Here is a 57,282-nt window from a genome sequence, read left to right as displayed (position 1 = left end):
CTTGCAATGCGGGCAGTTGGTAGATGTATACACGATCGCTTTTTCCATTTTAATCACCTCATTAAATTATAGAGGATGTTCAAAAAGTCATCTTTTGATCACGAAGGAAGTCAGGAAGCGGACTCGACATCGAATCTTGAATTCAGCCGGGACTTCCGGTGCTCACGTACCCCAAGTACGCTCCGCTCCTCAGTCCCTAGCTTCATCCAACCTTCTTGGTGCTGAAAACCTGACTTTTTGAACACTCACTTATAAACTGCGTTTACTTACTAAATCAAAGCGTAACTGAGCTGTGTTCCAGGCTTTCGATGTATTTTTCCGCATCCATCGCGGCCATACATCCGCTGCCTGCCGCTGTAATTGCCTGTCTGTAACGTGTATCCTGCACATCTCCGCAGGCAAAAATACCGGCGACATTCGTTTCGGAGGTGCCCGGAGTCGTTACAATATAACCGTTCGCATCGGTTGTAATCTGACCGTTCAGGAATCCGGTATTCGGATGATGCCCGATCGCGACAAATACGCCGCTGGCTTCGATCAGTTCTTCTTCACCTGTTCTATTATTCCTTACTTTCAATCCGGTAACCCCTTGTTCGGAAGCTGCCACTTCGAGCGGAGTGCGGTCCAAAGCCCACTCGATTTTTGCATTTCCGCGCGCACGGTCCTGCATGATTTTGGAGGCACGCAGCTCTTCGCGGCGGTGTACCAGCGTCACCTTCGAGGCAAAGCGTGTCAGGAAGTTCGCTTCTTCAAGAGCGGAATCTCCACCCCCGATCACAATAATCTCCTTATTGCGGAAGAAGAAACCATCGCACGTAGCGCATGTGCTCACGCCCCGGCCCACATTATCCTGCTCTCCCGGAATTCCCAAGTATTTGGCAGTTGCGCCGGTTGAAATGATCAGCGTTTCCGTAACAAGCTCACCGATTCCTTCCACATCAAGCTTGAAAGGGCGGCTGCTTGTATCCACACTGTTGACCCAGCCTGTCCGGAACTCCGCACCAAAGCGTTCAGCCTGCTTGCGCATATTGTCCATCAGCTCAGGTCCCATAATTCCCTCAGGAAAGCCCGGGAAATTCTCAACATCGGTTGTAGTTGTAAGCTGGCCTCCAGGTTGAGGACCTTCGATGATGAGCGGATTCATATTGGCTCTTGCCAAATAGATGGCCGCCGTAAGTCCGGCAGGGCCGGTTCCGACAATAATTGATTTATACATTGTATCAACCTCCAAGATTCAATCATCGTTATTGTACAGGTACAGGTTGCTTTTTTTGCATTCATACAAAATAATAGGGTCAGGCTTAAAATTATGAACCATCACAGCAAAGCCTTTTGCCGGGAATAGCATCATCCGTCCAGACAAAAGCATACATTAGAAGGTCTGAGTATCCGGAGCCTACGGCTTGACCGCAAGAGTCTGAGTCCTGCAGAAAGCAACTTGCTTATGGTTATAGAATTTATAAGTTTTCAGCGGAGCTGAACAATTCTATAACCTCAAGAAAAACTACTGCTAAACGCGGTCTGGCTTCTTTGAATGTACGTCGATAGATATTTTTCTTATACTCATTCTAAATTAATATTTATTATGCTGTACTGCCTGAAAAGAGTCAAATGAAGTTTTCATGAATGGTGAAAGATATATAAGTGGAGGAATTTGCGGCAATGAACGACGTCCTGATCGGCAGTTTTATATCTGCCTTGTCCACAGGAATCGGGGCTATACCGATTCTGTTTATGAGAAGAAATGTAACCCACCGTCTGCGCGACATTCTGCTCGCATACGCAGCAGGCATTATGACCTCGGCCTCCATGTATAACCTGATTCCCGAGGCGTTAGGCCATTCCAATTTATTTGTATTAACCGCAGGGCTGCTGCTGGGCGCGCTCGTGCTGCTTATTCTGGAGATGAACATCCCCCATATTGATTTGGAAAATCCCGATCAGGGTCCTTTTCTGCATATTGAGGCGAAGGCTTTTCTGATTGTTGCGGCGATTACGCTGCACAACCTTCCCGAGGGCTTATCCGTCGGGGTAAGCTATGCAAGTGAGGATCAGAGTCTGGGCAACCTGATCGCCTTCTCCATCGGTTTGCAGAACGCTCCGGAAGGCTTTATTGTCGCCCTTTTTCTCGTAAATCAGAATATAGGGCGGCTGAAGGCGCTTGGCATCGCAACACTGACAGGAGCCGTTGAGATTGTAACCAGCCTGATCGGGTACTACTTGAGCTCCTTTGTTACCGGCCTGGTGCCTTACGGTCTGGCGTTTGCCGCGGGTGCGATGATGTTCATTGTCTACAAGGAATTAATCCCCGAAAGCCACGGAGACGGCAATCAACGTACTTCAACCATATCTTTTTTGCTCGGACTGCTTACAATGATCGGTCTGACGGAATGGCTTTAATTCACGAAAAAAAGAGCGGCTCCGCCATCTGCCGAACAGATTGGCGGGGCCGCTCCTATGCATAACATCTTCAGTAATTAACAAGTGCTGTTCATCCGAAACTTCGGGAGCGAAGCAAACGAAGCCCGTTCAGGATTACAAGCAGCGTACTTCCTTCATGACCGACTACCCCAAGCGGAAGCGCAATGTTCTCCAGGAAGTTGCCGGCGATCAACAGCAGAATGACTGTAATCGCAAAAATCATATTCTGCTTGATAATTCGCTGGGCTCGGCGGGCCAATGCAATGGTCGGGGCAATTTCCTCAATGCCGTCATTCATCAGAACGACATCGGCCACCTCCAGCGCCGCGCCGCTCCCGTTCATTCCCATCCCCAGTCCTACCGTCGCCGCTCCAAGAGCCGGCGCATCATTTACACCGTCTCCCACCATAACGACATGACCGTAACGCTCCCGCAAGCTTTTTACATAATTAACCTTATCTTCAGGGGTGAGTCCCGCATAAACCTGATCCACTCCGGCTTGGGCTGCAATCACCGCTGCCGTTTCATAACGGTCGCCCGTCAGCATGACCACCTTGACCCCCATGCTGCGCAGACGCTGCACCGCTTCCGGGGCCTGCAGGCGCAGTTCATCACGTATGGCCATCAGTGCGGCAACCTGACCCTCATGCAAAATGACAGATACCGTCTTGCCTTCCCCTTCAAATCGGCTGCGTAGTTCTCTCCACTGTGTGGTATTCTCTACGCGATCAAGGATGTCGGTCCGCCCGATTTGCCAGCGTGTGCCATGAACTTCGCCTTCCATTCCCCAGCCTGTGAGCGATTGGACATTCACCGCCTCCGGCAGGGTGAGCAGCCGCTCAGACGCTTTCTTCACTACCGCTCTTGCCAGCGGGTGCATGGAGAACGCTTCGATGGCTGCAGCCGTTGAAAGCACCTCATCCGCATCATATCCCTCGGCTGTCACCCAATCCGTTATAAGCGGCGCCCCGACAGTCAGCGTGCCTGTTTTGTCAAATGCCACGACAGATGTCAAAGCCATATTCTCAACATGTGCCCCGCCCTTAAACAGGATTCCTTTACGCGCTCTGTTGGATATGGTGGACAATACCGCCGGCATGATGGAAGAAACCAAAGCACAGGGCGACGCCACTACCAGAAATACCATCGCTTTATAGAAGGCCTGCTGCCAGCTCCAACCCAGCAGAAGCGGAGCACCGGCGATGAGCAAGAGGGTGACGCCTATCACAATCCGTGCATAGACGGATTCAAAGCGCTTGATAAAACGCTGCGAGTCCGGTACCTCCGTCTGCGCTTCCTCCACCAGCCTTATAATTTTGGCAAAGAGCGTTTCCTCGGTATTTTTCGATACCTCAATGTACAGTACACCTTCCCCGTTCAAAGTGCCCGCATACACTTCATCTCCCGCTGTTTTGTCCACAGGCACCGACTCTCCTGTAATGGACGCCTGATTGACAGCAGAAAGTCCTTTGCTAACACGCCCGTCGGCTGGAATCAGCTCGCCTGGCTTGACGAGCAGCAGATCGCCTGGAACGAGCTCCTCTATGTTTACTGTTTCCATATCCTTACCGGTAAGACGAAGAGCGGTCTCAGGCTTTAACGCCATCAACTCCGAAATATCCTTGCTGCTGCGCTCGTTCGTATAGCTCTCCAGCGCACCGCTGAGCGCAAATATGAAGATAAGCATGGCCCCCTCGTTCCAGTAGCCAATAGCGGCAGCTCCGAGCGATGCCGCGATCATCAGCAGATTTACATCCAGATCACGCTCTTTCACCAGTGTTTCTATACCTTCCCGTGCCTTGCTCCAACCGCCGAGCGTATAGGACAAGATATACAGCACAATAGACAGCCAATACGACCAATGGGATATTCCCCAAGCCGACAACATCAGAACACCGCTCGCCATTGCAGTCTGTATTTCTTTATTTTTGAGCATGCTGCCCAGCTGAAACTGGCGTTTGCGGCCGGGTCCCTGATTGCCCGTTTGTGGCACAATAGCTTTGGCGGGTTGTGGTAAAGCATTGTTGATAGCCTGCATTTGTCATCACAGTCCTTTTCTAATTGAGAATGAGAGCCATTTTTACTGCCCTTAAAATGACACATGCTGCTTTGCCATAAAGGCAAAGCAGCATGTATAAATGAGAATGATAATCAATTTTGCAATTAATCAAATATTTTGTGTCGATGAAACTTTCTTGCTCCTATTATACGCCCTGCGCCCCGGAAATGTAAACAGGCCAAATTAAAAATAGGTGTTTACATGCAAAAAGGAACCTGCCCACGGCTCAGGGCAGATCCCTCTTTTTCGATGTCCAACTGCAGGAAAATGTCCGGTTAAGCGGACAAGAAGCTTTCATCCAAAAATTTGCCGCCTTGCTTCACCACCGTGATTCTGCCGAAGTGCCAGCTGTGCGGCTTTAAGTTTAAAGAGCGCCACCTCAGACGGAGGGCAAACGATTCCTGAAACGCCCGATTGAAAGGCTGGCTCCATATTCTCATCAACATGGCTGAGAATGGCCCATATCTCCATGGCGGGCCTGATCCTGCGTACAGATTTCACCATGTTATTAAGTTCAGCGTAATCCGGAAGCATTTGCGTGTAATCAATAAAGAGCAAATCGGTATAATATGCAAGTTCAGCGGAGGCAGCCGATACGGAATGGTCAGCAGACAGCAGGCCACCGATGCGGTAAGGCAGGCTGCGGTAGTAAGTCCATAATGTTTGCTCGGCTACAGCATCCACCCATTCGCGCAGCTTTCTGAATGCATCTCCTGCTCCGGGATTGGCAATCACAATCTCGGGCACCGGCTCCCACCCGTTCTTCATAGCCTTAAGCGCTGCACGCATGACCGCCTCCAGCTGCTGATCCAGGAAATGATCCTTATGCGGAGAGACACCTGATTCCTGTACCAGAGACACAGTTACCGGCTGCCCTTGCATATGCTCAAACCAGTGCTCATACTCGTGCTCAAGCCTGCTGATGATCCGGTCGGACAGTAAACTGTGCTCCTCAGGATCATTGGCAGACCTGCAGGACTCAACCAAATCAGCTAATCTTCCCTCCTGCCGCAGTCCACCATTGAAGAGACAAAGTCCATCAGCCTTTTTCCCGTGTGATACTGGCCTGCTTCCCCAACGGGCGTTTAGCCGCAGCCGCGAATACCGGAAATCGTCACACCATTCCAACAGTGTGTTCATCGCTGAATTTTGAGATATCTGAAATAAGTTTGTGTCCGTATGCCGCCGGACTGCGTCCTCCAAAAAATGTTGCAGCAATGCATTCGGTTTGCTCATAACACCTCTCTGAACAAGCTCCACCAGCAAAGGAACAGATTCGCTGCTTATCGCAGTCTCCTCCTTATCCAAATCGTATTCCATGGATACACCTTCCTTTCGTACCGGCTCACTAATGAAGCAAGTTTCGGTAAGCGCTTACCAAGATGTAGAACTGCATTTCTCCTCTAGCGTATTAAGCTGACAATGGATTTATACTCCTATGTCTGTGTAATTCTCCAATCAAAAACCTGTTCCCGTCACCATGGACAGATGATTGGTATATGGAGCTGAGTTTGGTCAATGAACCTCCCCTACTTACGCTTGACTTAGAAGTAGGGGTTTCTTACCAGCCACGCCGTTACTTTCTGCAAACAAATAGGTTGGCTATTTGATTTCGCTGCCAGCAGCGGAAATCTAACGGGGTAGTTCAGTAAGCAACACTTCTGCAAGTGGGTGGGAACTCACCGTCTACTACTTCTCGCTCATCTAAGCGATCCGTAGATACTTGATCGATTTCGTTTCGCCCAAATATCGGATTTCTCCATGCAGATATTTGGACAATATTCCTTTGCTTCCATGAACGTCTCGATGTTCTTCATAGCCGCAGGAACAGGTGTAATTTCTTGTAGAAGTCTTTTTCCTTCTACCGCAACAAGGACATTGTTGACTCGTGTAGCTTTCATCCACCTGTTTCACGCTTGTTCCATGGGCTTCAAGCTTGTATTCGAGTTGTTTCCGGACCTTGCCGAAGCTCCAATTGGATAACTTTTGCGTGACGGTTTTGCTTTTCTTCTTTTTCGTATGGCGTTGTACGCCTTCCACTTGGCCTATAACGACTTCCTTGACGTCATTTTCCGTACACCACTGAACAAATTGCTTGGTTGTTTTATGAATGACATCCTGGAGTTGACGCTCGCTTTTGCCGAGGATGTAGGTTTTGGCTTTCTTGTACTTTTTCCATTGCCGACTGCCCTTTTGGCATTTGCTCATCCGCTTCTGGATTTCGGCCAGTTTCTTGTTGCGTAACCGATGAATGCTTCTGGCTTTTCTTCCCGTAATGAGGATGGACTGATTTGCAGTGGTCGTTGCTGCGATCGAGTGAATCTCTCCCAAATCCACACCTACAACCTCGCTGCCCTCGTTGACTTTGGCCATTTCCCCGTCCTCATAGCAAAGAGAAACCATCATTTTTCGGTCATACACCAGTTCGATTTCTTTGATCTCGGCATCAGGCAAGTCGGCCACGACGATCTGAATCGGTTGCTGGCGCTTTCCATTCTGGATGCCTAAGCTTAATTGGATAGTGTTGCCCTCGATTTTGAACGATTGGTCTACCCATTTCGTGTTGAAATACTTCTTGTTTTTATAGGGGTATTTGGTCTTCAGACCTTGCCTTTTCGCTTGCCTTGCGCTCTCGCGGGCAAACAAATATTTATGACAAACAGCCTGTACAGACTGGGAGTGAAGGGGGAATCGATTTTTTATAGCGGCTTGAAGTTTGGTTTGTCCAATCCATTTTCCATCGTGTTGCATAAAATAGTTCTTGGCGATGGACAGACACTCATTCCAGACTTCGGCTGAAATCCGGTTGCACGCAAACAGTCGGTCCAGATCGGCTTTGGAAGTTCGGAATGCGGTTTTGACACAGCGAATCACTCCACTCTCACCTCCTTCCCTGGATGCTCAATATAGGTTTTCCATACTTCCGGAGGGGCGCCGCCCACGGTAATCAGACAGTAACTTTACGACCAGAAATATTGTTTCCACAATTTCTTTTTTACATCGGGGAAACTTTCTTGATAGGACGAGAGCTGGCACTCTTAATCGTTGATACATTGGGATAGTTCCGTGTTGGGATGCGCCTTGAAAAGCACATGAATAGGATCGCGATCGTGATGCTATTCTCTTCATGCCATATGATCGTTTGCTCCAATGCGTTCAAAAATGCTTTTCCAATCCTCTGAGATCTCATCCGTCAGCACTTTTCTACGATATTTGATACAAAGGATGAGATGGTAGTTTAGAGAGAACACTGAATGAATATTGGGGTCTAATTTCATCTACACACCAACCTTGGGGGTCGGGTAGAGGCGAAATTGAAACGTGATTTACACGATGGGTCACCGCCTTAACGAGAACGTATATTCCCATCATACCACACAAATACTCGACTAGGAAAGCACGAGCCTTATACAATAGACAAGTGCATGTAGGATTCGCCTAACCGAGATTCATCCCCTACCTGCAGAGGAAGGGGACTTCTCACGGAAACATGTTAAAAAAGGACCTCAAATCCTACACAATTGTAGGATTTGAGGTCCTTTGGTTTAGATCATTAATGAGCAACCATATTGTAAGTCATGATCCAGATCGATCCGCCTACAATCGTCAGCAGGATGACAACCCCGAGGATCAGGGTCATAACATTCCATTTTGGTCCATCTCCCTCACGGATATGCATGAAGAAGAAGAGCTGTACGATAAATTGCAGAACGGCGGTCACCAAAATGACAACCATGGTTGCGGTCCGGCCCATCATGTGATTTAAAACAACAACCAGCGGAATGATGGTCAGAACGATGGACAGAATAAAACCGATAACGTAGGATTTCATGGAGCCGTGGCTTTCATGCTCGTGCGAATCCGCGCCAGTGTGGTGCTGTGCCATCTACATCACCCCCATCAGATAGACAACTGAAAGTACGAAAATCCAGACAGCATCCAAAAAGTGCCAATACAAGCTGATCGCGGAGATTTTGCCTCTTGTCACATCTGTAATTCCCCGCTTCTTCAGCTGAATCATAAGGCCGATCATCCAGCAGATACCCACGGTAACGTGCAAACCATGTGTACCTACCAAAGTAAAGAATGCGGACAGATAAGCACTGGTCATAAAGGTAGCCCCTTCATGCACCATTTCTACAAACTCGTAAATTTCAAGCCCGAGGAAGCCCAAGCCGAGCAATACTGTGACAACCAGCCAGCCGAGAAGCTGTTTCAGGTTGCCTTTGTTCATGGCAAGCACGGCGATACCACTTGTGAAACTGCTCGTAAGCAGGAGGAATGTCTCAAGTACAACGCCTGTCATGTTGAAGATTTCCGGGCCTGGTCCTCCGGCCGTATTGTTCCGCAGCACTGCGAACGTAGCGAACAGTGTACTGAACAAAATGACGTCGGTAACCAGGAAAATCCAGAAGCCGAGCATTTTCAGTTCCTGAGGATCGTGATGCCCATGGTCATGGCCATGGCCATGATGTGATGTTGCTTGTGCCATTATACCGACCCTCCTCTTATAGCCGCTTCGGTGCGTTTGACTTCATCCACAGGGATGTAGTAGTCCGCGTCGTACGAGTAGAAGGAACGGGCGATCATACATGCCGCAACACCGAGCAAGCCTGGAATAATAAAGATCAACCAGCCGAATACAAAGCCGAAGCCTGCAACAAACCAGCACACCGACATAATGAACGGAATGGCCGAGTTCTTCGGCATATGAATCGGTTCGATTGGCTGTTCTTCCTTGTAAATTCCCTGTTTGCGGCGTTCTTTCTCTTCCCACCAGTCGTCGCGGTCTGTAACCTGCGGAATGGTAGCGAAGTTATACTCAGGCGCAGGAGATGGAATGGACCATTCCAGCGTCCGGGCATCCCAAGGATCGCCGGATGCTTTCAGCTTGCGGTAATGCTTAATGCCCATGCCGATTTGTGCTACCTGGAAGAGGAATGCAATCCCCATCAGGAACGCGCCGATCGTAGACACAAAGTTGAGCGGAGCCCAGCCTGTATCCCAGCCGTAGGTGCTGATCCGGCGGGTCATACCCATCAGACCAAGCGAATATTGCGGCAGGAAGCAGACATAGAAACCGATGTTCCAGAACCAGAACGCCCATTTGCCCAGGTTCTCAGGCAGGGAGAAGCCGAACATTTTAGGCCACCAGTAGTACAGACCTGCAAAATAACCAAACACAACGCCGCCGATCAGCGCGGAGTGGAAGTGGGCGATCAGGAAGTAACTGTTATGGAACTGGAAGTCTGCCGGTGCGACCGCCAGCATGACACCCGTCAGACCTGCGATCAGGAAGTTCGGTATGAACGCAATCGCCCACATCATCGGTGTAGGGAAGCTCAGCTTGCCGCGGTACATCGTGAACAGCCAGTTAAATACCTTAACCCCTGTCGGAATGGCTATCGCCATCGTGCTTATGGCGAAGAAGGCATTGACATCCGCGCCCGAGCCCATCGTAAAGAAGTGGTGAGCCCAAGTGAAGAAGGACAGGACGCTGATAATCAGCATCGCGAACACCATGGATTTATAGCCGAAAAGTCTCTTTTTCGCAAATGCGCTGATAACGTCCGAATAAATACCGAAAGCAGGAAGCACCACGATATATACCTCAGGGTGGCCCCACATCCAGATCAGGTTGATATACATCATCGGGTTGCCGCCCATATCAAGCGTGAAGAAATGCCCGCCGCCAAAGCGATCCAGGAACAGCAGTGCAAGTGTAACCGTCAGAATCGGGAATGCAAAAATGATAATAAGACAAGATGCGAATACCGACCATGTGAACATCGGCATTTTCATCCAGGTCATGCCCGGAGCACGCATTTTGATAATCGTCACGATAAAGTTAATGCCTGTTGCAAGTGAACCGATACCTGAGATCTGTATACCCCAGATATAGAAGTTTTGTCCTACGCCCGGACTATACTGCAGTTCCGACAAAGGCGGATAGCTGAGCCAGCCTGCATCCGGCGAACCGCCGATAACGAAGGACAGGTTGAACAGCATCGCGCCCATAAAGAACAGCCAGAAGCTGAGGGCGTTCAGGAAAGGAAAAGCAACGTCGCGCGCCCCGATTTGCAGGGGAACCGCGATATTGAAAAGACCGAACATCAGCGGCATCGCCATGAAGAGGATCATGATCGTGCCGTGTGTCGTAAATACCTGGTTATAGTGTTCAGGGTGCAGGAAGTTAATATCAGGAAGCGCGATTTGGGCACGCATCATGAGGGCATCCACACCACCGCGGAACAGCATCAGGATCGATGCCAGGATGTACATAATACCGACTTTCTTATGGTCAACTGTTGTCAACCAGTTTTTCCAGAGCCAGCCCCATTTTTTAAAGTAAGTCAGCACGAATAAAATCGCAATGGTTGCAAGTGCGATCGATACCATTGCCCCATAAATGAGGGGATCGCCGGTAACGAAAAAGAATTGTGCAAACTCAATCAATCTATCTAGCATTGGGGGCCTCCTTTCCCGAGATCATTAATGTCCTGAATGAGATGGACTTGCTTGAGCCTCTTCACTGCCGGAAGCCGATGTGGCCCCGACGGCAGACGCAGTCTCTGTTACAGCCGGCGCTTGCGCTCCGTGACCGCCATGAGGATTTTCGGAACCTTGTACCACGTACTTCGTAACAATCCGTTGGAACAAGCCTTCAGGGAAGGCGGAATAGGTTGTCTTCTGTCCCACGCCTGGCTGCGCGAGAGCGGTATAACCTTCTTCCGTAAGCGGGTTGTTCTCCTGCTTCACTTGTTGTACCCATTGGTTGTATTGGTCGCGGGTTACGGCATTCACGTCAAATCTCATTTGCGCAAAGTGCTCACCGCTGAAGTTCGCTCCGGAACCGTAATAAGTTCCCGGGTGATCCGCCTGCAAATGCAGCGTCATGGCCATGCCTGACATCGTATAGATCTGGCCGCCGAGCTGAGGAATCCAGAAGGAGTTCATCGGCGCATCCGACGTCAGTTCGAAGCGGACCGGCACGTCCTCGGGAATTGTAAGGGAGTTCACAGTCGCAATTCCTTCATCCGGATACATGAACAGCCACTTCCAGTCCAAGGAGCTAACCTGAATGGTGATCGGCTTCTCCGTGGAAGCCAAAGGCTTGGAAGGCTCCAAATCATACGTATATCTCGCAGTAATGACCGCAATTGCGATAATAATGACGATCGGAATCCCCCACCAGATAGTCTCCAGCTTCGCACTGTCATCCCAATGCGGCTTGTATTTGGCCTTGCTGTCCGGTCTGTCCCGGTAGCGCCAGACGATCACGAAAGTCATGATCATGACCGGGAGAATTACTACCAGGGCCAAAACGGTAGTAATAATAATCAGCTCTTTTTGCGCTTGACCAATTGGTCCTTGGGGATCGAAAACCCAGTAGCTTCCGCCCGAGAAAAAACACGTCCAAATGATCAAGGCTACCGTGAGCACGGTCAAAACCAATGCAATAATAGCTTTTGGTTTTTTGTTCATGATGTTCCCCTCTCCTTAAAATGTGCTCGAACTACACACCCATTTCAATCTGTCCTTATATAAGATAGCAGAAAATTACTCTCTTTTTTGTATTGTTAACAAATTTGTCGATATTTCTTTTGATTTTGTGAATTTAATCTCACAAAAATTTTTTTCACTTGAAATTCTGCTCCGGATCAGGTTCGGAATTCCGGCTAAAGAAAACGCTATCGACTCGGCTCCACCGTAGCCTTTAAAGCTTTATAAATTTTAAAAAAGACCTTCGACGCAGCCGCTTCCGCTCACCGAAGATCTTCTCATAGCAATTCTGATTCATGGATGCAGTCGGCTTCTAGCGAAAGTCATTGCCATCCTCTTGGTCTTCCTTTTTGCGCACAGCACCCATATATTTCCCTATAAAGTAAATAAATATACTTCCCACCACAAAACCAATACCAATCATCAGTCCCAAATTGCGGTCGCTGAAGAAGCTCAAATTGACCACAATGGTGATCAGGCCTATGATTAAAGCCGCCCAGAAAAAGAAAGTCATGGTTGCTACTGAGCGCTTCATCCGCTTGTCCTTTGTTTCTACTTTATCAATCGGCTGGGTTTTGTAAGACATAACAATGCCCTCCTTCCAAAGCTCATTTCCAAATCCCGATACCTTTTAAGTATCCCGCAGAAACAAGAAAACCATGTAATGCTTATTAAACAGAATGCAAGTCCCGGTAAACACCACCTTTTTATCTTGGAAGGGCAAATAGTCGAGAACAGGGGTAAGCTCGCTCCTGTTCCCGACTATTTCTAAAATAAGGAATATTAAAAAAATCCCTTTTGATTCTCGTTCTTTCTTGTAAAGTAGGAGTATGCACGAAGCAGCGGAGAGGACGAAGCAATTCCGGAAAAGCGGCAGCGTTCGCCTTTGACCCCAAATTTCTCCCTCGTCAAGAATAATTCATTGAAATTTGGGGTCAATAGCGATTGGAGGAATGGTTCGTTCTCGGAGCGTCTCAGAACAATTAACAATGAGAATTTAGATCAATGGAACTTTTAATTTCCGTTCCATAACTGGACGCGGTCCTTGATCAGTTGTGTATACTCCTGTTCCATTTTAACCGCTCCGGCCGCGTCCAGCTCCTGCAGCATTCCGTCATAGACCGCATCAAAGCTTTCCGATGAGCTCAGGATGGCTTCCGGGATGCGTTTGCGGATGATATCCTGCGTCTTCTGGAACGTGACATGGTAATCGGACCCTGTCTCAACAGTCAGATTGTAGGCTGCCCCCCACGGCTTGACCGGGAATTCCTCCTTATCCGGGAACAGCTCTTTCCAGGTCTCGACTCCATAAGCTTTTAACGTTTCTTTCTCTGGCTCGGAATAGGATGCGACAATCTGCTCCGGGAATTTGGTTGTATAATAATTGCCTGTGGAGTCTTTAACTCCATCGCCGTAATGCCCGCTCATCAACGTATACAGATCAATGCCGGTATTTTGTTGGAAGCTGGTGGCATTATTGCTCTTCTCGTTCTGCACGTCTTCGGGAATGACCCGCTTGCCGTCCTTCACGCTATAATGCTTACCCTCGATACCCCAGTTGAGCAGCACCTGCCCTTCTTCGGAAGCAAGAAAGTCAAGGAATTTAATAGCCCGCACCGGATCTTCACAGGAGGTGGTAATACCAACACCATAGCCTGAGGTAAAACCTGTATCCTGGAAGGAACGGTCTTTATATTCTTCCGACATGGTCACCGGGAAATGGGCATAGGATGCATCCGCTTTGCCGGCCGCTTTCAAGGCGTTTTCCGCGTCCTGATATCCCCACTCTTGATCGATTAGCCCAAGTACACGGCCGCTTGCGATCTTGGCCTTGTACTGGTCGTTTTTCTGGACAAAGCTATCCTTATCGAGCAGCCCTTCGTTGTACATCTTGTTCAGCCAACGGAAATATTCCTTTTCCTCAGGCCGCTTGTAATGCAGCTTGGCTTCATAGGTTTCAGGATCAATGTAGTATTCCCCGTCATCCGGGGCTCCGGTTGCCTGAAATGCCGGATTGGTCACCGTAATCATGATTCTCCAGTCATCGGCATCAAGGGTAAGCGGGATAGTGGGCTGCCCGTCAATCGTCGGGTGTTTCTCTTTGTAGGTTCTTAGCACGTTTTCAAAATCTTCGAGCGTTCTCACCTTCGGATATCCAAGCTCTTTCAGTACCCTATGCTGAATTTCAAATCCCCCCAGAGCGTCAAAGTAGGTCTGATTAACCCCGGCATACGAAGGGATAACGTAAATAGAGGGATCTTCAAGACTGTATTTCAGACGGTTCATGTATGGTCCATACAGCTTCTTCAGATTCGGCGCGTGTTCATTGATCAGATCCGTTAAATCAATCATGGCACCGGCGTCCACCAGCTTTGCCACTTCCGCTTTGGCAGACACCAAGTCCGGGTAATCGCCGCTGGCGGCCATAAGGGAAATTCGGTCTTTACCGCCGTCGCTGATTGCAAATTCCGCTTCAAGGGTAACCCCCGTCCGTTTAATGATCTCCTGTCCGACCTCGTCCTTCATACTATTCCACTGCGGGCTTGAGTCGGCACCAAAAAAAGTGAACGTAATCGGATCTGTTTCGCTGCCGGACGCCGCCGGTTCTTTCCCTCCCCCGCAGCCTGCGAGCAGAGAAAACGACAGAAGCGGAATGAGTGCGAATTTGGTTAGTTTTTGTGGTTTCATGTAAATTCCTCCCGATGAATAGGGTTCAGGACTTGACAGCACCAAGCGTCATGCCTCCGACAAAATATTTTTGCAGAAAGGGGTAGACCAGCAAAATAGGCACGGTTACGACAATAGTGATGGCCATCTTGATGGATTCCGGCGAAATTTGCGCCATTTGCTGAGCCATGTCGTTTATATTTCTGACCGAGCCGCTGCCACCCTGCTGGGTGCTCTGGAGCACCTTCATGAGCTCGTACTGGAGCGTGGTAAGATGCTTTTTCGAGCCATTGTACAAATACGTATCAAACCAGGCATTCCACTGCCCTACAGCCAGAAAGAGGGCGATCGTTGCCAATACAGGTTTGCAGAGCGGAAGAATGATGCGCCAATAGATGGTAAAGTCATTAGCCCCATCCAGCTTCGCCGATTCCTGCAGCGCATAGGGCAGGCCGTCAATATACGAACGTACGACAAACACATTAAATGCGCTCACAATCCCGGGCAAAATGTATACCCAGAAGGTGCCGATCAAGTGAAGATCACGCATCAGAATGTAGACGGGAATCAAACCACCGGAAAAGTACATCGTCAGGGCCAGAAATACGGAAACGAATCTTCTGCCCTGAAAATCAACTCTGCTCAGTGTGTAGGCCAGCATCGAGGCGCTGAGCAGACCCAGCAGGGTGCCTGCAATCGTGCGCAGAATTGAAATTTGCAGCCCTTGAATAAGCCCTTCATACTGAAAAATGGTCTTGTAATTCTCCAGCGTAAACTGCCGGGGCCAAATATAAATACCTCCCCGGACGGTATCCATCGAGTTATTAAATGAAATGGCCAGCACATTAAGGAAGGGGTACAGCGTTATGACAAGCACCATAATCATGAACAGGATATTGAAGAGATCAAACAGCTTCTCCGATCGTGTCGCATTGAAGGCTTTGTTGGTCATCCAGGCTCCTCCTTTACATAATGCTTTCTTTTGTAAACTTCTTGAACAGGCCGTTAGCCGTGAACAGCAGAATAATGCTGACGACCGAATTAAAGATGCCGATGGCCGTTCCGTAGGAGAACCTGCCCATATTTAGACCGTAATTCAGAGCGTACAGATCCAATACCTCCGAATAATCCGTGACCAGACTGTTACCCAGCAAAAATTGCTTTTCAAAGCCGATGCTGATCAGATGACCGATGGACATAATGAACAGCACCGCAATGGTAGAGCGGATACCCGGCAATGTAATATGCCAGATTTGCCGCAGCCGACTCGCTCCATCCACGCGGGCGGCCTCATATTGCTCCTGATCAATGCCTGTAATGGCCGCCAAATAAATGATCGTATTCCAGCCCGTTTCCTTCCACACATCGGAAGCGGTTACAATATACCAGAACCAGCTTCCCTTTGCCATGAACTGAATGGGCTCGTCGATCAGGTGAAGTCCCATGAGCACGTCATTAACAATGCCGCCGTCAATCGACAGCATTTTGGTAACGATGCCGGCAACAACTACCCAGGATACAAAATGGGGAAGGTAAGAGACGGTCTGCACAAATCTTTTGAACATCATCCCCTTCAGCTCATTCAGCAGAACCGCGAACAGGATCGGCACAGCAAAGCCGAAAATAATGCCCAGCCCGCTCATCGCCAGTGTGTTCCGCAGCACCAGGTAAAAGCGTTCGTCCTGAAAAAGCTCGGCAAAGTGCTTGAAGCCCACCCATTTCTGCTCGCTGAAGGAACGGGCCGGCTTGTAATCCTGAAATGCCATCGTCCAGCCCCATAATGGAAAGTAGCTGAAAACAAACACCCATATTACAAAAGGCACCGACATCAGGTACAGATACTTCTGTTTAACAGCGGTTTTCCAAAAAGATACCTTGTACCGTTTCTCCCCCTTTTTATCCTTGGAGGTATTGCGGGAAGCCCTCTTGTTATGCGGCGTGGGATTGGTTAACGTGTCCATAACAGTCCCCCTTTTTCTTATTACTAAAATGATATCGCTTACATATACAATTGGATACCCGATGAATTAGAGGGAAAATCCGGTCATTTTTAGACATTTCCGCTTTACCTGCCCGAAAAAGAACCCGGACACAGGTCCGGGCTTCGCTTCACTTCATTTCATCTCATCTCGCTCCAGCCTCTCCTTCTCCCGGATTAAGCTCCGGTATACGGAAGGCGGGCAGCCTGCATATTTTTTGAATTTTGCATGAAAGTAATCCGCATTGGCATAACCTACATGCTTCGCCACCCACTGCACCTTCTTTCCCTCAGCCAGCAGCCGCTTGGCATTCCCGATCCGCACCTTATCCAGATAAAGATTAAACGGCTCACCAGTATAATTCCTGAACAGCTTCCCCAGATAAGAGCTGTTATAATTGAAGGTTTCCGCCAGCAGCTCCAGCTTCAGATTTTCCCCGTAATGTGCATCAATGAAGCCCACGATCTGTTTCATCACCGTCTCTTTGCTGCCTGCGGACAGGCTTGCCATCAACTGCTCCAGCCGCAGCCGTACCCGATCTACCAACTCGGGGAGTGAGCGCTGTCCATAGATTTCCGCAACCAGGTCGGCCGTCTCGAAGGTCGAACTGCTCCCTTCCCGCCCTGCCATAAATTTATTCAGGGCAAGCGTCAGAACTCGGGCAAAACCCTCTTTGACAGACTGCTCGCTGCTCTCGCGGGTCAAGCACGCCTTCTCCATGTCCTGCAAGATCTGGGCAGCCGTCTCCTTGTTAGCCACCTCCAACGCGTAATAGAGCCGGTCCGCAAAATCCCTGGACAACATCCTGTATTCAGACTCATGAAAAGGTCTGCCGGAGCTCTCAAGCTCTTCCTGCCCCAGAGCCAGCCAGTCGGAATGAAGCAGAACCCTGTCTCCCCGAAATAGAAAATGCCGTTCCAAAAGGCGACTCGCAGCATCGCAGGATACTTTGAGCTGCCCCAGAGAGGTTACTTCCCGGCCGGCTGCGGCATATACGGCTGAGGCACAGGAAGATAACGCCCCACGAATTTCCTTCAGCAGCCTTGACGCCTGGTCCATACTCTTCAAGGACTGCCGCAGCAATATGCATGTATGGCCGCCCGCCGCAAACACGAAACCGTAACCCCGCTCACGACAGAGGCCGGATAGCTGTTCCTTGGCTGCCGCCATTTTCCCCATCCGGTCCGCATCGGGAAGATGGATATCCAGCATAATGACCTGGTAGGCAGGCCATTGAAGCTCCGGAGGGATGGACTCAGGCTCCGCCTCCCCGTCCGTATAGGTCTTCAGCAGCAAAGCTTCCAAGTAGTCGCTGTACCTGCGGTCTCCGCTAGCCCCTTGCCTTCCATCGACAGCCTTCCGACTCTCCAGCATGCGGTATATGCGCTGCAGTTCCTCAGCCATTTCATCCTCATCAACCGGCTTGAGCAAATAGCCGTCCGCCCCGATGCTGATCGCCTGCCGCGCATATTCGAAATCGGCGTACCCACTTAAAATGAGAAAATGGTGCGGTGTTCCCACCGCTTCCTCCTGTATTTTCCGAATGACATCCAGCCCGTTCATGCCGGGAAGCCTGATATCCATAATGATCAGATCAGGCTGTACACGCTCCAGCTTCGCCAAGGCTTCTCTACCGCTGCCCGCCGTATCCGCCACTCTGAAACCGAGAGCGTCCCAATCCATAATCGTGGTCAGCCCTTCCCGAATCGCCGGTTCATCATCAACGATCATTACATTATACATATGCTTCCTCCTCCACAGGCAAAGTAAAGCAGACCCTCGTTCCTTCTCCTGCCTTGCTGCTCATCCGGATTCCATACTGCTCCCCATACGTCAGGGTCAAGCGTTGATGCACATTCCGCATACCGATACGTCCGGCCTCCGGCTCTTCCTCTCCTGTGAAGGAAGCCTCTACCTGCTCCAGTCTGGACGTCTCCATGCCGCTGCCGTTATCCTCCACCTCGGTATGCAGGCTGCCGCCGCTCATTTTCACGCTCACCTTCACGGTAACCGGCTCCTCCTTATTTTCAAGACCGTGCACGACCGCGTTTTCCACCAGGGGCTGAATGATCAGTGGGGGAATATGCGCTTGCATTGTCGCATCATCCACGACTACTTCATAGTGCAGGCGTTCCCCATAACGGAACTTTTGAATTTCGAGATAGGAGCGCACCATCTCCAACTCCTCCTGTACTGTCGTATACCCACCGCCAATTTCAATATTTTTGCGCATTAGCTTCCCCAGCAGCCTCACAACCCTTGCAATGTCCTTTTCTCCCCTCATATGGGCCTTCATCCGGATCGACTCCAGCGCATTAAACAGAAAATGAGGATTGATCTGGCTGGCCATCATTTTCAGCTTGATGTCCTTCTGCGCCAGCTCAAGCCTGCTGTTCTGCTCGCTTGCATCCGCTACCTGCTGCATCAGCTGATGGATGCTCTCCACCATCCCGTTGAACTGGCGCGATAGATCGCCGATTTCATCTCCACCGTCCACCCTGGTGACGACATTCAAATCACCGCGCGCCACCGCATTCAAATCTTCACGCAACCGCTGCAGACGCCTTGTAATCAGGAGAGATATCATCGATACCAATATAAGCGCCGCAACCAGCACCATCAGTATGCAGATAAAACCGATCAGGCTGATCCGGTTGGCGCCGCTTACAATGCTATCCGTAGAGAATACGGATATGATCCTCAGACCGGTTATGCTCGACTGGGGCAGCAGTTCATCCACAACAATGTTGGCGGACTCACCGTTAATTTCCGCTTTGTAGGTTCCTTTGCCTTTATTGTGAAAATCAAAGCCCAGCTTCAGCTCTTTCAGCGTCCTCCCCACCATATCGGGATCCTTGGCGGCAACCACATATCCCTGCTCGTCGGCAATCATCGTGTTAAAGGGCTCCTTGCTGAGCATGCCGTTCAATTCATTTTGGTCCATGCCTATGACAAGCACACCGCTCGTCCTATGCTCCGGGAACGGAATTTGCCTGACCAGACTGAGCCTGTTCAGCAGATTGTCTTCCTCATCACGGATGTAATACCAATGAATCTCCGTCCCCGTGAGTGCTTCCTTAAACCAGAAAGTATTTTGCGTATCGGCATCCACAGGAATAAACTCCAAATTGTTGACCAGTGTCAAATTAAACGAATAAAAGCGTAGGCTGTCGATTTCACGGTACTGCTCCCTGTATTCCTTGAAATCATCGAACTCATGGTAGGCTCTGGTCAAATCCAGCATGCCCTTATAACGTGTGTTTACGACAGCGTTCAGGTTACTGTCAAACATGAGCTGGTTGGATGTATCCGTGGGTACGCGGAGCAGATTGCCCATCTGGGTCTTAATCTTTTCTACATTGTTGACGGTCTGTGCAATGGCGCTTTGCAGCGCCTGCTCGCGCAGATAGACTATCATCGCTCCTCCGACGAGCAGTACGGGGATCATCACGATCACCACATAAGAAAACAGCAGCTTGTTTCTCATCCGGACATTGTTGATAATGCGCGGTACTCCTCTCACAAATGCCGCCCCCTGTTTCTATAAGCGCTTTCATATTCCGTATAGCTAAAAAACCTCCTGAAGCGACCAAATCTAAAAAACAGGAATGTTTGTCTCAGCTCAATTCCTTTTGTAGTTTGTCATCCGGGAGGTTTGGTACTGCATATCAATTTGTCACTTTTAAACAACTGGCTCTATAAATACATTCTGGGGAAGAGCATACGGATTATCCTTGGCGATACGGTCATAGAACATAATACCGTCCAGATGATCCAGCTCATGCTGAACGACGATAGCCGTGTATCCTCTGAACGTATAAATTTGCTCTTTTCCCTGTGCATCCGCTGCTTTGACCTTAATCTTGGCGTAGCGTGGGACATATCCCGGCACATACCTGTCAACCGAGAGGCAGCCTTCCCCGGCTTCAAGATAGCTCATGGCGGCTGAATGGCTGATGATCTTGGGATTGTACAGCTCGCATATAACGGTTTCTTCCCCTAATTGAATATAAACAGCGCACATCCGCTTGTTCAGGCCAATCTGATTGGCTGATAAGCCTACTCCGGCCCGCAGTCCGTATTCGGCGGCAGTCTCATCATGTTGGCTGTTCTTAAGATAGTCCAGCATCAGCTCCATCCAGCGGCGGTCCTCACTGCTTGGAGGAAGCGGTACAGGCTCTGTACGTTTCCGCAGGATGGGATCTCCTTCCCGTACAATATCACTCATCAAAAGCATTTCGGGAACCGGCAGTTTATTCATTTCTTTTTGCCTCAACTTCCTTGCTAGAATAGTGCAACATTCAATATTACATGCTGTCTCTTATATATATTGAAGTGGCTGTTGTATATTGATGTTACTGTGAAAAGTTTCCTGTGGCATCTTGTGTAAAATTATATCGACGACCCGGCAAGCTTGTCAAAGCATCTGTCCTGAGGGCTCCCGTATCCTTGGGCGAATGTCCGGTTTCTCAACAAAAGGCAGCTCCGCATGGAACTGCCCGTAGGTAAAACATTATTGATATCAAAGGGTCAGGATGGCTGCTCCAGTTTGCTTTCGGAGGCGCCATGCAGGCTGGCCTTAGGGATTTCTGAAGTCCAGGTTTCGTAATATTGGGAGTTCTTCCCGTAGGAATTATCAATCACCACATTTGGCATGTCCAGCAGGCAGGATAAGATATGGCCATGCAGTCTGGAGGTACGGACCTCCTTGTAGGAGCTGAACAGGCTGATCGCCTTGTTCATCAAGTAATCGGTGTATTTATACCAGAAGGTCCGGGTTGGAAGCGGGCCGCCAAGCTTCTTGTCCAGACGGTAAAATTTCTGAAAATATACGATGCCGCGAACTTCCAGCGGGGTGAACATCGTGTCCCAATCCAGCCGGTTGCTGTCATCCGCCTCCCTGTCAAACTGCTGCTGTCCGGCAACCGTCTCAATATCTGTGCGCAGAAAATAGAGCACATCCTTCACCGGCATGGCTGACGGCTGCAGCGGCCACAGCTGGTGTGCCATATCCGGGCACATGCGGATCCGGCATTTATGGAATTTCGCCGTCGCAAAATCATAGGAGCGCGTGTCCCGCACGAAGATGTGCAGATCCGGATGGTTGTTGAACAGCGCAGCGGCCATGTCGGCCTTGCGCTCGCTTTCAAAATGAATGGTCTGCGGCATGACGACAATGCGGTGGTTTGGAAAATCACGCACGACCTTTTCCCGCAGATTCTGGTGGTTCGCGTACAGGTCGCCAAAATTTCCGCCGCCATGGCAGACGATAATCCAGTTGTCCGGGATGCTGAGTTTGTCGGGAAAGTCCATCGCGCTGTAGCGGGCACGAACCTTGATATTATAATCATGGAAAAATTTCTCCGTCCCCTTCATGATCAGCACGTCCCCGCCGTTGTTGTACACGGGATAATCCAGATAAATAATTTCCGAGCCCTGAGGCACCACCTCAAGAATTACTTTCAGCTTCTCTTTCAACTCATCCATTGGATGCAAGCTCGCCATCGTTCAATTCTCCCTTCTTTCGCTTCTTTTGTATGATCTGTATCAGGAATGTAATATCCTCCCTGTCAAACAATATCCGCCGCAGCGGAACCTTGAAGAACACCGGAAAAGAGAATACCGAAAAGGCCAGACGGACACAGGCTCCGGCCAGCAGCGCCAGCGCAATGCCTTCCAGCCCGAGCAAAGGTGTAAAGATGAAAAACATGGCGACCGTGATTGCATAAGCTGCGATCTGGCGGATCAGCACGAGGCCCGGACGGCCAAGGGCATTAAAGGCAGATGCCAGAATCCAGGAACCTCCGCCAATGATGCATTCCAGCGAGAGCAGATAAAAGGTCACATCCGCATCCAGAAAAGCGGGCCCGTACAGCAGCCCCAGCATATACCGGCCAATGAACAGGCTCGGGATGATGACAACGAGCATAATGGCCATGGATATGCGAAAGGCTCTGCCGACGGTCTCGATAATCTTCGTTTGGGACAATCCCGTAACGCGCGGAAAGGTTACGTTCGTTACCGCATTCTGCACCACATTGAACACCCTCGACAAAGCATACACAACAGAGTACAGCCCGAAATCCCGCGGCGACAGCAGGGCGACAATTACAATTTTGTCCGTTTGCGTGGACAGCGTCCCCATCAGCTCCATGCCATAAACCCTCGTTCCATAGCTGTAGTAGGGCCGCACGACTTTTTTATCAATGAACAAACGGAACTGGCGAGCATGCACCAAATGGCGCAGCTTGAAAAACGTCCATAGCAGTGCGGCCAGACTGGCCGCAAAGTTAATGGCCCCCGCAATATGAACATTGAGGAAACCGAGCAGCCAAACAACAATCAGACCGACGAAATTAAGGAACGGATACAGGAAAAGCAGCCCGTTATAGATGTCGAATTTTTCAAGGCTCTGGGAAAGCGCCGTTATGAGTGCCGTCAGCACCGCCAATGGTATGGCGGCCAGACAGTATAATCTGGACAGCTGAATGATGTCAGGTGAATATCCATTCAGCCAAACCGGCATGAACAGCCAGGCGATTCCCCCTGCCAGCAGACATGCGGGCAGTTGAATCCATAGGGATAATCCGAGCAGTTCCTCAATGCTGCCCGTCTTCTTTTTGACGTTGTATATGAGAGAAGTAGGCAGTCCAAAGCTCAATACGCTGCCGATCAGCGTAGGCCAGAAAAGCACTGCCGCCAGCTCCCCCTTGCCTTCAACCCCGAGCATCCGTGCGGTTAAAATCGAAGTAAGCGTCGTGACGATCAGCACGAAGAAATTGTTAAAGCTGGTACGCATAATGGTTTTGGCCAGGCTGTCGCCTGTAAACACTTTTTTGGCTGCCGTCCAAGCGCTCATCTTACTCACATCCCTGCTCTGCTTCTATACTTTGCTACCTGCGACACGGCCGCTGTTAACCGGCAGCCTCATTGGAAAATATCGCTTTTAAAGCCTTTTTATAACCTTTGATTGCGGAATTGTTTTTCTTGGGTCTTTCCCTGAGCATGAAATACAGTGTTGTCCAGCAAAGCGCCGCATATTTGATCGGGCCCGATTGTTCATCCCTTAGCAGATGAATATGGTTCATCACACGCATGTAGGCCACTTGCTCCATATTATCGCGGGAAGACGGAGATTCATGGTGCAGCAGCATTAACAGAGGGTTAATGTATAATGGACCGCTCTTCAACGCGATGCGGGACAGGAGCAGGTCTTCACCGACACTGTAGCTCTGCAGCCAGGGAACCGGCTGCAGCCCGCGGATCGCTTCCTTGCGGAAGGACATGTTGCAGCCATGAAAAAATTCGGTTTTGAACGTCCTGCGCGCCTTATGCCAGTTGTACATAGACCCTGATTGGCCGCTGAGGGACAGCTTCCCTTTAAAGGGCGACTGCTGAAAGGACAGCAGACAGCGGATGGTGCCAAAAAAGCTGTTGCTCATGCCCTTCGCGACTCCACCTACCCCCGCCGCCTGGGGATATTCCTCATAGGTACGCATTAAATTCTGAATATAATCGGCAGGAAGCTCCACATCGTCGTCCAAAAAAAGGATGATGCCGCCTCTGGCGATCTCCACCGTCTCCACTCTTGACAGCCATAGCCCCGGCTGCTCCTTACGATGATAGCGCAGCTCCATTGCTGCCGGCTCCAACCTCTGCTCCTGCTGCTTCACAAACTCCTCTGTCAGCGCTCCGTCATCTACAATCAGCACCTCGGCCTGCAGCCCTGCCGGCAGCTTGGACTGTGCGATGGAGGAAATGCACCGCTTCAGATCCTCCTCCCGATTGCGTGTGCAAATGGCAATGGACAAGGCAATCATCAGGCTCCCTCCTTCGGTTAAGTGAGGCCTTTCCTGCCGATGGGCAGGGAAGCCGTATATTCATCATATTTCTGCTTGCGCGGATTCAGGACAAACAGACAGCCCTGCGCATATCCGGCTACCGCGTTGAAGTTTCTTTTTAGCGCCTGCTTGAACATTAAATAAGAAAGCGTCCAGAGCAGCGCGGCGTAATTCCAGAGTCCCGCCTGTTTCAGCAGCAGGAAATAATAGTGGTTAACGGCCGTAGCTTTGGCTACCTTGCCGGCCTTATCCCGCGAGCTCGGGGATTCATGATGTATAATCTTGAGATTCGGATCGATGATCAGCTTGCCGTAGCGGCCAGCAAGAAGGCACATGTAAAGATCATCCGCAACCGCGTAGCTGGTCATCCATGGATAAGGCTTCATATCCCGTAGCGCGTACCGGCGGAAAGACATGTTGCAGCCGTGAAAGAATTCAGTGGGGAATATCGATTTAACTTCCCCCCACTGCAGCAGCGAGCCTGCCAGACTGCTGGGGGAGAGCTTGCCCGGTGAGGAGGACATTTGGCATGTCAAAACGCCCAGCAGCTTGCCTGCCCGGCTTGTACTCAGTCCTTTGGCGACCCCGCCCACACCTACAATACTTTCATCCTGCTCGTATATATCGAGCAGGCGTCTGATGTACAGCCTGTCATCCAATTCCGCGTCATCATCGAAATAAAGGACAATATCATTTTTCACCATGGACAGCGCAAGATACCGGGAAAGCCATACCCCCGGCTGCTCCTTCTTATGATATTTCAATTCCCCGTTGGGCAGTCCAGTGAGCATTTCCCGGTACTCCTCCAGCTTGTGTGCCGGGATATCCCCGTCGTCGACAATCAGCAGTTCAATTGCCGAATTCTTGATGTCCTGCTGCAAGGCAATGGATCGAATGCAGCGCGTCAAATCTTCAATCCGGTTCCTTGTACATATGATGATTGAAACATCGGACATGCCACGGTCTCCTCCCATCCTATCCGTTTCTCTTTCTGTCCAGAATTATTTTCCAATTGCTGGATTGTATATTCTTATTTTATATTCGACAACATTTGAGTGTACATACCACTTTGGTATACTTTTTCGTACATATGAAAACTTATAGATAGGGAATGACAAAAAAAAGAGAAATGGCTGTTACCATTCCTCTTCATCGCTGATTAAAAGTCCAGAAACAGCGTCGCATTGACATATCTGCGGGCCATGGACAGGAAATATGAGTTTTGGATCGATACGGCTGCCACCAGCAGCGCATTCCTAAGGGCTTCCCGCTGGTTCGGGCTCAGATGGACAAGACCATCCGTGTACCTGCCTGCCGCACGCAGCAGCATATCCTCTGTAAGGCCATCCTTTAAAGTGGAGGCAGGTCCCGTACCTGTAATATCAAACATCCCGTCGCCATTGGCGTCGAGCTCCTCAAACAAGGATGAATATGCGGCATACAGATGCACGGGCTGCATCAGGTCGTCGCTGTCGTCCCCCGGCTGGCCAAACAGGATATGAAACAGCTTGCGGATGGATTCAAAATCAAGGCTTGATTTGAGATCCTCTATAATGAGCAGGATAGCCGCCTGGTTGATGGAATACTTCTTCCCTACCTGTGGCGATCCAAGAAATTCTTTAAAATCCCGTTTCACCCAGTTCTGCATGGAAGCCAACGAGACGTGACTGTACTCGATCAGTTGACCGAGTGAAGCAATCTCCTGCAGAGAAAAGGCAGCAATTTGCCTTCCTTTTATAATTTTCTCCAGCACGGGAGTCACTTCAGTGCTTAAAAAGGCAGGCAGCGTGCTGCCGGCACGAAGCCTTTCCTGGTGGTTCTTTCTCCAAGCCTCCTGAAGTACGGCCAAAGGCTGCAGGACCTGACAGTTATCAAGCGCAAGCAGCAAATGGGCCATGTCGCTGCGGGTCATTGTAAAGGACTCCATTTGCCTTCCTCCTTATGCTTTGGTATTGCATTTCAAGTTCATGCGAACCCATCATACGCCTAAGCATGCAGGTTGTAAAGAGCAGGCAAGATAAGAGCGAGCAAGCTGACGAGCGGAGGCTATTCTGCCTCTAATTCGAGCAAATTTGGGGTCCAAGGGGTTGACAGCTTTCTTTTTAACAGTTGTACTTTCTCTTTTAAGGTCTTAAAATAAGTTCATATGAACTTAAATTTATCAGAAAAGGGATGAGTGAAAATTATATGGACATAGGTGTCAGTCTATTATTGTTCGCGTTGTTAATTGTGCTGAGTGGTTTCTTCGTGGCTACTGAATTTGCCATCATCAAAATTCGTTCCAGCCGAGTGGATCAACTGGTGGTGGAAAACCGCAAAAATGCGAAAGCGCTGCGGACGGTAGTCAACAATCTGGACGGATATTTGTCCGCCTGCCAGCTTGGCATTACAATAACGGCGCTTGGACTTGGCTGGCTCGGTGAACCGACTGTGGTCAAAATTTTAGAGCCTGTATTTACTAAAGTAGGCATCAGTGGTGATTTTGGCCATATTCTAGCTTTCATAATCTCTTTTATTATTGTGACTTACCTGCACGTCGTTATTGGTGAATTGGCCCCTAAAACATTGGCGATTCGCAAAGCGGAAACAGTCAGTCTGTTAACATCTCCTCCAATTATCTGGTTTAACCGCATCATGTACCCCTTCATCTGGCTTCTGAACGGCTCTGCCAACAGACTGGTCCGTTTATTCGGATTGAAGCCCGCGTCGGAGCATGAAGAGGCGCATTCTCAGGAAGAGATCCAAATCATCCTGTCGGAAAGCGTGGAAAGCGGAAAAATTAACAATACAGAGTACGGATACGTGAACCGTATCTTTGCCTTTGACGAAACCGTGGCCAAAGAAATTATGGTGCCGCGTACCGATATGGTTTGTCTGTATACCAACCGCAGCTTGAAAGAGAACATGCAGACCATTTACGATGAGCAGTATACCCGCTTCCCGGTTGCAACCGAAAGCAAGGACCAAATTATCGGTATGATCAATACGAAGCAGTTCTTTCTGGAGCATGACCGGAATCCGGATCTGGATTTCAAATCCCTGATTCATCCGATTCTTACGGTACCGGAAGTAATCCCGGTCAATGACTTGCTGAAAAGGATGCAGAAGGAGCAGGTTCATATAGCGCTGCTGGTGGACGAGTACGGCGGCACATCCGGTATTATTACGATTGAAGATATTCTGGAAGAGATCGTCGGCGAAATCCGCGACGAATTCGATAAAGATGAACGCAAGGAAATCGAGAAGCTGTCCGAGAACAGCTATCTGATGGATGGCAAAGTCATCCTGTCCGAGTTCAGCGATTTGACCGGTCTGAATTTGGAAGAGGAGGACGTTGATACGGTTGGTGGCTGGGTGTACAGCCGAATTCCCGAACCGAAGACGGGCAAAGAGTATTCCGAAGGCCATGTAAAGGTCATTATCCGCGAAATGGGCAAAAACCGTGTCAGACGCGTGGAGGTTATTATTGAGGAGCCGTCGCTCCTCAGTGGAGAAGAAGAAACGGACTAAGTTTGAATTTCACCGAAAAACATTGTACACTTTACTTCGTTCTACACAAATGAGTAAAATAAATGACAGGGCATACGGCTTGGCCGCGTGCCCTGCATGCGTGTGTGGGGAGGAGAGAATAGTACATGGACATTTTGTCGGCAATTATTATGGGCATCATTGAGGGATTAACCGAATTTTTACCTGTCTCATCGACCGGGCACATGATTTTGACCGCCGACCTGCTGAATCTTAACACAGACAGTGAATCCGTCAAGACATTCGAAGTTGTAGTACAGCTGGGAGCCGTACTTGCGGTCGTCGTATTGTATTTCGGAAAGTTTCTGAGTTTGTTCGATTTCCGGAAGCAGACGCTTCAATCCCTGAAGCCGCGTTTGAACCTGCTTCATATCATCCTCGCGATGATCCCTGCTTCCCTGCTGGGCGTACTGCTGCGTGACTTTATCAAGGAATATTTATTTGGTCCGCAAACGGTCGTATACAGCCTGGTTGCGGGAGGTCTGCTGATGATTGCCGCTGAAAAATTTCATCCGAGAGCAACGGCGGAAACAGTGGATGAAATTACATACAAACAGGCCTTTATCATTGGAGTATTCCAAATTCTTGCCCTGTGGCCCGGCTTCTCCCGTTCAGGCTCGACCATTTCCGGCGGTCTGTTCGCAAGAGTAAGCAGCACGGCAGCAGCCGAATTCACCTTCCTGGTGTCGGTTCCGATTATGCTGGGAGCCACGGTTGTGGATATGTACAAAAGTGTAGGCCACCTTTCTTCCAGTGATTTCACCGTGTTTGCGGTTGGCTTTATTACCGCCTTTATCGTAGGTATGCTGGCCATCAAGACCTTCCTCGGTTTGCTGAAACGGTTAAGCCTCACTTCGTTTGCCATTTACCGCTTCGTGCTGGCCGCCGTATTTTTCTTTATTGTTCTGTAATTTAAAAAGGATGTATCCCGGCGTTTGAATAACGGGTACATCCTTTTTCATTCTTATACCTTCGATTCCAGCGTCTCCAGGTATTCAGAGATTTGTGCCGGGGTTTTGGCAAATTTGCTGTGAAGATGGGCAATCTTCTCCCCGCCGCGGAATACCAGCAGGCTCGGAATGCCGCGAACCTGATATTCTTCAGCTATTGGCTGAAACTGCTCGGCATCCATGGCATAAAACTCTTTATCAGGATGCTTCTCGATGATCCCGCCAATAAATTTGTCCAGCGTCTTGCAGTCCGGACACCAGGTTGCATCGAATTTGATTACCGTTATTCCATCTCCCTGTATCAACTCCTGATACTGCTGCTGCGATTCAATGCGCTCCATCGTCCATTCCTCCTGTTGTATACTTGTTTCCTTCATTGTAATCCATATTTCTTAAATTGCAACCGTGGCAGTTACCGGTGCTGTGCGTAGCGGTTTGCTCTGGTAATGCTTCTCAGCTCGCTGATTTCCTGCTCCGTTAACGGCGCGACAGCGGCAGCGCCAACATTATGCTGCAGTTGCTCCGGAGAGCTCGCTCCAGGAATGGCTGTGGCCACAGCCGGATGCGCAAGGCTGTAGCGGATGGCCATCTGCTCCATGCTCCGCTCATCACTAGAGAACGGTGCAAGGCGTTCACGCACTTTCAGCAGCTCCGATTGCTCATAATCGAGGTAACCTTTGGCCGCCTTGGACGCCCCTCTCTCAGCCAGCACACCGCTCGCTACAGGGCCGCGTGCGATCAGGCTGATTCCCTCCTTCTCCAGCAAGGGGAGAATCTCTTCTTCTGCCCGCCGGTCCAGAAGGCTGTATTGGTTCATAACACTTACGATTCCTGAGCGTTTCACATATTCGCGGATCACATTCGGCCGGATGGATGAAATACCGTACCAGCGGATAACACCCTCGCGCTTTAACTGTTCAAATGCCTCGATCGTCTCGTCTATCGGATCGTCCAGCGTACCGCCATGCAGCTGGTACAGATCGATATAATCCGTGCCGAGCCGTTTCAGGCTTTCTTTCACAGCCTCCAGGATATAAGCCTTCGACGGGTCCCATACCCAGCCTTCCTGGCCCGGAATGCGGCGATTGCCTACCTTCGTCGCAATAATCACATCCTGGCGCCGTCCCCGCACGGCCCTGCCAACGATCTCTTCATTCCGGCCGCTGTCATACAAATCGGCTGTATCCAGAAAATTAATGCCCTTTTCAAGCGCTTCATGAATCAGATAGATTCCCTTTTGTTCCTCCGTACCTATCGTCATGCAGCCGAAGCCAATTTCGCTCACTATGAGATCGGAAGATCCAAGCCGGTTTGTTTTCATGCTTTCTCTCCTCCCTATTGATTGCTGCCATGATATCCCCAAGCCTTATGTACAAGTTTATCGTATCTTATCCTTGCCGCCTGTTCAAGCGTACCAAACAACAGAAAACGAATGAGTTGACAATTATCACTAAATGATATATCTTTAAATCAAGATAATTAATGAATCAAGCTCCGCTGCTTCAAAATAAAGAAATCTCCAAGGAGGAATTAACATGAAATTGCTTGGATTGCATCATGTATCGGCTTTCACAGCCTCTGCAGCCAAAAACTTCGAGTTTTACACGGAAGTGCTCGGCATGCGCCTGATCAAAAAAACCGTCAACCAGGATGATGTCCGCGTGTACCACCTGTTCTACGGGGATGAGCTCGGAACCGCCGGCACCGAGCTGACGTTCTTCGAAATTCCGCATGCCGGACAGAACCGCAGAGGTAATAACAGCATCTCCTCCCTGTCGCTGCGTGTTCCGAGCGATAAAGCTTTGACCTACTGGAAGAACCGGTTTGAGGAACTGAACGTTACCCATGAAGAAATTACGGAACAGGCCGGGCATCGGATCCTGCCATTTGAGGATTTTGAAGGCCAACGCTTCTATCTGATTTCCGATGAGCACGATCAGGGAGTCCGGGGCGGCAAGCCTTGGGACAAAAGCCCTGTTCCGGCTGAGTACGGCATCATCGGACTTGGCCCGGTCAAGCTGACGGTCCCCACAGCCGAGCATACCGAGCTGATTCTTGAAAAGGTGATGGGCTTCCGTAAAACAGGGTCGTACCCTTCTCCTGCAGCAGGACAGCCGGATATCGTCATTTATGAAACGGCCGAAGGCGGAAACGGCGCCCAGGTGCATCTTGAAGAGCGAAACGATCTTCCGGCAGAGCGGCTTGGACGCGGCGGCGTACACCACGTGGCATTCCGCGTAACCGACGAAGAGGAGCTGCGCCAATGGGTGGAACGCATCCGCAGCCTGCAAATCGGCAATTCAGGCTTCGTGGACCGCTTTTACTTCCGCTCCCTGTATTTCCGCGAGCCTAACGGCATTCTGTTCGAGCTGGCTACCGACGGACCCGGCTTCGCAACCGATGAAGATCCGGAGCATCTCGGGGAAGCTCTTGCCCTTCCACCGTTTCTGGAAGAACGCCGTGAAGATATTGAGGCCAATTTGAAGCCGCTGAATACTAAAAAATAAAATCGGATCATGAAGACCGGGACTTCCGTCTGAACAGGGAGTCCCGGTTTTTTAGTCTTTTTCCACCTTTTGTTGGACAGTTGTCTTCGATAAAATGAAAACCATGGTCATACATACCAACTAAAGACAAGGAGAGAGACCCATGCTGATGAAGGAACTCAAACGGATCACGATCATGCTGCTCTGTGTTATCCTGCTTGGACTTGGTACAGGAGCCTCCGCATCGGCAAAGGCACAGCCATTTGCCAATGGAGCAGATGTAGGTTGGCTCTCCGAAATGGAGAAGGCCGGGAAATCATTTTATAACGACACTGGCACCAAACAGGATTTGCTTACCATTTTAAAAGCTCAAGGCATCAATTCCATCCGGCTGCGCGTCTGGGTCCATCCACAAAACGGCTTCTCCGGCAAAGAGGATGTGGTCAAGCTGGCCGTGCGTGCACAGAAAATGGGCTTTCGTGTCATGATCAACTTTCATTACAGCGACTCCTGGGCTGACTGGAAAAAGCAGCCTTTGCCCGCCGCCTGGAAAAATTACAGCTATGATCAGATTAAACGAGCCGTCTATTACCACACCTACAGTGTCATGCATGCATTAAAAGCAAATGGCGTACAGCCCGAATGGGTCCAGGTCGGAAACGAAATCAATGACGGATTGCTGTGGAATCACGGCCGCGCTTCGACCAATATGAAGCAATTTGCCGGGATTGTGAAAGCAGGCGCTTCCGCGGTGAAAACCGTCAGTCCCGAAAGCAAGGTCGTCCTTCATCTGAGCAACGGGTATGACAACAAGCTGTACCGCAGCATATTCGACGCGCTGCGCGCTTACGGCGTCAAATGGGACGTGATTGGAATGTCCCTGTATCCGACGATTGACAATTGGCAGAAGCTGAATCAACAAACACTGGATAACATGAACGATATGGCCAGCCGTTACGGCAAGGAAGTGATGATCAGCGAGGTCGGTATGGATGCCTCCAAGCCGTCGGAAACGAAAGCCTTCCTCACGGATCTGATCCGGAAAACCAAGTCTGTCCCCGGTAACAAAGGGCTCGGCGTATTTTACTGGGAGCCGGGAGCGTATGGAGGTTGGCATGATTACAAGCTGGGCGCCTTCGACAGCAAAGGCAAGGTCACTGAAGCGCTCGACGCTTTCCTGGAGAAGTAGCCGCTGCACTCAAGCATTCTGATGGATCCCTCATCTACATTTTCTAAAAAATGGATAAACCACATTTTCCCAAGCCATACTACCAGGGTACAAACAGTTCTTAATGAGAAGGGACATACAGATATGCTTGATTCAAAAACAACGGATATTGTAAAAGAAACCGCTCCAGTGTTAAAACAGCACAGCCAGCAAATCGGGAAACGTTTTTACGAGCTGCTGTTCCATAAGGTCCCTGATCTCTACAATCTCTTCAATCAAACCAATCAGAAAAGAGGAATCCAGCAGGAAGCGCTGGGTTATGTGGTATATGCCGCCGGGGAGCATATTACGAACTTGGAGTCACTGACCCCCGTCATCAGAAGGATTAATGAAAAACACCGGGCCATCGGCATTAAAGCGGAACAATATCCTATTGTCGGTGAAACACTGCTGCAGGCGGTTAAAGATGTGCTTGGTGATGCGGCCACCGACGAGATTCTGGATGCGTGGGGAAAAGCCTACGGATACATCGCTGATGTGTTCATCCGGATGGAACAGGAGCTGTATGAGCAGACAGAACAGCAGCCGGGCGGATGGGCAGGCTACCGCCGGTTTATTGTGAATAAGAAAGTACAGGAAACGGCAGATGTCACTTCATTTTATCTGAAGCCGGAGGATGGCCGGCCGATTGCAGCCTGCAAAGCAGGCCAATATCTGACGCTCAAGGCGGAAATTCCGGGAGAAACCTACACCCACATCCGCCATTACAGCATTTCCGATGCGCCAGGCAAGAGCTATTACCGAATCAGTGCGAAGCGTGAAGATGCGGGAGCGGATAATCCGGAAGGGATTGTTTCACACTACCTGCACGATCAGGTGCAGGTCGGTGATGCCCTGCTGTTCTCCGCTCCTGCCGGTGACTTTGTGCTGAGCGCGAACACTCGTCCGGTGGTGCTGATCAGCGGCGGGATCGGAATCACTCCGCTGATCGGCATGCTGAATGAGATGGTGGAGACACAGCAGAAGCGTGAGGTTATTTTCGTCCATTCCACGGCCAACAGCCAGACCCACGCCTTCCGTGATCATGTAGCCATGGTTGAGCAGACCAGCGAAAATGTACGATCTTACGCATGTTACTCGTCCCCTACGGAGGAGGATATTTCAGCAGGCCGTTTTACAAAAAAAGGGAGAATTGATCTGGACCTGCTTAAGTCGCTTAAACCTGCCACACCGGCAAACTATTACTTGTGCGGCTCGATCCCCTTCATGGAGGGCATTGTCAAGCTGCTTCACGAACTGGGTGTTCCCGCGGAGGATATCCACTATGAAGCCTTCAGCCCGCTTGCCATGCTGGAAGAGGAATAATCCTCGCGGGAAAGCCCGGGCGAGCATGAAACCGTGGCAACGACAAAAAGGCCCGCTGCCGATCAGCGAGCCTTTGCTTGTTTTAACTGTTCATTTTACGTTACGGAAACTTTCGTTCAGCCCTACGAACATTTAGAGCTTCCGATCGTCCACACCATTCAGCCAGGCCTCAATGTCGCCAATGACAGATGTGACGCATCCCGCTTCAAACGGGGATTTCAGTCCCGCCAGCTCAACCAGACCTGTGAAGGACTGGCTTCCCCCTGCCCGGCATAAACGCAGGTAGTCATTCCAGGCAGGCTGCCAATCCGCATTCATGCGTTTCCAGAACTGGAAGGCGCAAATTTGGGCCAGCGTATAGTCAATATAATAAAATGGTGCCTGAAAAATATGCGCCTGCTTGTGCCAGAAGCCTCCGCCCTCCAAATAATCATTACCCTCGTAGTTTTTATGCGGCAAATATTTACGCTCAATAGAACGCCATGCCTGCTTCCGCTCCGCCGGAGTCCAGTCCGGATTTTCGTAGACGGCATGCTGAAATTCATCCACAGCAACTCCATAAGGAATAAACAGCAGTGCTGACGAGAGATGATCGAAATGGTATTTTTCCGTATCCTCCTCAAAGAAAAGCTTCATCCACGGCCATGTGAAAAATTCCATACTCATGGAATGAATCTCCGCAGCCTCGTAGGTGGACCAAAAATATTCAGGGATGTCAAAATGCCTGCTCTCATACACCTGGAAGGCGTGCCCGGCTTCATGTGTCAGTACATCGATATCCCCGGAGGTGCCGTTAAAATTCGAAAAAATGAAAGGAGCGCCGTAATCCGTAAGAAATGTGCAGTAGCCCCCGCTCTGCTTGCCTTTTTTGCTGACCAGATCCATCAGGCCGTTGCCCGTCATAAACGTAAAAAATTCGTTCACCTCGGGAGACAGCTCTTTATACATGCGTGCCCCGTTTTCAATGATCCAATCCGGTCCGCCTTTGGGAGTCGGGTTGCCTGTCGGAAAAGCAAAGCTTTCGTCATAATAACGCAGCTTCTCCACACCGATCCGCTGCCGCTGCCGCTCCTTCAAACGGGAAGCAGCGGGAACAATATGCTCAGCCACCTGATTGCGGAAATTGGCGACCATCGCCGCATCATAATCCGTCCGGTTCATGCGCGCATAACCGAGCTCCACAAAGTTGGCATATCCCAGCTTGCGGGCCATCCGGGTGCGGACCTTCACCAGCTCGTCGTAAATGCGGTCAAACTCGTCTTCGTTCCCAGCCAAAAAACCGCTCTGTGCTTCAGCGGCTCTGCGCCGGACGTCGCGGTCCGTCGACTGCAGGAATGGAGTTAATTGCGGTAGTGTGCGCTCTTCCCCTTCAAAAGGGATTTTGGCGGATGCAATCAGGGCCATGTATTCCGTGCCAAGCTTGTTCTCCTGCTGCATATCTTCGATAATCGAAGGATCAAACGCTTTAAGGGAAACCTCTGCCAAACGGAACAGCTGGCTGCCCCATTGCTTTTCCAGCTCCCCCCGCAAAGGCGAATCCGCCAGCGCCCGGTAATAGTCGGTTATGTATTCCTGGATCACGGGTTTGATTTCATCCACGTATTCTTTCTCTTTTTTATAAAACTCATCTGTAGTATCGATAGAATGTCTGACTTCAACCAGCTGGCAGCTTGTATCCACATGGCTGCGCAATTTATTGAGCTCCTGGATGACCGCCTTTCCCTGCTCTGGCTGGCTTGCATTCCGGAACTGTTCCAACAGATTTTTAAACCGCTGTTCAAATTCGGACAAATCCGGTCTTTCATATTTCATCTCACTGAACTTCATAGACGCGGCCTCCCTTTTTCCCAATATGTTGTTTATTATACATCCCGATTGCTATAATATACCAGCATTTTAAGTATGCAATGTGCTCCTAAGACGCTCCGAGAACGAACCATTCCTACGATCGCTGTTGTCCCCAGATTTCCAATGATTATAATTTTTAGCGGTAGAAATTCGGGGACAAAGGCGAACGCTCCACTTTTCCGGAATTGCTTCGTCCTCTCCGCTGCTGCGTGCGTATCCCAACTTAAAAAAGGTAGAAAATCACAGTCAACGAATACATCCAGTGATTGCTTATAAGACAAGAAGGCCAAGAAGGGGAGCAAATTCCCCAGTCTTGGCCTTCTTGACCTTTTGTACTCCTTATAGACCGGAAGCATGGGCACGGGTCATGATTTCGTCCATCATTGGCACTGTATCCAGCCCGTCGCGGTTGCCCAGCAGAATGACAGTCAAGCCTGGGCCAGTATCCCGCATCATGCCTGTCTTGTAGCCGGTTCCGCTGCCATTGTGGTAAATAGTCACACCGGAGCCGGATTCGTCCTGCCGAACCAGCACGCCGTATCCATAGTTCTTCTCGGAATACGAAGTCAGCATCTGTGTCAGAGACTCGCTGCTGAGCAGCTTGTCCAATCCGTTCTCACTGTTCCAGGTCAGCATATCGTCCAGCGTGGAGTACAATGTACCTGTTCCCTCCACCGACACATAATAAGGAGCTTCAGCCATCACGCCATTTTTATAGGTATGGCCTTTAATCGTCGGCGTCTCAGGAACAGCCTGGCCTGTATGCTTCAGACCCAGCGGGCCCAGTACATTCTTCTCCAGATAATCTCCATAGGTCATTCCGCTTGCCTTTTCAATAATATAAGCGAGAACCACATAACCGCAGTTACTGTATTGAAAACGGGTGCCTGGATCCCATTGAATGGTCAGCTGCTTGATTTGATTTACGGCATCCTGCAGCGTCATCCCCTCTGTACGGGTGAAATTCGCTCTGAGCCCGCCGGTATGCGACAGCAGCATATGCAGGGTGATTTCGTCCCCACGCGGAAAATCGGGAATGTACTTGGATACCGGATCCTGCAGACTCAGTAGCCCTGCCTCCGACAGCTTCAGCACGGAGGCCGCCGTGAACGACTTGGACAGCGATGCGATCCGTGTTGTCATGTCAGGGCGGTTAAATTTGCCGTCCCCTGCCGGGCCATATCCTTTGCGCAGCAGCACCTGTCCGTTTTTCGCCACCAATACCAGACCGGAGAACGATTCATTGCGCAGGAAAGTATCCACTGACTTCATGCTGCTGCTCAGCATGGTTTCACTGTCGCTTTGAATTTCAAGCAGCGTGCCTTCGGTTGTTTTGGAAGGTTTGACTGTAGCGCGCAGCGGCTCGATCACCCCCCGCAGCGGCACGGTCAATACGCCCTTTACATAGCGCAGCGGAGAGGATTGCTCCCAGGCATAACCGTTTACATCAACCGCCGTTGAACCAAGCTTGTACGTAATCACATCACCGTTCAGCGAGACGGCGGCACTGTTGGTACTCGCATTCCAGCGTACGGTAGCCCCGAGCGCACCAGCCGCTTCCCGGAGCGGAACGTATGTAGTTCCATAAGCAATATAAGGCTTCGTATTCCAGTTTACCTCGACTCCATCCACCGTCACGGAAATGGCTCCGGACTGTGCCAGCGCGTTATGGCTGCTGCCGGCAAACAAGGCTGTACACAATAGCAGCAGCACAAAGGAGCGCATAAAAGAAAGTGCTCTCTTATTCAACCCTTTCATATCAAACTGATCCTCCATTCTTTCGTCAAACCTGAATAAAAAACACCAATATCCGCCAAAACAACAAATTTTATTTTATCATATCTGATGCCCTGGGAGAAAATTCGAATAAATATCTGTCGAGAAAAAACGCCTATCGGCGTACTTTCAAATAACCCAGACCGCGTTTGCTGAAGTTTTTCTTACGATTTCAGTACGCCCCGAAAACCACGGAGGTACACACAGCCATAAAGGACAAAAGGCCGAGAACATGGGAGGATGACTCCTATTCTCGGCCTTTTTTGCCAAATTTGAAATCGAAGAAATCGCGATTTCTTCCGTTTTTTTAGTAGTAGGGGTATGCACGGTGCAGCGTAGAGAACGAAGCCATTCCGGAAAAGCGGCAGCGTTCGCCTTTGTCCCCGAATTTCTACCATTAAATTTGTATAAGGAAATTTGGGGACAACAGCGATGGGAGGAATGGCTCGTTCTTGGAGCGTCTCACAACATACGAAGGAGTGCCCAGAGTCAATCAATAAGCGTTCAGGATTCCTGCAAACGACGGGCAGCATGAAGCGTTGGCCCAACAAATTCATTCAGACGGAATCCGCCGGCAATTGCCTGGGTAATAAATTGCTTGGCCTGCTCCACAGCTTCACGAACCGAAAGACCTTGCGCAAGTCCTGCGGTTACGGCAGCAGATGAGGTGCAGCCTGCGCCATGGGTAAAGCTGGTATTCACGCTGTCCGTTTCAAACCACTCAAAGGTCTGCCCGTCATAAAGCAGATCCATTGCTTTGCCTTCCTTAATCTTGCCGCGGTCTTTAATGAGCACGTGCTTGGCGCCGCGTTCATGAATAATGGCGGCCGCTTCCTGCATCTGCTCAACCGAGCGAATCGGACCTGTCTTGGCAAGCTGCGACGCCTCGAACAGATTCGGTGTAACGAGATCTGCGCCCGGAATCAGCAAATCCAGCATCGCTTCCGTATTTTCCGGCTGCAGCACTTCATCCGTACCCTTGCATACCATAACCGGATCAATGACAATCCGTTTGAGGTCATGCTTCTTTAAATATCCGGCAACCAGTTCGATAATCTCTACTGAGCCAAGCATACCGGTCTTCATGGCATCAAAGCCGATGCCCTCCAGTACGGTTTTCAACTGAGCTTCCACCACATCCAGGGCTACAGGATATACAAGATGGTCCCAAGTGCGGGGCGCCATCGCAACAATCGTGGTCAGAACGGTCATACCATATACGCCGAACTCCTGAAAAGTCTTCAGATCGGCCTGAATGCCTGCTCCTCCGCTCGTATCGGAGCCGGCAATCGTCAATGTTTTAGGAACGGTCATGTTCATGCTCTCCTTCACTTTATGCTGCATTTATCCTAATCCTGTCGTTCCTTCTTGTCAAACCCCTTCACGCAGGACTTTCCGCCTTTATTTCCGCTTCGGCATTCCTTACTCTCCTGTCCTGATTTTACTGTATACCAAGGTGATGATGTTTGTCCTAAATATGCCGTTTCCCGTTGCAATTGAACAGCCTTCGCTAAGAACGCCTATTTAATCTTTGTCGGCGCAAAATGGACTCCTGCTGATTTCCATCATTAAGCCGTATGAATATACTGTTTTAGAAATTAAGCAATTGCGGCCAATGAGGTTAACACTTGGGGCCGGAGTCCGCTGAGTCTGCTGCCTTGTACCTCAAATGCAGCAATATAGGAACTCTTCATACTGCCGGGCTGCTTGAAATTACGAGGCATGCCTGCATGAAAGATTGATCATGCCAACCTATGACCCGCACGGAAGGAGGAAGACAAATGAGCGCAGTTAGAAGTTGTGGCGGATTGTGGACTTCCACAGGTGTCATTCTGGTTCTGTTTATTCTGCTGGTTATCATCAGCCGCACTTTCTTTGTGTAATTTGTGAAAACTGAATCATGAAAATGACACAAGGGTGCCTGCAGCCGTTTTGGCCAAGGCACCCTTGTTGGATTTCCGGGCAGCATAAAGCAGCAAAACACCTATTCCGAGCCTGACTTGCGGAGCGGCCGAGGGGAAGTACGCTCTTGCACCTGCTTCGACGCTTCCGAACTCGTGTTACCAAAACGCTTGCGTTCCGTCCGTTCCATCTGGACAATCTGTCCTTCATGAACAACGATATGAAGTGAACCGAATTCCATATCATCCAGCTGCTCAGCAATACGGTTCATCCAAACCTGGTCCACCTTCAGCGGTTTTGCCATACGGCCGCCTCCTTCATTCATATATAAAACATTGTTATCCAACCTATATACTTGGTTTATAATTTATCATGCTTTAAAAACCGCCGTCAATCGTTTCCAAGCCTTAGGGATGAACTTCTTTGCGCTGAAGCCAGCTTTTCAGCACAAGGGTGGCAAGGGCAAGCAGCAGCAGCAGTGAAGCCACAGCAAAGGAAGCGGAAAATTGATATTCATTATACAAAATCTCTACATGCAGCGGCAGTGTATTCGTTTCCCCGCGGATATGGCCGGATACAACCGATACCGCCCCGAATTCTCCCATGGCTCTTGCATTGCACAGGATGATCCCATAGAGCAGCCCCCATTTGATATTGGGCAGCGTAACGCGCCAAAACACCTGCCATCCCCCGGCGCCAAGCGTTACGGCCGCTTCCTCTTCATGGGTTCCCTGGTCCTCCATCAGAGGAATCAGCTCACGAGCTACAAAAGGGAACGTAATAAACAGGGTGGCAAGGACGATGCCGGGGACTGCAAAAATAATTTTGATATCATGCTCCTCCAGCCACGGACCGAACCAGCCTTGAGCCCCAAAGACAAGGACATAGATCAGCCCCCCGACAACCGGTGAAATGGCAAAAGGCAGGTCAATCAACGTCACGAGAATGCCTTTGCCGCGAAATTTGAATTTGGTTACCAGCCAGGCGGCCGCTGTGCCAAAGACTGTGTTCAAAGGCACCGTAATCGCCGCCACAAGCAAGGTCAGACGCAGGGCAGACAACGCATCCGGGTCACGCAGCGCTGCCACATACACCTGCCACCCCTGCTTGAGCGCTTCAGCCATCACGACCGCGAGCGGGAGCACAAGCAGCCACAAAAGCACCAGCAAGGCAGCTCCGATAAGCGCCCATTTGACCCAAGGTGCCTCCGTGGTTGCACTTCTGCCGGACAGCCTTGGCGGTACATGCGATCCGGTCATTACTTGCGCGGAATCCGTCATATTTGAGCCTCCTCTTTCTCAGGCCATCCGTTTTCTTGAAAGGCGCTGCACCATATTGATGCAGAGCAGAAGGATGAAGGATATCGCCAGCAGCATCAGCGCAACCGCTGTCGCACCGGCATAGTCATACTGCTCCAGCTTGGACATGATCAGCAGCGGAGCGATCTCCGTCTTCATCGGCATGTTGCCTGAAATAAATACCACCGAACCGTATTCCCCAATCCCTCTGGCAAAAGCCAGCGCAAATCCCGTCAGCAGCGGAGGAATAAGCTCAGGCAGGATCACGCTGCGGAAGGTGCGCCATCTTCCGGCCCCAAGCGTGGCAGCAGCCTCTTCCGCGTCCGATTCCAGCTCCTCCAGCACCGGTTGCACGGTGCGCACTACAAAGGGGATGCCAATGAACATTAACGCCAGCGTAATGCCGATTTGTGAAAAAGCCAATCTAATGCCAAGCGGCTCGAAAATAGAGCCGATCCACCCGTTCTGCGAATAGAGCGCAGTCAGCGCCACCCCCGCCACAGCGGTAGGCAGCGCAAACGGCAAATCTATGATCGCGTCAAATACCCGTTTGCCGGGAAACTCATAACGCACAAGTACCCATGCCAGCAGCAGACCGAGAAACAGATTGATCAAAGCGGCGGCGGCCGAGCACAGAAAACTTACCTTATAGGATGCGATCACTCTCGGATCCAGAGCGGCTTCCCAAAAACCGGTCCATGTCAGCCCCGTCGAATTCAACAACAGCGCCGACAGGGGGAGCAGTACAACCAGACTGAGATACAGCACCGTATAACCCAATGTGAGACCGAAGCCCGGCAGCACCTTTTTATTGGAAGCTTGAGCACCTCCCATCCTCAATCCACTCCTTTACGGTACAAAATCCCCTTATTGGGGCACATAAATCTGGTCAAATATGCCACCGTCGTTAAAATGTTTTTCCTGGGTTTCCTGCCATGTTCCGAATACATCCTGCAGGGTGAACAGTTCAATCGCAGGGAAGCTGTCCTTGAACTGTTCCGCCACGCTGTCCAGCGTCGGACGGTAGAAGTTTTCGGCGGCAATCGTCTGCCCTTCTTCGCTGTACAAATATTCCAGATATGCCTCCGCTACTTTGCGCGTGCCTTTTTTATCAACGACTTTATCAACAACAGCCACCGGCGGCTCTGCCAGAATGCTGACAGACGGATAGACAATATCAAATTTGTCTTCCCCAAGCTCCTGTACCGACAGCAGCGCCTCATTTTCCCAGGCAATCAGCACATCCCCGATCCCCCGTTCCACGAAGGTCGTCGTTGCGCCGCGCGCGCCGCTGTCCAGAACAGGCACATGCGTAAACAGCTCCTTCACAAACTCCTGCGCCTTGGCTTCATCATTATTGTTGTGCTTCAAGGCATATCCCCAGGCTGCAAGATAGTTCCAACGAGCTCCGCCTGACGTTTTTGGATTCGGCGTGATTACCTCGACCCCGTCCTTGGTTAAATCATTCCAGTCCTTGATCCCCTTCGGATTTCCCTTACGGACCAACAGCACAATCGTTGATGTGTAGGGCGAGCTGTTATGCTCATACTTGCTCTGCCAGCCTTCCTGGATCAGACCTTTCTGCTGCAGCGCATCGATGTCATATCCCAACGCCAGTGTGACCACATCCGCCTGAAGCCCGTCGAGCACCGAGCGGCTCTGTTTGCCTGATCCGCCATGCGACTGTTTAATGGTAACTTTCTGTCCTTCCTCCTGCTCCCAATGGGCTGCAAAAGCTTTATTGTAAGCTTCATAAAGCTCGCGTGTAGGATCATAAGATACATTCAGCAGCTCCACCTCTTTAGGCGCTGTTCCCCCCGTGCCTCCCTGGGACGCCGCCGTGTCATTCCCGGCTGAACTGCCGCCGCAGGCCGCCAGCATGGCGGTTAATACGAGCGACAAACCGATTAAAAGTCCTTTTCTGTACCCCTTTTTCATACAACATCTCTCCCCCGGTTGCTCTGATTTGGTTCAAAGAATTCATTTTGCTGTGTACAGGCAGAAAAAAAGACGGAAGAATTCCTCTGGACAGCACGACGATGCCGGTGATCTTTACGATCACGCCAGTCCTGCGCAGCCTAAGGAGTTCCTCCGTCTGTACGGTGAGAACTTTAATTATAAATAATTCCTACCCGATTAGTATGTTATATGCCTATTGTATGAAAAACCCAGGATGGTGTAAAGAACTTTTTCCGTTTTAATTTTCATAAAACCCCGCAATCCTTTATACTTAAAAACATAACAGACCTACATACATTACACGGGAGGACTATACATGGATTTTAATTTGCATATTGACCGCATCCGCACCAATTCCTATAAATGGGATAACCGGGCTGCTGTATTTGGAACAGAGGACGTTCTGCCCATGTGGGTGGCGGATATGGATTTTCAGGCGCCGCCGGCCGTCATCCGCGCCGTCCGTGAACGGGTGGAGCACGGGGTATTCGGCTATACATATCCTTCCCCATCATATTATGAGTCGATCATCAACTGGATGCTAAACCGCCATAATTGGACCATTGAGAAGGAATGGATTCAGTTCTGTCCAGGCGTTGTCCCGGCACTCAGTCTGATCGTCGAGATGTTTACGGAGCCTGGGGATCAGGTGATGATTCAAACCCCGGTGTATCCGCCGTTTCATAGTGTCGTGAAAAATCACGGCCGTGAGCTGGTAGGCAGCCCGCTGCTGGAGCAGGATGGCTATTACAGCATGGATTTTGAAGATATGGAAAGCAAAATGGCAGGAGGCAAAGTCAAGCTGCTCATTTTGTGCAGTCCTCATAATCCTGTAGGGCGTGTCTGGACGAAGGAAGAGTTGCAGCGGCTGGCTGACCTCTGCGCCAAGTGGAATGTGCTGGTCGTATCGGATGAAATTCATGCCGACCTGATTTTCGAGGCAGGCAGCCATATCCCGTTCGCCTCCCTGTCGGAGGATGCCGCCCAGCGCAGCATTATCTGCACCGCCCCAAGCAAGACGTTCAATATTGCCGGTCTGAACACCGCGAATCTGATCATCCCGAACAAGGAGCTCCGCAAGAAATTCAGCAAAGCGCTTGAAATTCATGCGATGGGCTCTGCCACACCGCTCGGCCTGGCTGCCGCAGAGGCCGCCTACCGCGAGGGGGCGGAATGGCTGGATGCGCTCCTGGACCATGTACGCGGAAATATGGATTATGTGTGCGATTTCTGTGAAGGGCATCTGCCTGAGGTAAAGGTGCGGCGGCCGGAAGGCACTTATTTGCTGTGGCTGGATTTCCGCGCGCTTGGCCTGGAAGGCAAAGAGCTAAGCTCATTCCTCATTGAGGAGGCCAAGCTTGGCTTGAACAGCGGCGATTCCTTCGGCACGGATGGCGACGGATTTATGCGAATGAATCTTGGCTGCACCCTCGCCACGGTTGAAGAAGCGATGCGGCGGCTGGAGGCGGCTGTGTCCAAACGCAGAGGTTAATAGCAGTGCAAAAGGGGCGCCCCGGGTCCATTGACCTCGGGAGCGCCCCTTTTTGTGCTGCCTTCACTACCAGTTAAATTTAATCCTCAAAGCTATATGTCCAAAAATGTTCCTTGCCAAAATGGGCCTTAATCTCCTCATCGGACGGATTCTTGGTGCCAAGGAAATCCTCGAACTGGAACTGGGAGCGGTGGGCTTGAATGGATTTCATTTTGAGTTCCAGGTAATCGCTGACGTCATCAAGCACGTCAGGCGGGCCAAGCACCTGCTGGCAGTTTCGCGAAAATGCCAGGCAGTGCACAACCGGACGCCGCTCTGCCGGCAAGCCCTGGATGGTGCGGATGACCGCAGCCCCTGTCGCATCATGATCCGGATGAACGCTGTATCCCGGATAGAAGGTAATCACCAGCGACGGGTTCAGCTCCTCCAGCAGACCGCGAATCAAGCCGTCCAGCCGCTCCTGATCCTCGAATTCAATCGTTTTATCATGAAAACCGAGCATGCGCAGGTCCTGAATGCCGATGGCGCGGGCGGATTCCTCAAGTTCCAGCTTGCGGATCTTCGGAAGTGTTACTCTATTAGCGAAAGGGGGTACGCCCATATTACGGCCCATTTCCCCCAGGGTCAGACAGGCGTACGTCACCTGATCTCCCTCGGCAATCCGCTTGGCCAGCGTTCCCGACAGGCCGAAAGCCTCATCATCCGGATGAGGAAGTATAACCAGAATACGCTGATTCATAGAATGCTCCATCTCCTCTCAAAACGGCGTGCTGCTCAGCTGCAGCGCGACAACCAGTTTGCCCTGGGCATCATGACCGGCCAGAATAAGCCGCTCTGTCTCCTGCTCGTCCCAATGGGTCAATCCCTCTGCATATACCCAGCCTTCTTCGGTCTTCAATCCGACACGGAAGGGCCGGGTTCCCGCTATAGATCCGTGGGAGTAACGGATTTTGGCATTGGAAATAAAGTTGGCTGCAGGATGCTTGGTGCTGTCCCGGTGTGCGGCATACGCACCCGTGGTCATTTCCAGATGCAGATATATATCCTGATCCTTTAAGGCGTCAATCTTGCGCTGTACCAGCTCCTGATCGATTAACTGCATGTTATCCCCTCCATATCCTGCAAGCGAAAAGCTATGAATTAAGCTGATGAGCAATTTGTTACAGGAATGCTCACTTGCTCATGTTCTCTATTTTAGCATACAGGGTATACAAACTCCTATAGAAATAATAGAAGCGGTGGAATCGAAAGAAAACCGTCTATCTCTAATCTTCAGCAAAAAAACTGCCCTCGCGTCCTGTAAGTGTGCGAAGGGCAGTCCGAAATGATCAGCTTGATCAAGGCTTCCTAATTATTGAGCCGGTGTGTATTTAATATAGTCATAGTAGGCGCGCACAGGCGAGCCCGGATAAGCCAAGTCTCCCGTCCAGTATTTAGCCGCATCATTGGCACCTGCCCAGAAGTTCACCATAATATGGCCCGGATGGGAAGGAAGCTCTCCCCGGGAACCGTTCTCGGTATGAACCAGCTTGCCGTCCACATACCATTTTATGGAGGTCGGGGACCATTCGAAAGCATAGGTATGGAAAGCAAGCGATGCATCGAACCCCAAATCGATCACCGTACTGTGCTCTCCCACACCGTTCGTATAATAGTTGGTCTCCAGCTTCGTCGTATCCTTGCCCAGAATTTCGATGTCAATCTCGTCATTTCTGTTTACATTCGGATCCGGGTCACGGTCATAATAGGTGAACAGCGAGGTCACCAGTCCCGTTCCTTTCGCCACCTTCAGGCGTGCTTCAACACGACCATATCCATACGTATTATCGTTGGTTGCATACTCCCCGGAAGCATACGGTTTTCCCTCGCATTGCGAAGGACAGCCCGATGGTTTGTCCAGTCTGAGCGCCATAATGCCATTGTTAAATTCCACATTGTCCTCTTTCCAGAAAACTCCGAAATCATCGCCGTTTCCCCAGCCGTCCGATACGTAAAAGCGATCATAATTCACTGCATTCAACGGATCCTCAAATGCCCCCGCCGCAGATGCCGGCACAGCCAGCAGAAGACTGCTGCAAGCCAGTATCATCGCTATCCCTTTGCGCAATCTCTGGTGAATTTTGTGCTTGTTCATCATGAACAGCTCCATTTCTTAATGGATTTTGTGAAAAAAGTTCGGGAGGTACTGCTGATTCTGCTCCAGCATCTCTTCAAGCATCCGTTCGGCATCGTTGACGGAACCGACCAGGGGATGGTGGGCCAGCGCCGAAAGCGCAAGTCCCCGGTCGCCGGTGACGGCAGCCTCGATAGCGAGCCGTTCGTAGGTTTTGACCGCCATAATCAATCCCTTGACCGCATCCGGGATGACCGTAACCGGCTGTGGCACCGGTCCATCCTTCGTAACCGTACAGTTCACTTCAATGCAGGCATCGTCCGGGAGGAAGCTTAGAATTCCCTGGTTGGAAACATTTAGCGTCTGCGTATCTCCGGAATCATTGTACAGAGAATTCATTAAATGGACAGCCGCTTCCGAATAGTAGGCGCCGCCGCGCTGCTCCAGCTGCTTGGGCTTTTCCTTCAAATCCGGATTCTGATAAATTTCGAACAGTTCGCTCTCCAGACGCTTCACGGTCTCGGCCCGGCTCTCTCCCTTCGCGGCGGCTTCCATTTGCTCTGCCAGCATTTCACGCTGCAGATAGAAGTATTTCAGATAATAGGAAGGAATCGCTCCGATAGATTGCAGCAGTGTACCGTTCCACGCAAACTGGGGGACATTTTTCGCCGAGTAGCCTTCCCGGTTGTCCAACAGCTCTTCCAGCTTCGATTGGCCATCCACCGTAATCCTGCTGATCCAGTGCAGATGATTCAGCCCGACAAACTCACAGTGGATACGATCAATCGGCACATTGTAGAGTGACGACAGCCACTTGTAAGCTCCAATTGGTGAATTGCACAAGCCCACTGAACGGATGCGGGAATGCTTGAGGATAGCCTCCGTCACCATGCCGGCCGGATTGGTGAAGTTCAGCAGCCAGGCATCCGGGCACACCTCTTCCATCTCCCGGCACAGATCCAGCAGCACCGGAATCGTGCGCAGGGCCTTCATCATGCCCCCCGGCCCGGTCGTTTCCTGCCCGATCATGCCATATTTGAGCGGAATGGATTCATCCCGAGCACGGGCATCAAGCAGTCCTACCCTCATTTGTGTCGAGACAAAGGTGGCCCCTTCCAGCGCGGAACGGCGATCCATGGTCATTCTGAGCTTGATCGGCAGACCGGATGCGGCAATCATACGCTCGGCCAGCTGCCCCACGATGGTCAGCTTGTGAAAGCCTTCCGGAATATCCACCAGCACAATCTCCGTTACAGGGAGCGTTTCATAATTAAGTATAAATCCTTCAATTAACTCCGGCGTGTAGGACGAGCCTCCGCCTATTACTGCGATTTTCAATTGCTTGCTCATGCTCCAACCTCCTTGACTGACAAGCCGTCATCCAGACGTTCATATACCGACTCGGCAACCTGATGCCCCGCTCTCTCCATAGCGAGCAGAACAGCTCCGGCTGCCGGCTCCATGGCCAGTCTGCGCAGACTGCAGCCCGGTGCGGCTGTCTTCACAATGTTTTCGATATAAGGAGTGACGTACCGGCTGTCGCCGCGGGTAAGCACGCTGCCGACAAGGACCAGATCAAAGCTGTCCTGCGTCATTTTCAGCCTATGAATCACCGCAGCTGCCGCGATGCCCAACTCCTCCCCCTGCCGCTGCAGGATGCGCCGTGCCGCTTCGTCATGCTCGGCTACCTGGAACAGCACCTTGGCAAGATATCTCGGTATCACCTTGCCATGATCCAGAAAATCATGGAACATGTGCTCCACCGACGGGTACCCTAGCGTCTGCAGCACAGCTCCGGTCAGCAATGTAGGCTGCTCTCTTCCTTCCCAAGCCCGGATGACGGTACGAAACACCTCTACCGCGAGGCCACTGCCTCCCCCAAAATCACCGTAGTTATAACCAAATCCGCCGCATTGCAGTGATTCTCCACGCTTGTTGATACCAAAGCAATTCGTGCCGCTACCGCACACGACGACCACGCCATCCTGCTGCCGCGTCCCCGCTCTAAGCCCAATCTCCGTGTCACACACAATATCATGGGCCCAAAAGTCCAGCTCGGCCATCATCGGTCTCAGGATGCGAAAGTCCGCTTCGCGGTCCGCTCCCGCCAGCCCGAACATGGCGAACTCGATCTGCTCCTTCACGAGTCCTGCCTGGAACAGGGCTTCCGCAACCGCTTCACGGATGCTGCGGCGTGCTAATTCAACTCCTACCTGATGGTTGCCGCAACCGCTCATTCCCCTGCCTAAGATTTGTCCCTGCTCATCCGACACGACAGCCAGGGTTTTGCTGCCACCACCGTCTACACCCAAATAATAGTTCAATGCTCTCTCTCCTATTTCAGCTTGCTTAGATTCTCCTGCCATCTTTCTGTCTTGTACTTCAGCAGCCGCTCATACCCGGCCTGCTGCGCGTCCGCTTCCGCCTGATCCAGTATGGCAAGCACCTCGTCTTCAGATTTGGCGGACATGACTGAAGCAGCAAAGGCTTTATCATAAATATCCAGCACGCTCTGCGCCACAATGCCCTCGTCTGAATCCCCCGCAGGATCAAGGTTGGTGAATTCCGTCGTGTTGTACTGCGTTTTCCATGTAATCTCTGACTGCCAGCGTGACTCCCAGTTTTGCTTTTCAGGCGGCAGCGTCTTCTCAAATTTCATCTTCGAATTATCTACGTACACCGTATTGCCGACCCATTGGAGATTGACGGTTGAGTTCATGAACTCATCGCGCTCCTTGGCATCTTTAACGTACTTTTCCGTAAACAGCGGAGCTTCGTCCTCGTCGACACCGTTCCAAAACGTGCCCTCAGGTCCCCACATGATGACCCGCTGCCCTTCAGGTCCTGTCATCCAGTCCAGGAAGGCGAAGATGGCTTCCGGATTTTTCGCCGATTGGGTAATGACGCTTACGTTCCAGCCCTGCTGCTTATAATCGCCAGGGAAAATATTATTTTTGTCGAGCCCTTCCTTATGGAGCGGCCAGATCATGAAATAGCCTGCTTCCGGGTCCTCGGCGGACAGCACCGCATTTCCGACAGAGCCGTACTCGGTCGGGCTGGACGCTGCATATACGGCAACCTGGCCGTTGCGGATCTTTTGCTCAATCTGCTCCGGTTTCTGGGTGAACGCATCCTGGGTGATCAATCCCTCCCGGTACAGCTTATTCGCCAGCTGCAGTCCTTCACGGTAAGCCGGGTCTTTAAAAATGGAGGTTAGCTGATCCCCGTTTGGCACAGCCATCATGCTGTTAAACAAATACGGGCGTTTTTCGGCAAAGGCGGTGGTGAGGATACTCACTCCGTTCGCCTTCTCACCCACTTCAAACGGAATGACATCAGGGTATTTTCCCTTCACCATTTTCAAATAGGCATAAAAATCATCCGTGGTTTCCAGCGGAGGCGAGCCCAGCTCTTTATAAATTTTCTTGTTCACCACATACCCTGCGTTGCCGTTCGGCTGTGTCGTATACCAGTTCGGGAACTGATACAGCTTGCCGTCCGGAGAGCGCAGCATATCCAGCGTGGATTCTCCTGCCCATTTCTTCAGGTTGGGATATTTATCGAGATAGTCATCAAACGGAACCAGCATGCCCGCTGCACGCAACTTCTCTACATCAGGCCCCCGTTCCAGCCAGATGACATCAGGCAGCTCGCCCGAGACGATTATGGTGCTCAGCTTCTGTTTGGCGTTACCACCTGAGCTTATGGGTTCAACGGTTACTTTCTTGTTCTCCTGAATCCACTTGGTGGCTATATCCTCACCCCATACCGGCATCGTATACCAGTCGTAATGGCCATAGAACGAAAAGGTCAGTGGACCGGCCCCCAGCGTCACCGGCTCGCCTTCAGCGGTTGCGGGACCTTTCTCGCCGCCGCCCGAACCCGAGCATCCGGTCAAACCGAGCATCATGACAAGCAGGACTGACAGAGAAAACGGGAGCGCTTTCTTTTTCCAACTATCCATGGAACTTTCCCCCTTGTATACACTTGCAGAGAACGAATGGAGCGCCGCCAGTTAACCGGCTACTCCTTCAACGATCCGATCATGACCCCTTTAACGAAGTATTTCTGCACAAACGGATACACAAGCAGGATCGGTACGGTAGCCACCATCATCGTAGCCATGGAGAGCGACTTGGTGGTTACACTTTTCATCTGATTCAAATGGCTTGCTGCCGCGGAATCCATTTGGGACATCTGCTCTTTCATGATGTTGGAATTGAGAATCTGCTGCAGCTTGGTTTGAATGGGCAGCAGGTCCAGATTGGTGATATAAATGCTGGGGGCGAACCAGTCATTCCAATGATAGACTGCAGTAAACAGAGACAAGGTCGCCAGCACTGGCCCCGACAGCGGCAGAATAATACGGAAAAATACGCCCCAGTGCGAGCAGCCGTCAATCCGGGCCGACTCATCAAGACCGTCAGGCATGCCCATAAAAAATGTCCGGAAAATAATCATGTTCCATACGCTGATGATGCCGGGAATAATCATCACCCAGAACGTATCGATAAGATGCAGCTCGCGGATGAGCAGATAAGTCGGAATCAGTCCCCCACTGAAGTACATGGTGATGACGCAGAGGATCATATAAAATTTGCGCCCCATCAACTCCCGCTTGGTCATGCCGTAGGCAAAGACGGCTGTCGCAAGAATGGACAGAACCGTGCCGGTCACCGTCCGCAGCACCGAAATTACAAACCCGTCGATCAGCCGCTTATCCTTGAACACGACCGCGTAGTTCTCCAGCGTAAAGGCTCTGGGCCAGAAGGTAATACCTCCCCGCAGCGTATCGTTCCCGTCGTTGAACGAGATGACCGCCGCGTTCCAGAACGGATAAAAGGCGGCGAAGCCGAGCAATGTCAGCAAAACATAGATGATAAATGTCAGTACCTTGTCTTCCAGGGTCAGCTTCATGCGTCTGCTCCTCTCTGCCGGTTCTTTCGGACCACATACGAATTACCACAGGCTGTTGCCGGATTTACGGGCGGCATAGTTAGCGCCTGCCAGCAGGCCGACACTGATCAGCGCCTTGAATAATCCGACAGCAGTGGCATACGAGTATCGCGAATTCTGAATCCCCACCCGGTACACGTAGGTATCGATCACATCCCCTACATCCCGCAGCACCGGGTTCGCGCCGAGCAGCAGGATATCGTCAAAGCCCGCATTCAGCAGATTACCGATGGCGAGAATCATAAATACGATAATGACCGGCATAATGGAGGGAATCGTGATCGAAAAGATTTGCCGCAGACGACTTGCCCCGTCCATGGCTGCGGCTTCATACAGCTGTGGATTTACACCCGCAATGGCCGCCAGATAGACGATGGAGGCGAAGCCGATCTCCTTCCAGACACCCGTGGTTACCAGAATAGTCCAGAAATATTCGGGCAGGGACAGGAAATTGATTGGCGCTTCAATCAGGTTCAATTTCATCAGCGCAATGTTGAGGCTGCCGTTATCTGTAGACAGCATGGATACGACAAAGCCGGCGACGATGACCCAGGACAGAAAATGAGGAAGATAGCTGATGGTCTGAATCGTCCTTTTGAAGATCCGGCTGCGAATCTCGTTCAGCATCAACGCCAGAATAATGGGCGCAGGGAAGCCGACCAGCAGCTTCAGCAGGCTGATGACGATGGTGTTCCTTATGACCTTCCAAAACTCGGGCGCATGGAAGAACATTTCGAAATGCTTGAAGCCTACCCATGGACTTGCCAGAAAGCCTTTGAAAATGTTGTAATCCTGAAAGGCCATCAGCACCCCGTACATCGGGACGTAGCTGAACACGATAATGAAGAGCAGCGCAGGCACAACCATCAGCTGAATTTCCCATTGCCGGGCAAATCTGACCAGCCGACCGGGTTTGTGATCGACTTCGCTGTCCGGGTTGGCCGCCGATTGCCGCTCCGTACGAACGCCGCTTTGCAGAAACGTCCCCCCCTTTAACAGGAACCTTGCGGCTTCCGATTGTCAGAGCCGCGTCAGGCAACCTGTCTTTTTTTCCTATTTTACAGGGCGAAAACAATACTTTTCTTCTGTTAAACGTCTGTAAAGTTACGTTATCTTACTGACTTTTTTATTACATTGGCCGGTGGAGGGAGGAATCTATCTTTTAATGTCAACTGTGAGTGATATTTCGTCAGGGTATGCTTATTCTTGAAGCGAGGGAGTTTTATTCTGCCGCATTCTGGCATGCTTCGGAGATTTACCAATGTGCTTTTTGAACAAATGATTGAAATTGGACAGGCTGCGGAAGCCGCATTCCATCGCGACATCCATGATCTTCATCTGCGTCTGCTCCAGCAGCATCAGCGCATGCTCCAGACGGAGCTGAATCAGGTATTCCAGAGGGGAAGTGCCGACGGCCCGGCGAAAAATATCGCTGAATCTGGACGGACTCAGGTAGACGATGGCAGCAAGCTCCTCCAGGGTCCATGGGTGGGAAAGCTTTTCTTCCATGGCGTGGATGACCTGACGCATTTTTTCAAGCTGAAGCGAGCTGACGTTGGCACTGCTGCACTGTCTGGCGTCTTCCAGACGGAAATAGCGGTTCACACAGGAAAGAAAGCGCAGCAAGTGGGCATACACCAGGGAAATATACGATGGACGGGCTTGCTCATGCTCCTGCTGCATCTCCAGCAGAAGTGTACGCAGCTCCTCAATATGCGGCGAGGTGCGGTCAAGCAGGTTGGTGAAATGGATGCCCATATCCTTGTAAGGGGAAAGAATCTCCGGATCATAACGCAGGCTGCTGACAAACCAGGACATATCGAATTCAATGACCATGATGACAAGGTCCATCACTTCATACGCGCAGTGCAGATCATTGGAATTGATCAGCAGAATGTCTCCCTGCTGGAATTCAAACCTTTTACCGTTGATGATGTAGTACCCGGAGCCGGACTTAATATAATTGATCTCCAGCACATCATGCCAGTGCAGCTTCTGATAAGGGGAGCTGACACCGATGGTGTCTGCGATATAAATCGGATATCTTTTGTCCAGGTTCACTTTCTCTCTGGGAATGATCTCCCCGGTGCGGGCTAAGGTCATGACGGCTCACTCCTGTACGGTACGAATTACAATAAGAATACCATCTTTCCCCCCTGCTGTTGGAGAGTTACGCCAAATTTTCCCCACAACGAAAAAAAGCGCCATCGTCTCCGATCCGCTTTTTATGCTTTATTTTATGCAGTTTTTCCAGCTTGGTGGGGCTGATTCGTACATGCTGTGACAGAGCGCCGTACTGGTCATTCGTTCTCCGGTTGTCCGCAAAGCTGCGCTTTCCCGCGCGCCCTGCTTTGGCAATAGCTTTTTGGGTCTTGGTGCGAGCCATGATTATTCACTCTCTTTCATAAAATTATTAATCTCTCTGGTTTCTTTTTCGTGCGCTTTCCGCTTTTACTCACGAAGGACTCTACCTCCAGACCAAGCATACAGGAGGCGCCGCTTGTTTTGCAACAGCTTTTATCAGCTCAATTTTAATGGCAGGAACAGCTCCAAATAACAGGAGCCATGGGAGAGAGACGGTTTTTCGTTAGCTTCGGAATATATAATTAATTGAATAAACTACCAATAAACTCCTGACTAAAATCGTTCATGATTTGATAAGAGGCATTTCCATATTTATCGTCTCGCAGGCGATCAAAAATATTAATATAATTTTGTTCATTCAAATGTAAACCGAACCTTATATAACCATCAACTTTTATATTAATCCAATAAGAGTCACTACTGTTATCGAAATCCGATTCTCTCAGCTCAACCTCAGCAAAGCCATTCATGATATTTTCGATTTCCTTGCGATCTATTACAACGATTTTTTCCTCTTGGGTGGAACCCTTTTTTGTCTTATCTATTACAATTGAAGTAATGTCGGCCACATTCACACGATCTAATACAAGTTCCTTAAAAGACGTGGTATACGGCCTCGTGATGATATACATTGTAACCAAAATAGCTATACCAAAAACTAAATAAATGTACTTCCTTATGGCTGCACTTTTCATAAGGCAATCTCCCTCAAGGTATTCTTAGTATATCAAATTCCTTAAGATCCATTTTCTATGTTCTCATATATGTGCATTGTAACCTTCGGGACGTTTAGATTCAAACCAGGAAATTATTTGCTTTTTCCTTTATATTATTTTAAGCAAGTTTTTGATGTTATTCGTCATATATGCAAAAAGAACTGGAGGTGCTCCGTGAAGAAAGTGATTATCTATGCAATAGCGTGCGTACTAACATTAGGCGTGATGACTTCTTGCACAGACAATATCGGTAATGAAAATACGAACTCTTCCCCTCCTGCTACCAATCAAAAACTGACTCCGAATGAACAGATCCAGGAAACAGAATCATTCGAACCCGGGGTTTTCATTGACTTTGATACAATATCTAATCCACTCATCACCGACGACATCAAAAGTCAATTAAAAACTGTTTTAGAAGCACTCGCAAACAAAGATGAGGTCTTGTTTCGGAGCCAATGGAGAAGCGAAGGAGGTGCCGACTACTTTATGTTTCTCTTAGACAGAGAATACTCCTTTGAAGATATCGGAACCGTCGAAGAAGATCAAAGTGGTAGAATCGTCATCCAGGTCAAAGGATTATTTAAAGATTCAACAGGAACAGATGACTACCTCGATTATTATTACTTCGTCAAAGATAAGAATAACAACTGGCAGCTTGGCACAATTGATTAATAAAGGGTAAGCGTTAAAGTGCCGATATACATAGAAAGCAGTCTGTATCCGGATGATATTCGAGAACTGGAAATTGGGAACCATTTTCATTTTTTTCAAAGGAGTGTTCTACAAATGACGCCGTATCTTATGTTCAAGCTGGCCGGCAAGCCGTTCGCCATCAACTTTCAGGAAGTTGAAGAAATCCAAAATGCTAAAAAAGGAACTCCTATGCCCTTTGCACAGCCATGGCATGAAGGTATGATTACTGTTAGGGGCTCGCTGTACGCGGTGCTGAATGTCCGCAGCATGCTTAACCTGTCGCCGCTTGAGCAGCCGGAGCAGGACAAAATGATTCTGCTGAGCCGGCATAAGGTGGCTATTCTCGCCGAGGAGTTTGCTGACACCTTGATGGTGGAAGAAACAGATATCCAGGAAAATGACGGGGAACAAGGGCTGGATACAGTAATGTTTCCGGCGCTTGCGGCAGCCGGCGGAAGCATGATTCCGCTGCTGGATGTCGATGCACTGCTGGCCTTGTCCAAAGCCGAGGTTTAGACTTTTATATTATCGGGGGAGTTTCTATATGATTAGACTTCGGGAGGCCATACTGCAGGACTTGCCTGAAATGCTTGCTATTTATAACGAGGCCGTTTTGCAGCCTTGCTGCAATTTCCTCCGTTTTATCCATCATCTCGCGCAGCATCGTTTCATTCTCCATACTGTAGGACACGCTTAATATGGCAGCAACCTCACCGTCATCCTCAAGAATCGGAATGAACATCGCATCCAGTGCAATGCCGAACACTTCCTTCGGAAAACGGTTCATCACCTTGACCTTTCCGCCCTTCAAATCCTTGAAATCCCTGTTGATCTCCTCCAGCGGATCTCCGGCTTTATACGGCAGGTCCATACAGTTGCCGGGGGCAAAATATAAAACTTGCTCACGGTCAAACAGCATGACTGACGCATCCCCTCGGATCACTTCCTTGAACAGGGGTATGTGTTTAAGCAAAGATTCAACTGTGTTCACGTTATTGATCCCGTCCTTTAATGTGAATATGGATACCAGACTGAAATGAAAACAACAATACAAAAAGTCGCTCCAAGCTGCCGATCTAAAGCTAAATTTTGGGGATTTAAATCTACCAGATATATCGGCATTTCAGAGAAAATTGTGAATGGCAGTGACAACAGAAAAAAAATATCCCGTCGGGTTGTCCGGAGAGTGCCGATAATGGCCTGAGGACTTCAAGGTAATCAATCCAAAGAATAATAGGTCATAAGATGTGTTTTTTTCGGAAAAATATCGAAAACTTGAAGGAATATTAATTTTTTTAACGAAATATTTAAAATGTAACCGGGTAAAATATACTAAAAAAAGGGGTAAAAAATGAAAGATACGCTTAAAGGAGTAGTAATCGGAATTTTCATAGGGTCTTTAGTCGCAGGTTCCGCCACTGCGTTTGCAAGCAACAACGTTAAGCTAAGCGTTGTTCTAGAAAATGTAAAATACATATTTCATGGGGTTGAAAAGAAAACAACTCAGTCCATTGTTTACAATGGTCAGCTTTATGCTCCAGTGAAAGAGATTGCTAACGGTATAGGTGAAAGCTTTACTTATGATGGTAAAACAAAGACAGGTTGGGTTGGTCAAAAAGAAGGGAGTTATGTATATTTAGATGAAATTAGTTACGCCAGGACTGACGGAAAGAAAGATAACCTTTTCTTCAAAAATTGGAAAAATCCTTCCGGACTTAAATTTACAATTGCTGGGCAAAAATATCTCCATGGCATTGGATCAGTACTATATGGTTCAAAATACAGCCAATATTTCAACTCAGTAGATTATAACCTAAATGGAAAATATAAAAGGCTAAGTGGCTTTGCAGGGATTGATGACTATACCAAAAACTCTGACTCCACTGGGGCGATTGTGATAAAAGGTGATGGTCAAGAACTTTTTAGAAAAGAAGGTATGCGCGGCGGGGATTTACCTTTCGAGATAAATGTTGATGTTACAGGTGTCTTGAAACTCCAAGTTTATTTTGAAACCTCCTCAGAAAGCTATGATCAAATAGATATTGTATTTACAGAATCTAAACTCTACTAATACTAACATACTACAGTCGCTGATCCTCTTCATGACCGGATATTAATAAGAGGGTGTCCCAAAAGTCATCATAGATGACTAAGGGACGACCCTCTCTTACATTTCGTCAAACAAAAAGAAACCA

The 57,282-nt window shown here is 50.0% G+C and carries 53 protein-coding genes and 1 pseudogene (1 of these 54 only partly in view); 11 read left to right on the top strand and 43 right to left on the bottom strand.

The window, feature by feature from the left end:
- Both ACI1P2_RS20205 and trxB read right to left on the bottom strand, forming a co-directional pair.
- Positions 1-48 carry the 5' end (the start) of a glutaredoxin family protein gene (locus ACI1P2_RS20205; RefSeq protein ID WP_355321993.1) on the bottom strand. Its footprint begins 183 nt before the window's first position, so the window shows 48 of its 231 coding nt (coding positions 1-48); it begins with the start codon at positions 46-48; its stop codon lies beyond the left edge, outside the window.
- 226 nt (positions 49-274) lie between these two features.
- Positions 275-1,216, bottom strand: a complete 942-nt coding sequence (gene trxB, locus ACI1P2_RS20200) for a thioredoxin-disulfide reductase (RefSeq protein ID WP_355321991.1) — start codon at positions 1,214-1,216, stop codon at positions 275-277.
- A 446-nt stretch (positions 1,217-1,662) separates the two neighbouring features.
- On the opposite strand from trxB, the gene ACI1P2_RS20195 reads away from it, so the two are divergent.
- On the top strand, positions 1,663-2,400 hold the full coding sequence (locus tag ACI1P2_RS20195) for a ZIP family metal transporter (protein WP_355321989.1): 738 nt from the start codon (positions 1,663-1,665) through the stop codon (positions 2,398-2,400).
- 91 nt (positions 2,401-2,491) lie between these two features.
- On the opposite strand, the gene ACI1P2_RS20190 is transcribed toward ACI1P2_RS20195, so the two are convergent.
- The 20 genes and pseudogenes from ACI1P2_RS20190 to ACI1P2_RS20095 all read right to left on the bottom strand — a co-directional run bounded on the left by ACI1P2_RS20190 (position 2,492) and on the right by ACI1P2_RS20095 (position 26,397).
- A complete protein-coding gene (locus ACI1P2_RS20190; protein WP_355321987.1) occupies positions 2,492-4,459 on the bottom strand; it encodes a heavy metal translocating P-type ATPase in 1,968 nt (655 codons plus the stop codon).
- 315 nt (positions 4,460-4,774) lie between these two features.
- Entirely contained in the window at positions 4,775-5,800 is a 1,026-nt protein-coding gene (locus ACI1P2_RS20185) for a hypothetical protein (RefSeq protein WP_355321985.1), read from the bottom strand.
- A gap of 384 nt (positions 5,801-6,184) precedes the next feature.
- On the bottom strand, positions 6,185-7,354 hold the full coding sequence (locus tag ACI1P2_RS20180; RefSeq protein ID WP_355321983.1) for an RNA-guided endonuclease InsQ/TnpB family protein: 1,170 nt from the start codon (positions 7,352-7,354) through the stop codon (positions 6,185-6,187).
- Positions 7,351-7,758, bottom strand: a pseudogene (gene tnpA, locus ACI1P2_RS20175) (IS200/IS605 family transposase). Before tnpA ends, ACI1P2_RS20180 begins: the two are co-directional and overlap by 4 nt.
- 275 nt (positions 7,759-8,033) lie before the next feature.
- Positions 8,034-8,366 (bottom strand): cytochrome o ubiquinol oxidase subunit IV, encoded by a 333-nt coding sequence (cyoD, locus tag ACI1P2_RS20170; protein ID WP_355321981.1) that lies wholly within the window; start codon positions 8,364-8,366, stop codon positions 8,034-8,036.
- A complete protein-coding gene (gene cyoC, locus ACI1P2_RS20165) occupies positions 8,367-8,972 on the bottom strand; it encodes a cytochrome o ubiquinol oxidase subunit III (RefSeq protein ID WP_355321979.1) in 606 nt (201 codons plus the stop codon). It lies immediately after the preceding gene.
- Complete coding sequence (locus tag ACI1P2_RS20160; protein WP_355321977.1) at positions 8,972-10,948, bottom strand: cbb3-type cytochrome c oxidase subunit I; 1,977 nt, start codon at positions 10,946-10,948, stop codon at positions 8,972-8,974. The genes cyoC and ACI1P2_RS20160 overlap by 1 nt, the downstream gene beginning before the upstream one ends.
- A gap of 24 nt (positions 10,949-10,972) precedes the next feature.
- Positions 10,973-11,965 (bottom strand): ubiquinol oxidase subunit II, encoded by a 993-nt coding sequence (cyoA, locus tag ACI1P2_RS20155; RefSeq protein WP_355321975.1) that lies wholly within the window; start codon positions 11,963-11,965, stop codon positions 10,973-10,975.
- A gap of 331 nt (positions 11,966-12,296) precedes the next feature.
- A complete protein-coding gene (locus ACI1P2_RS20150; protein WP_355321973.1) occupies positions 12,297-12,569 on the bottom strand; it encodes a hypothetical protein in 273 nt (90 codons plus the stop codon).
- A 428-nt stretch (positions 12,570-12,997) separates the two neighbouring features.
- A complete protein-coding gene (locus ACI1P2_RS20145) occupies positions 12,998-14,671 on the bottom strand; it encodes an ABC transporter substrate-binding protein (protein WP_355321971.1) in 1,674 nt (557 codons plus the stop codon).
- A 25-nt stretch (positions 14,672-14,696) separates the two neighbouring features.
- Entirely contained in the window at positions 14,697-15,602 is a 906-nt protein-coding gene (locus tag ACI1P2_RS20140) for a carbohydrate ABC transporter permease (RefSeq protein WP_355321969.1), read from the bottom strand.
- A gap of 13 nt (positions 15,603-15,615) precedes the next feature.
- Positions 15,616-16,611: an ABC transporter permease gene (locus ACI1P2_RS20135; protein WP_355321967.1), complete on the bottom strand. Its 996-nt coding sequence runs from the start codon at positions 16,609-16,611 to the stop codon at positions 15,616-15,618.
- A 153-nt stretch (positions 16,612-16,764) separates the two neighbouring features.
- Positions 16,765-18,372, bottom strand: coding sequence for a response regulator transcription factor (locus ACI1P2_RS20130; protein ID WP_355321965.1), 1,608 nt, complete (start codon positions 18,370-18,372; stop codon positions 16,765-16,767).
- Positions 18,365-20,116: a cache domain-containing sensor histidine kinase gene (locus ACI1P2_RS20125; RefSeq protein WP_355322134.1), complete on the bottom strand. Its 1,752-nt coding sequence runs from the start codon at positions 20,114-20,116 to the stop codon at positions 18,365-18,367. The genes ACI1P2_RS20130 and ACI1P2_RS20125 overlap by 8 nt, the downstream gene beginning before the upstream one ends.
- A gap of 195 nt (positions 20,117-20,311) precedes the next feature.
- The gene (def, locus tag ACI1P2_RS20120) at positions 20,312-20,890 is read right to left on the bottom strand and encodes a peptide deformylase (RefSeq protein WP_355321963.1); all 579 of its coding nucleotides are present in this window, start codon (positions 20,888-20,890) and stop codon (positions 20,312-20,314) included.
- Positions 20,891-21,159: 269 nt separating this feature from the next.
- Entirely contained in the window at positions 21,160-22,134 is a 975-nt protein-coding gene (locus ACI1P2_RS20115) for a polysaccharide pyruvyl transferase family protein (protein ID WP_355321961.1), read from the bottom strand.
- Positions 22,109-23,488 (bottom strand): lipopolysaccharide biosynthesis protein, encoded by a 1,380-nt coding sequence (locus tag ACI1P2_RS20110; RefSeq protein ID WP_355321959.1) that lies wholly within the window; start codon positions 23,486-23,488, stop codon positions 22,109-22,111. Before ACI1P2_RS20110 ends, ACI1P2_RS20115 begins: the two co-directional genes overlap by 26 nt.
- Before the next feature lie 55 nt (positions 23,489-23,543).
- On the bottom strand, positions 23,544-24,449 hold the full coding sequence (locus ACI1P2_RS20105; protein ID WP_355321957.1) for a glycosyltransferase family 2 protein: 906 nt from the start codon (positions 24,447-24,449) through the stop codon (positions 23,544-23,546).
- Positions 24,450-24,466: 17 nt separating this feature from the next.
- On the bottom strand, positions 24,467-25,426 hold the full coding sequence (locus tag ACI1P2_RS20100; RefSeq protein ID WP_355321955.1) for a glycosyltransferase family 2 protein: 960 nt from the start codon (positions 25,424-25,426) through the stop codon (positions 24,467-24,469).
- Between the two features lie 203 nt (positions 25,427-25,629).
- A complete protein-coding gene (locus ACI1P2_RS20095) occupies positions 25,630-26,397 on the bottom strand; it encodes a DUF1836 domain-containing protein (RefSeq protein ID WP_355321953.1) in 768 nt (255 codons plus the stop codon).
- 260 nt (positions 26,398-26,657) lie between these two features.
- On the opposite strand from ACI1P2_RS20095, the gene ACI1P2_RS20090 reads away from it, so the two are divergent.
- Both ACI1P2_RS20090 and bacA read left to right on the top strand, forming a co-directional pair.
- Positions 26,658-27,980 (top strand): hemolysin family protein, encoded by a 1,323-nt coding sequence (locus ACI1P2_RS20090; RefSeq protein WP_355322132.1) that lies wholly within the window; start codon positions 26,658-26,660, stop codon positions 27,978-27,980.
- A 125-nt stretch (positions 27,981-28,105) separates the two neighbouring features.
- Entirely contained in the window at positions 28,106-28,909 is an 804-nt protein-coding gene (gene bacA / locus ACI1P2_RS20085; RefSeq protein WP_355321951.1) for an undecaprenyl-diphosphate phosphatase, read from the top strand.
- Between the two features lie 53 nt (positions 28,910-28,962).
- Here bacA and ACI1P2_RS20080 read toward each other — a convergent pair whose 3' ends face one another.
- Positions 28,963-29,289: a thioredoxin family protein gene (locus tag ACI1P2_RS20080; protein WP_355322130.1), complete on the bottom strand. Its 327-nt coding sequence runs from the start codon at positions 29,287-29,289 to the stop codon at positions 28,963-28,965.
- 71 nt (positions 29,290-29,360) lie between these two features.
- Positions 29,361-30,269 carry an aldo/keto reductase gene (locus ACI1P2_RS20075; protein WP_355321949.1) on the bottom strand — a complete coding sequence of 303 codons (909 nt, stop codon included), beginning with the start codon at positions 30,267-30,269 and terminating at the stop codon, positions 29,361-29,363.
- Positions 30,270-30,483: 214 nt separating this feature from the next.
- On the opposite strand from ACI1P2_RS20075, the gene ACI1P2_RS20070 reads away from it, so the two are divergent.
- The 3 genes from ACI1P2_RS20070 (at position 30,484) to hmpA (ending at position 33,967) form a co-directional block, all read left to right on the top strand.
- Positions 30,484-31,455, top strand: coding sequence for a ring-cleaving dioxygenase (locus ACI1P2_RS20070; protein ID WP_355321947.1), 972 nt, complete (start codon positions 30,484-30,486; stop codon positions 31,453-31,455).
- 142 nt (positions 31,456-31,597) lie between these two features.
- Positions 31,598-32,623, top strand: a complete 1,026-nt coding sequence (locus tag ACI1P2_RS20065; RefSeq protein ID WP_355321945.1) for a glycoside hydrolase family 53 protein — start codon at positions 31,598-31,600, stop codon at positions 32,621-32,623.
- Positions 32,624-32,746: 123 nt separating this feature from the next.
- Entirely contained in the window at positions 32,747-33,967 is a 1,221-nt protein-coding gene (gene hmpA / locus ACI1P2_RS20060) for an NO-inducible flavohemoprotein (RefSeq protein WP_355321943.1), read from the top strand.
- Between the two features lie 132 nt (positions 33,968-34,099).
- On the opposite strand, the gene ACI1P2_RS20055 is transcribed toward hmpA, so the two are convergent.
- From ACI1P2_RS20055 to pdxK, 3 genes are all read right to left on the bottom strand, one after another.
- Positions 34,100-35,794 carry a M3 family oligoendopeptidase gene (locus tag ACI1P2_RS20055; protein ID WP_355321941.1) on the bottom strand — a complete coding sequence of 565 codons (1,695 nt, stop codon included), beginning with the start codon at positions 35,792-35,794 and terminating at the stop codon, positions 34,100-34,102.
- 360 nt (positions 35,795-36,154) lie between these two features.
- The gene (locus ACI1P2_RS20050) at positions 36,155-37,573 is read right to left on the bottom strand and encodes a serine hydrolase (protein ID WP_408976282.1); all 1,419 of its coding nucleotides are present in this window, start codon (positions 37,571-37,573) and stop codon (positions 36,155-36,157) included.
- A gap of 522 nt (positions 37,574-38,095) precedes the next feature.
- Entirely contained in the window at positions 38,096-38,905 is an 810-nt protein-coding gene (gene pdxK / locus ACI1P2_RS20045; protein ID WP_355321937.1) for a pyridoxine/pyridoxal/pyridoxamine kinase, read from the bottom strand.
- Between the two features lie 467 nt (positions 38,906-39,372).
- Between pdxK and ACI1P2_RS20040 the strand changes: the two genes are divergently transcribed.
- Positions 39,373-39,474, top strand: a complete 102-nt coding sequence (locus ACI1P2_RS20040; protein ID WP_355321935.1) for a YjcZ family sporulation protein — start codon at positions 39,373-39,375, stop codon at positions 39,472-39,474.
- A gap of 101 nt (positions 39,475-39,575) precedes the next feature.
- On the opposite strand, the gene ACI1P2_RS20035 is transcribed toward ACI1P2_RS20040, so the two are convergent.
- From ACI1P2_RS20035 to ACI1P2_RS20020, 4 genes are all read right to left on the bottom strand, one after another.
- The gene (locus ACI1P2_RS20035; RefSeq protein ID WP_355321933.1) at positions 39,576-39,797 is read right to left on the bottom strand and encodes a YezD family protein; all 222 of its coding nucleotides are present in this window, start codon (positions 39,795-39,797) and stop codon (positions 39,576-39,578) included.
- Between the two features lie 103 nt (positions 39,798-39,900).
- Entirely contained in the window at positions 39,901-40,752 is an 852-nt protein-coding gene (gene cysW / locus ACI1P2_RS20030) for a sulfate ABC transporter permease subunit CysW (RefSeq protein WP_355322128.1), read from the bottom strand.
- 39 nt (positions 40,753-40,791) lie between these two features.
- Positions 40,792-41,625: a sulfate ABC transporter permease subunit CysT gene (gene cysT / locus ACI1P2_RS20025; protein ID WP_355321931.1), complete on the bottom strand. Its 834-nt coding sequence runs from the start codon at positions 41,623-41,625 to the stop codon at positions 40,792-40,794.
- A 33-nt stretch (positions 41,626-41,658) separates the two neighbouring features.
- On the bottom strand, positions 41,659-42,729 hold the full coding sequence (locus ACI1P2_RS20020; protein WP_355321929.1) for a sulfate ABC transporter substrate-binding protein: 1,071 nt from the start codon (positions 42,727-42,729) through the stop codon (positions 41,659-41,661).
- Positions 42,730-43,066: 337 nt separating this feature from the next.
- Here ACI1P2_RS20020 and ACI1P2_RS20015 point away from each other — a divergent pair, with 337 nt between their 5' ends.
- Positions 43,067-44,242 (top strand): MalY/PatB family protein, encoded by a 1,176-nt coding sequence (locus tag ACI1P2_RS20015; RefSeq protein WP_355321925.1) that lies wholly within the window; start codon positions 43,067-43,069, stop codon positions 44,240-44,242.
- A gap of 79 nt (positions 44,243-44,321) precedes the next feature.
- Here ACI1P2_RS20015 and bshB2 read toward each other — a convergent pair whose 3' ends face one another.
- The 11 genes from bshB2 to ACI1P2_RS19960 form a co-directional block, all read right to left on the bottom strand.
- On the bottom strand, positions 44,322-44,981 hold the full coding sequence (gene bshB2, locus ACI1P2_RS20010) for a bacillithiol biosynthesis deacetylase BshB2 (RefSeq protein ID WP_355321923.1): 660 nt from the start codon (positions 44,979-44,981) through the stop codon (positions 44,322-44,324).
- 18 nt (positions 44,982-44,999) lie between these two features.
- Positions 45,000-45,344, bottom strand: coding sequence for a YojF family protein (locus ACI1P2_RS20005; RefSeq protein ID WP_355321921.1), 345 nt, complete (start codon positions 45,342-45,344; stop codon positions 45,000-45,002).
- 249 nt (positions 45,345-45,593) lie between these two features.
- Positions 45,594-46,376, bottom strand: a complete 783-nt coding sequence (locus ACI1P2_RS20000; protein WP_355321919.1) for a family 16 glycosylhydrolase — start codon at positions 46,374-46,376, stop codon at positions 45,594-45,596.
- 18 nt (positions 46,377-46,394) lie between these two features.
- On the bottom strand, positions 46,395-47,705 hold the full coding sequence (locus ACI1P2_RS19995) for a 6-phospho-beta-glucosidase (protein ID WP_355321917.1): 1,311 nt from the start codon (positions 47,703-47,705) through the stop codon (positions 46,395-46,397).
- Positions 47,702-48,679, bottom strand: coding sequence for an N-acetylglucosamine kinase (locus ACI1P2_RS19990; protein WP_355321915.1), 978 nt, complete (start codon positions 48,677-48,679; stop codon positions 47,702-47,704). Before ACI1P2_RS19990 ends, ACI1P2_RS19995 begins: the two co-directional genes overlap by 4 nt.
- Positions 48,680-48,690: 11 nt before the next feature.
- Positions 48,691-50,319, bottom strand: a complete 1,629-nt coding sequence (locus ACI1P2_RS19985; RefSeq protein ID WP_355321913.1) for an extracellular solute-binding protein — start codon at positions 50,317-50,319, stop codon at positions 48,691-48,693.
- A gap of 59 nt (positions 50,320-50,378) precedes the next feature.
- Complete coding sequence (locus ACI1P2_RS19980) at positions 50,379-51,272, bottom strand: carbohydrate ABC transporter permease (RefSeq protein ID WP_355321911.1); 894 nt, start codon at positions 51,270-51,272, stop codon at positions 50,379-50,381.
- Positions 51,273-51,314: 42 nt separating this feature from the next.
- A complete protein-coding gene (locus tag ACI1P2_RS19975) occupies positions 51,315-52,178 on the bottom strand; it encodes an ABC transporter permease (protein WP_355321909.1) in 864 nt (287 codons plus the stop codon).
- A 333-nt stretch (positions 52,179-52,511) separates the two neighbouring features.
- Positions 52,512-53,414, bottom strand: coding sequence for an AraC family transcriptional regulator (locus tag ACI1P2_RS19970; RefSeq protein ID WP_355321907.1), 903 nt, complete (start codon positions 53,412-53,414; stop codon positions 52,512-52,514).
- Positions 53,415-53,481: 67 nt separating this feature from the next.
- Positions 53,482-53,697: a hypothetical protein gene (locus ACI1P2_RS19965; RefSeq protein ID WP_355321905.1), complete on the bottom strand. Its 216-nt coding sequence runs from the start codon at positions 53,695-53,697 to the stop codon at positions 53,482-53,484.
- Between the two features lie 220 nt (positions 53,698-53,917).
- Complete coding sequence (locus ACI1P2_RS19960) at positions 53,918-54,370, bottom strand: hypothetical protein (protein ID WP_355321903.1); 453 nt, start codon at positions 54,368-54,370, stop codon at positions 53,918-53,920.
- Between the two features lie 195 nt (positions 54,371-54,565).
- On the opposite strand from ACI1P2_RS19960, the gene ACI1P2_RS19955 reads away from it, so the two are divergent.
- Both ACI1P2_RS19955 and ACI1P2_RS19950 read left to right on the top strand, forming a co-directional pair.
- Positions 54,566-55,066: a hypothetical protein gene (locus tag ACI1P2_RS19955; protein WP_355321901.1), complete on the top strand. Its 501-nt coding sequence runs from the start codon at positions 54,566-54,568 to the stop codon at positions 55,064-55,066.
- A gap of 114 nt (positions 55,067-55,180) precedes the next feature.
- Positions 55,181-55,603: a chemotaxis protein CheW gene (locus ACI1P2_RS19950; protein ID WP_355321899.1), complete on the top strand. Its 423-nt coding sequence runs from the start codon at positions 55,181-55,183 to the stop codon at positions 55,601-55,603.
- 4 nt (positions 55,604-55,607) lie between these two features.
- Here ACI1P2_RS19950 and ACI1P2_RS19945 read toward each other — a convergent pair whose 3' ends face one another.
- Positions 55,608-56,060: a hypothetical protein gene (locus tag ACI1P2_RS19945; RefSeq protein WP_355321897.1), complete on the bottom strand. Its 453-nt coding sequence runs from the start codon at positions 56,058-56,060 to the stop codon at positions 55,608-55,610.
- A gap of 378 nt (positions 56,061-56,438) precedes the next feature.
- On the opposite strand from ACI1P2_RS19945, the gene ACI1P2_RS19940 reads away from it, so the two are divergent.
- Positions 56,439-57,158 carry an NPCBM/NEW2 domain-containing protein gene (locus ACI1P2_RS19940; RefSeq protein ID WP_355321895.1) on the top strand — a complete coding sequence of 240 codons (720 nt, stop codon included), beginning with the start codon at positions 56,439-56,441 and terminating at the stop codon, positions 57,156-57,158.
- The last annotated feature ends 124 nt before the right edge of the window (positions 57,159-57,282 follow it).

Origin of the sequence: Paenibacillus jiangxiensis (assembly GCF_046098255.1) — a bacterium.
In the GTDB taxonomy this organism is placed as follows: domain Bacteria; phylum Bacillota; class Bacilli; order Paenibacillales; family Paenibacillaceae; genus Paenibacillus; species Paenibacillus jiagnxiensis.
Note: the sequence above shows the minus strand (reverse complement) of the source record. Positions and strands in the feature narration are given on the sequence as shown.

Excerpts from the sequence above, each read along its gene's own strand:
- trxB (WP_355321991.1), bottom strand. The coding sequence starts at position 1,216 with ATGTATAAATCAATTATTGTCGGAACCGGCCCTGCCGGACTTACGGCG.
- ACI1P2_RS20195 (WP_355321989.1), top strand. The coding sequence starts at position 1,663 with ATGAACGACGTCCTGATCGGCAGTTTTATATCTGCCTTGTCCACAGGA.
- ACI1P2_RS20190 (WP_355321987.1), bottom strand. The coding sequence starts at position 4,459 with ATGCAGGCTATCAACAATGCTTTACCACAACCCGCCAAAGCTATTGTG.
- ACI1P2_RS20185 (WP_355321985.1), bottom strand. The coding sequence starts at position 5,800 with ATGGAATACGATTTGGATAAGGAGGAGACTGCGATAAGCAGCGAATCT.
- cyoD (WP_355321981.1), bottom strand. The coding sequence starts at position 8,366 with ATGGCACAGCACCACACTGGCGCGGATTCGCACGAGCATGAAAGCCAC.
- cyoC (WP_355321979.1), bottom strand. The coding sequence starts at position 8,972 with ATGGCACAAGCAACATCACATCATGGCCATGGCCATGACCATGGGCAT.
- ACI1P2_RS20160 (WP_355321977.1), bottom strand. The coding sequence starts at position 10,948 with ATGCTAGATAGATTGATTGAGTTTGCACAATTCTTTTTCGTTACCGGC.
- cyoA (WP_355321975.1), bottom strand. The coding sequence starts at position 11,965 with ATGAACAAAAAACCAAAAGCTATTATTGCATTGGTTTTGACCGTGCTC.
- ACI1P2_RS20150 (WP_355321973.1), bottom strand. The coding sequence starts at position 12,569 with ATGTCTTACAAAACCCAGCCGATTGATAAAGTAGAAACAAAGGACAAG.
- ACI1P2_RS20145 (WP_355321971.1), bottom strand. The coding sequence starts at position 14,671 with ATGAAACCACAAAAACTAACCAAATTCGCACTCATTCCGCTTCTGTCG.
- ACI1P2_RS20140 (WP_355321969.1), bottom strand. The coding sequence starts at position 15,602 with ATGACCAACAAAGCCTTCAATGCGACACGATCGGAGAAGCTGTTTGAT.
- ACI1P2_RS20135 (WP_355321967.1), bottom strand. The coding sequence starts at position 16,611 with ATGGACACGTTAACCAATCCCACGCCGCATAACAAGAGGGCTTCCCGC.
- ACI1P2_RS20130 (WP_355321965.1), bottom strand. The coding sequence starts at position 18,372 with ATGTATAATGTAATGATCGTTGATGATGAACCGGCGATTCGGGAAGGG.
- ACI1P2_RS20125 (WP_355322134.1), bottom strand. The coding sequence starts at position 20,116 with ATGAGAAACAAGCTGCTGTTTTCTTATGTGGTGATCGTGATGATCCCC.
- def (WP_355321963.1), bottom strand. The coding sequence starts at position 20,890 with ATGAATAAACTGCCGGTTCCCGAAATGCTTTTGATGAGTGATATTGTA.
- ACI1P2_RS20115 (WP_355321961.1), bottom strand. The coding sequence starts at position 22,134 with ATGGCGAGCTTGCATCCAATGGATGAGTTGAAAGAGAAGCTGAAAGTA.
- ACI1P2_RS20110 (WP_355321959.1), bottom strand. The coding sequence starts at position 23,488 with ATGAGCGCTTGGACGGCAGCCAAAAAAGTGTTTACAGGCGACAGCCTG.
- ACI1P2_RS20105 (WP_355321957.1), bottom strand. The coding sequence starts at position 24,449 with ATGATTGCCTTGTCCATTGCCATTTGCACACGCAATCGGGAGGAGGAT.
- ACI1P2_RS20100 (WP_355321955.1), bottom strand. The coding sequence starts at position 25,426 with ATGTCCGATGTTTCAATCATCATATGTACAAGGAACCGGATTGAAGAT.
- ACI1P2_RS20095 (WP_355321953.1), bottom strand. The coding sequence starts at position 26,397 with ATGGAGTCCTTTACAATGACCCGCAGCGACATGGCCCATTTGCTGCTT.
- ACI1P2_RS20090 (WP_355322132.1), top strand. The coding sequence starts at position 26,658 with ATGGACATAGGTGTCAGTCTATTATTGTTCGCGTTGTTAATTGTGCTG.
- bacA (WP_355321951.1), top strand. The coding sequence starts at position 28,106 with ATGGACATTTTGTCGGCAATTATTATGGGCATCATTGAGGGATTAACC.
- ACI1P2_RS20080 (WP_355322130.1), bottom strand. The coding sequence starts at position 29,289 with ATGGAGCGCATTGAATCGCAGCAGCAGTATCAGGAGTTGATACAGGGA.
- ACI1P2_RS20075 (WP_355321949.1), bottom strand. The coding sequence starts at position 30,269 with ATGAAAACAAACCGGCTTGGATCTTCCGATCTCATAGTGAGCGAAATT.
- ACI1P2_RS20070 (WP_355321947.1), top strand. The coding sequence starts at position 30,484 with ATGAAATTGCTTGGATTGCATCATGTATCGGCTTTCACAGCCTCTGCA.
- ACI1P2_RS20065 (WP_355321945.1), top strand. The coding sequence starts at position 31,598 with ATGCTGATGAAGGAACTCAAACGGATCACGATCATGCTGCTCTGTGTT.
- hmpA (WP_355321943.1), top strand. The coding sequence starts at position 32,747 with ATGCTTGATTCAAAAACAACGGATATTGTAAAAGAAACCGCTCCAGTG.
- ACI1P2_RS20055 (WP_355321941.1), bottom strand. The coding sequence starts at position 35,794 with ATGAAGTTCAGTGAGATGAAATATGAAAGACCGGATTTGTCCGAATTT.
- ACI1P2_RS20050 (WP_408976282.1), bottom strand. The coding sequence starts at position 37,573 with ATGAAAGGGTTGAATAAGAGAGCACTTTCTTTTATGCGCTCCTTTGTG.
- pdxK (WP_355321937.1), bottom strand. The coding sequence starts at position 38,905 with ATGACCGTTCCTAAAACATTGACGATTGCCGGCTCCGATACGAGCGGA.
- ACI1P2_RS20040 (WP_355321935.1), top strand. The coding sequence starts at position 39,373 with ATGAGCGCAGTTAGAAGTTGTGGCGGATTGTGGACTTCCACAGGTGTC.
- ACI1P2_RS20035 (WP_355321933.1), bottom strand. The coding sequence starts at position 39,797 with ATGGCAAAACCGCTGAAGGTGGACCAGGTTTGGATGAACCGTATTGCT.
- cysW (WP_355322128.1), bottom strand. The coding sequence starts at position 40,752 with ATGACCGGATCGCATGTACCGCCAAGGCTGTCCGGCAGAAGTGCAACC.
- cysT (WP_355321931.1), bottom strand. The coding sequence starts at position 41,625 with ATGGGAGGTGCTCAAGCTTCCAATAAAAAGGTGCTGCCGGGCTTCGGT.
- ACI1P2_RS20020 (WP_355321929.1), bottom strand. The coding sequence starts at position 42,729 with ATGAAAAAGGGGTACAGAAAAGGACTTTTAATCGGTTTGTCGCTCGTA.
- ACI1P2_RS20015 (WP_355321925.1), top strand. The coding sequence starts at position 43,067 with ATGGATTTTAATTTGCATATTGACCGCATCCGCACCAATTCCTATAAA.
- bshB2 (WP_355321923.1), bottom strand. The coding sequence starts at position 44,981 with ATGAATCAGCGTATTCTGGTTATACTTCCTCATCCGGATGATGAGGCT.
- ACI1P2_RS20005 (WP_355321921.1), bottom strand. The coding sequence starts at position 45,344 with ATGCAGTTAATCGATCAGGAGCTGGTACAGCGCAAGATTGACGCCTTA.
- ACI1P2_RS20000 (WP_355321919.1), bottom strand. The coding sequence starts at position 46,376 with ATGAACAAGCACAAAATTCACCAGAGATTGCGCAAAGGGATAGCGATG.
- ACI1P2_RS19995 (WP_355321917.1), bottom strand. The coding sequence starts at position 47,705 with ATGAGCAAGCAATTGAAAATCGCAGTAATAGGCGGAGGCTCGTCCTAC.
- ACI1P2_RS19985 (WP_355321913.1), bottom strand. The coding sequence starts at position 50,319 with ATGGATAGTTGGAAAAAGAAAGCGCTCCCGTTTTCTCTGTCAGTCCTG.
- ACI1P2_RS19980 (WP_355321911.1), bottom strand. The coding sequence starts at position 51,272 with ATGAAGCTGACCCTGGAAGACAAGGTACTGACATTTATCATCTATGTT.
- ACI1P2_RS19975 (WP_355321909.1), bottom strand. The coding sequence starts at position 52,178 with ATGGTTGTGCCTGCGCTGCTCTTCATTATCGTGTTCAGCTACGTCCCG.
- ACI1P2_RS19970 (WP_355321907.1), bottom strand. The coding sequence starts at position 53,414 with ATGACCTTAGCCCGCACCGGGGAGATCATTCCCAGAGAGAAAGTGAAC.
- ACI1P2_RS19965 (WP_355321905.1), bottom strand. The coding sequence starts at position 53,697 with ATGGCTCGCACCAAGACCCAAAAAGCTATTGCCAAAGCAGGGCGCGCG.
- ACI1P2_RS19960 (WP_355321903.1), bottom strand. The coding sequence starts at position 54,370 with ATGAAAAGTGCAGCCATAAGGAAGTACATTTATTTAGTTTTTGGTATA.
- ACI1P2_RS19950 (WP_355321899.1), top strand. The coding sequence starts at position 55,181 with ATGACGCCGTATCTTATGTTCAAGCTGGCCGGCAAGCCGTTCGCCATC.
- ACI1P2_RS19940 (WP_355321895.1), top strand. The coding sequence starts at position 56,439 with ATGAAAGATACGCTTAAAGGAGTAGTAATCGGAATTTTCATAGGGTCT.